Origin of the sequence: Treponema denticola (genome assembly GCF_024400535.1) — a bacterium.
GTDB lineage: Bacteria > Spirochaetota > Spirochaetia > Treponematales > Treponemataceae > Treponema_B > Treponema_B denticola_C.
Genome location: NZ_CP038800.1, coordinates 865072 through 922742, shown reverse-complemented (window position 1 = coordinate 922742; position 57671 = coordinate 865072). Strand labels below are relative to the sequence as shown.

General features: G+C 40.9%; 48 protein-coding genes, 1 other RNA gene and 1 pseudogene (2 of these 50 only partly in view). 24 read left to right on the top strand and 26 right to left on the bottom strand.

Annotated features, from left to right (window positions below; all coding sequences use genetic code 11):
• Positions 1-100: the 3' end of an asparagine--tRNA ligase gene (asnS, locus tag E4N78_RS04165; protein ID WP_255811798.1), read on the top strand. The gene continues 1322 nt to the left of window position 1, outside the view; 100 of the gene's 1422 nt are visible here — the last part of the coding sequence; the start codon falls outside the window, past its left edge; it ends in the stop codon at positions 98-100.
• A gap of 32 nt (positions 101-132) precedes the next feature.
• On the top strand, positions 133-1569 hold the full coding sequence (locus E4N78_RS04160; RefSeq protein WP_255811797.1) for a D-alanyl-D-alanine carboxypeptidase family protein: 1437 nt from the start codon (positions 133-135) through the stop codon (positions 1567-1569).
• A 148-nt stretch (positions 1570-1717) separates the two neighbouring features.
• Here E4N78_RS04160 and E4N78_RS04155 read toward each other — a convergent pair whose 3' ends face one another.
• The 8 genes and pseudogenes from E4N78_RS04155 to E4N78_RS04115 all read right to left on the bottom strand — a co-directional run.
• Positions 1718-1975, bottom strand: a complete 258-nt coding sequence (locus tag E4N78_RS04155; protein ID WP_255811796.1) for a type II toxin-antitoxin system RelE family toxin — start codon at positions 1973-1975, stop codon at positions 1718-1720.
• Entirely contained in the window at positions 1972-2202 is a 231-nt protein-coding gene (locus E4N78_RS04150; RefSeq protein WP_255811795.1) for a hypothetical protein, read from the bottom strand. The genes E4N78_RS04155 and E4N78_RS04150 overlap by 4 nt, the downstream gene beginning before the upstream one ends.
• A 433-nt stretch (positions 2203-2635) precedes the next feature.
• Complete coding sequence (locus E4N78_RS13805; protein ID WP_370645010.1) at positions 2636-5668, bottom strand: formylglycine-generating enzyme family protein; 3033 nt, start codon at positions 5666-5668, stop codon at positions 2636-2638.
• Between the two features lie 182 nt (positions 5669-5850).
• Positions 5851-6588, bottom strand: a complete 738-nt coding sequence (locus E4N78_RS04135; protein WP_255811794.1) for a DUF4469 domain-containing protein — start codon at positions 6586-6588, stop codon at positions 5851-5853.
• A 117-nt stretch (positions 6589-6705) separates the two neighbouring features.
• Positions 6706-7059, bottom strand: a complete 354-nt coding sequence (locus tag E4N78_RS04130) for a four helix bundle protein (protein ID WP_255811793.1) — start codon at positions 7057-7059, stop codon at positions 6706-6708.
• Between the two features lie 146 nt (positions 7060-7205).
• Positions 7206-7979, bottom strand: coding sequence for a formylglycine-generating enzyme family protein (locus E4N78_RS04125; RefSeq protein WP_255812315.1), 774 nt, complete (start codon positions 7977-7979; stop codon positions 7206-7208).
• 87 nt (positions 7980-8066) lie between these two features.
• Positions 8067-10019 carry a hypothetical protein gene (locus E4N78_RS04120; RefSeq protein WP_255811792.1) on the bottom strand — a complete coding sequence of 651 codons (1953 nt, stop codon included), beginning with the start codon at positions 10017-10019 and terminating at the stop codon, positions 8067-8069.
• A gap of 570 nt (positions 10020-10589) precedes the next feature.
• Positions 10590-10796: pseudogene (locus E4N78_RS04115) on the bottom strand (hypothetical protein); the annotation flags it as partial.
• Here E4N78_RS04115 and E4N78_RS04110 point away from each other — a divergent pair.
• The 6 genes from E4N78_RS04110 (at position 10697) to E4N78_RS04085 (ending at position 18636) form a co-directional block, all read left to right on the top strand.
• Positions 10697-12040 carry an MFS transporter gene (locus E4N78_RS04110; RefSeq protein WP_255811791.1) on the top strand — a complete coding sequence of 448 codons (1344 nt, stop codon included), beginning with the start codon at positions 10697-10699 and terminating at the stop codon, positions 12038-12040. The pseudogene E4N78_RS04115 and the gene E4N78_RS04110 sit on opposite strands and share 100 nt — an antisense overlap.
• A 118-nt stretch (positions 12041-12158) precedes the next feature.
• Entirely contained in the window at positions 12159-13490 is a 1332-nt protein-coding gene (locus E4N78_RS04105; protein WP_255811790.1) for a thymidine phosphorylase, read from the top strand.
• A 27-nt stretch (positions 13491-13517) separates the two neighbouring features.
• Positions 13518-15641, top strand: a complete 2124-nt coding sequence (gene recJ / locus E4N78_RS04100) for a single-stranded-DNA-specific exonuclease RecJ (RefSeq protein ID WP_255811789.1) — start codon at positions 13518-13520, stop codon at positions 15639-15641.
• A gap of 1 nt (position 15642) precedes the next feature.
• Positions 15643-16593 carry a M23 family metallopeptidase gene (locus E4N78_RS04095; protein WP_255811788.1) on the top strand — a complete coding sequence of 317 codons (951 nt, stop codon included), beginning with the start codon at positions 15643-15645 and terminating at the stop codon, positions 16591-16593.
• Positions 16594-16668: 75 nt separating this feature from the next.
• Positions 16669-18216 (top strand): hypothetical protein, encoded by a 1548-nt coding sequence (locus tag E4N78_RS04090; protein ID WP_255811787.1) that lies wholly within the window; start codon positions 16669-16671, stop codon positions 18214-18216.
• A 24-nt stretch (positions 18217-18240) separates the two neighbouring features.
• On the top strand, positions 18241-18636 hold the full coding sequence (locus E4N78_RS04085) for a ParB N-terminal domain-containing protein (protein ID WP_255811786.1): 396 nt from the start codon (positions 18241-18243) through the stop codon (positions 18634-18636).
• Positions 18637-18745: 109 nt separating this feature from the next.
• Here the strand turns inward: E4N78_RS04085 and E4N78_RS04080 are convergent, their stop codons facing one another.
• From E4N78_RS04080 to E4N78_RS04025, 12 genes are all read right to left on the bottom strand, one after another.
• Positions 18746-20398, bottom strand: coding sequence for an AMP-dependent synthetase/ligase (locus tag E4N78_RS04080; protein WP_255811785.1), 1653 nt, complete (start codon positions 20396-20398; stop codon positions 18746-18748).
• A 61-nt stretch (positions 20399-20459) separates the two neighbouring features.
• Positions 20460-21707 carry a type 2 periplasmic-binding domain-containing protein gene (locus tag E4N78_RS04075; protein ID WP_255811784.1) on the bottom strand — a complete coding sequence of 416 codons (1248 nt, stop codon included), beginning with the start codon at positions 21705-21707 and terminating at the stop codon, positions 20460-20462.
• Positions 21708-21723: 16 nt separating this feature from the next.
• Positions 21724-23934 carry a WD40 repeat domain-containing protein gene (locus tag E4N78_RS04070; protein ID WP_255811783.1) on the bottom strand — a complete coding sequence of 737 codons (2211 nt, stop codon included), beginning with the start codon at positions 23932-23934 and terminating at the stop codon, positions 21724-21726.
• A 7-nt stretch (positions 23935-23941) separates the two neighbouring features.
• Positions 23942-24598 carry a CpXC domain-containing protein gene (locus E4N78_RS04065; protein ID WP_255811782.1) on the bottom strand — a complete coding sequence of 219 codons (657 nt, stop codon included), beginning with the start codon at positions 24596-24598 and terminating at the stop codon, positions 23942-23944.
• Positions 24599-24689: 91 nt separating this feature from the next.
• Positions 24690-24923 (bottom strand): carbon storage regulator CsrA, encoded by a 234-nt coding sequence (gene csrA, locus E4N78_RS04060; protein ID WP_255811781.1) that lies wholly within the window; start codon positions 24921-24923, stop codon positions 24690-24692.
• Positions 24923-25366 carry a flagellar assembly protein FliW gene (locus tag E4N78_RS04055; RefSeq protein WP_253695663.1) on the bottom strand — a complete coding sequence of 148 codons (444 nt, stop codon included), beginning with the start codon at positions 25364-25366 and terminating at the stop codon, positions 24923-24925. The genes csrA and E4N78_RS04055 overlap by 1 nt, the downstream gene beginning before the upstream one ends.
• Positions 25367-25384: 18 nt before the next feature.
• The gene (locus tag E4N78_RS04050) at positions 25385-26632 is read right to left on the bottom strand and encodes a flagellar hook-associated protein 3 (protein WP_255811780.1); all 1248 of its coding nucleotides are present in this window, start codon (positions 26630-26632) and stop codon (positions 25385-25387) included.
• A gap of 22 nt (positions 26633-26654) precedes the next feature.
• Positions 26655-28526: a flagellar hook-associated protein FlgK gene (flgK, locus tag E4N78_RS04045; RefSeq protein WP_255811779.1), complete on the bottom strand. Its 1872-nt coding sequence runs from the start codon at positions 28524-28526 to the stop codon at positions 26655-26657.
• A gap of 177 nt (positions 28527-28703) precedes the next feature.
• On the bottom strand, positions 28704-29195 hold the full coding sequence (locus E4N78_RS04040) for a hypothetical protein (RefSeq protein WP_253695658.1): 492 nt from the start codon (positions 29193-29195) through the stop codon (positions 28704-28706).
• A gap of 177 nt (positions 29196-29372) precedes the next feature.
• Positions 29373-29828 (bottom strand): hypothetical protein, encoded by a 456-nt coding sequence (locus E4N78_RS04035; protein WP_255811778.1) that lies wholly within the window; start codon positions 29826-29828, stop codon positions 29373-29375.
• Positions 29829-29939: 111 nt separating this feature from the next.
• Entirely contained in the window at positions 29940-31472 is a 1533-nt protein-coding gene (locus tag E4N78_RS04030; RefSeq protein WP_255811777.1) for a leucine-rich repeat protein, read from the bottom strand.
• Between the two features lie 356 nt (positions 31473-31828).
• Positions 31829-32695, bottom strand: coding sequence for an Rpn family recombination-promoting nuclease/putative transposase (locus E4N78_RS04025; RefSeq protein ID WP_255811776.1), 867 nt, complete (start codon positions 32693-32695; stop codon positions 31829-31831).
• A 116-nt stretch (positions 32696-32811) separates the two neighbouring features.
• Here E4N78_RS04025 and E4N78_RS04020 point away from each other — a divergent pair, with 116 nt between their 5' ends.
• The 11 genes from E4N78_RS04020 (at position 32812) to ssrA (ending at position 42023) form a co-directional block, all read left to right on the top strand.
• Complete coding sequence (locus E4N78_RS04020; protein ID WP_255811775.1) at positions 32812-33423, top strand: hypothetical protein; 612 nt, start codon at positions 32812-32814, stop codon at positions 33421-33423.
• 112 nt (positions 33424-33535) lie between these two features.
• Positions 33536-34240: a HEAT repeat domain-containing protein gene (locus E4N78_RS04015; RefSeq protein WP_255811774.1), complete on the top strand. Its 705-nt coding sequence runs from the start codon at positions 33536-33538 to the stop codon at positions 34238-34240.
• Between the two features lie 14 nt (positions 34241-34254).
• Positions 34255-34866: a Maf family protein gene (locus E4N78_RS04010; protein WP_255811773.1), complete on the top strand. Its 612-nt coding sequence runs from the start codon at positions 34255-34257 to the stop codon at positions 34864-34866.
• A 243-nt stretch (positions 34867-35109) separates the two neighbouring features.
• Positions 35110-35985: a 30S ribosomal protein S2 gene (gene rpsB / locus E4N78_RS04005; RefSeq protein WP_002680262.1), complete on the top strand. Its 876-nt coding sequence runs from the start codon at positions 35110-35112 to the stop codon at positions 35983-35985.
• Positions 35986-36018: 33 nt separating this feature from the next.
• Entirely contained in the window at positions 36019-36861 is an 843-nt protein-coding gene (gene tsf / locus E4N78_RS04000; RefSeq protein ID WP_255811772.1) for a translation elongation factor Ts, read from the top strand.
• Positions 36862-36944: 83 nt separating this feature from the next.
• Positions 36945-37502 carry a ribosome recycling factor gene (frr, locus tag E4N78_RS03995; protein ID WP_002667739.1) on the top strand — a complete coding sequence of 186 codons (558 nt, stop codon included), beginning with the start codon at positions 36945-36947 and terminating at the stop codon, positions 37500-37502.
• Positions 37503-38186, top strand: a complete 684-nt coding sequence (gene uppS / locus E4N78_RS03990; RefSeq protein ID WP_255811771.1) for a polyprenyl diphosphate synthase — start codon at positions 37503-37505, stop codon at positions 38184-38186. It abuts the gene before it with no gap.
• 31 nt (positions 38187-38217) lie between these two features.
• Entirely contained in the window at positions 38218-39075 is an 858-nt protein-coding gene (locus E4N78_RS03985) for a phosphatidate cytidylyltransferase (protein WP_255811770.1), read from the top strand.
• The gene (gene dxr, locus E4N78_RS03980; RefSeq protein WP_255811769.1) at positions 39075-40220 is read left to right on the top strand and encodes a 1-deoxy-D-xylulose-5-phosphate reductoisomerase; all 1146 of its coding nucleotides are present in this window, start codon (positions 39075-39077) and stop codon (positions 40218-40220) included. Before E4N78_RS03985 ends, dxr begins: the two co-directional genes overlap by 1 nt.
• A gap of 19 nt (positions 40221-40239) precedes the next feature.
• Positions 40240-41592 carry an RIP metalloprotease RseP gene (gene rseP, locus E4N78_RS03975; protein WP_255811768.1) on the top strand — a complete coding sequence of 451 codons (1353 nt, stop codon included), beginning with the start codon at positions 40240-40242 and terminating at the stop codon, positions 41590-41592.
• Between the two features lie 80 nt (positions 41593-41672).
• Positions 41673-42023, top strand: a transfer-messenger RNA (tmRNA) gene (ssrA, locus tag E4N78_RS03970).
• 125 nt (positions 42024-42148) lie between these two features.
• On the opposite strand, the gene nifJ is transcribed toward ssrA, so the two are convergent.
• Together nifJ and megL are read right to left on the bottom strand one after the other, a co-directional pair.
• Positions 42149-45754 carry a pyruvate:ferredoxin (flavodoxin) oxidoreductase gene (gene nifJ, locus E4N78_RS03965; protein ID WP_255811767.1) on the bottom strand — a complete coding sequence of 1202 codons (3606 nt, stop codon included), beginning with the start codon at positions 45752-45754 and terminating at the stop codon, positions 42149-42151.
• A gap of 69 nt (positions 45755-45823) precedes the next feature.
• Positions 45824-47029 (bottom strand): methionine gamma-lyase, encoded by a 1206-nt coding sequence (gene megL, locus E4N78_RS03960; RefSeq protein ID WP_255811766.1) that lies wholly within the window; start codon positions 47027-47029, stop codon positions 45824-45826.
• A gap of 181 nt (positions 47030-47210) precedes the next feature.
• On the opposite strand from megL, the gene E4N78_RS03955 reads away from it, so the two are divergent.
• A complete protein-coding gene (locus E4N78_RS03955; protein WP_255811765.1) occupies positions 47211-48098 on the top strand; it encodes a DMT family transporter in 888 nt (295 codons plus the stop codon).
• A 106-nt stretch (positions 48099-48204) separates the two neighbouring features.
• Here the strand turns inward: E4N78_RS03955 and E4N78_RS03950 are convergent, their stop codons facing one another.
• Positions 48205-49566: a Na+/H+ antiporter NhaC family protein gene (locus E4N78_RS03950; protein WP_255811764.1), complete on the bottom strand. Its 1362-nt coding sequence runs from the start codon at positions 49564-49566 to the stop codon at positions 48205-48207.
• A 223-nt stretch (positions 49567-49789) separates the two neighbouring features.
• On the opposite strand from E4N78_RS03950, the gene E4N78_RS03945 reads away from it, so the two are divergent.
• The 3 genes from E4N78_RS03945 (at position 49790) to E4N78_RS03935 (ending at position 53727) form a co-directional block, all read left to right on the top strand.
• Positions 49790-51082, top strand: coding sequence for a Na+/H+ antiporter family protein (locus tag E4N78_RS03945; RefSeq protein ID WP_255811763.1), 1293 nt, complete (start codon positions 49790-49792; stop codon positions 51080-51082).
• A gap of 133 nt (positions 51083-51215) precedes the next feature.
• On the top strand, positions 51216-51995 hold the full coding sequence (locus E4N78_RS03940) for a Nif3-like dinuclear metal center hexameric protein (RefSeq protein WP_002680051.1): 780 nt from the start codon (positions 51216-51218) through the stop codon (positions 51993-51995).
• Between the two features lie 31 nt (positions 51996-52026).
• Entirely contained in the window at positions 52027-53727 is a 1701-nt protein-coding gene (locus E4N78_RS03935; RefSeq protein ID WP_255811762.1) for an ATP-grasp domain-containing protein, read from the top strand.
• On the opposite strand, the gene E4N78_RS03930 is transcribed toward E4N78_RS03935, so the two are convergent.
• Positions 53724-54923 carry a galactokinase gene (locus E4N78_RS03930; RefSeq protein WP_255811761.1) on the bottom strand — a complete coding sequence of 400 codons (1200 nt, stop codon included), beginning with the start codon at positions 54921-54923 and terminating at the stop codon, positions 53724-53726. The two genes, E4N78_RS03935 and E4N78_RS03930, sit on opposite strands and share 4 nt — an antisense overlap.
• A 194-nt stretch (positions 54924-55117) precedes the next feature.
• On the opposite strand from E4N78_RS03930, the gene E4N78_RS03925 reads away from it, so the two are divergent.
• Positions 55118-55969 (top strand): alpha/beta hydrolase, encoded by an 852-nt coding sequence (locus E4N78_RS03925; RefSeq protein WP_255811760.1) that lies wholly within the window; start codon positions 55118-55120, stop codon positions 55967-55969.
• A 96-nt stretch (positions 55970-56065) separates the two neighbouring features.
• Here E4N78_RS03925 and E4N78_RS03920 read toward each other — a convergent pair whose 3' ends face one another.
• Positions 56066-56632, bottom strand: coding sequence for a hypothetical protein (locus tag E4N78_RS03920; protein WP_255811759.1), 567 nt, complete (start codon positions 56630-56632; stop codon positions 56066-56068).
• A gap of 409 nt (positions 56633-57041) precedes the next feature.
• Positions 57042-57671 carry the 3' portion of a class I SAM-dependent methyltransferase gene (locus E4N78_RS03915; protein ID WP_255811758.1) on the bottom strand. 18 nt of this gene lie beyond the right edge of the window, so 630 of the gene's 648 nt are visible here — the last part of the coding sequence; its start codon lies beyond the right edge, outside the window — the gene reads right to left on this strand; it ends in the stop codon at positions 57042-57044.

The window sequence follows — 57671 nt, the reverse complement described above, 5'->3', positions numbered from 1 at the left end:
CGGACTCGGGTTTGAGCGCCTTCTCCTCTATGTTACGGGTATGGGAAACATAAGGGATGTAATCCCCTTCCCCAGAGCACCGAAATTAGCCGAGTTCTAATTTTTTTAGTAAAAAATTTAAGACCTTAAAAAATGAAGCACAGCACAAACGGAATTATAAAAGTTATTTTTGTTCTCTTTGGGGCTGTGCTTTTTTCTGTATTGGCTTTTGCAGGTTTTATTTTTTTCCATGTTTCGGAATTAAAAAAAGCACAGCCTCTTGAGGTTTTACAAGAAGAAAAAACGGCAGCTCTTAAAACCTTTTACAGCCGGCATAAGATTAACTCAGACTTTCCGCCCCTTAATTCCATAGAAAATTTTTTGCCCGTAAAATCATCGTCTTCTAACATTGCCCCCTCGGCAAAAAAAATAGAATTACCTAAAATCGATGCCGAGTCCTACATTCTTATTCACGCAAACACCGGCACAATTTTAGCCGAGTCCAATGCCGATAAAATAATCCCTCCGGCCTCCCTTACAAAGCTGGTAACAATTTATACCATGCTTCAAAAGCCTGAGTTTAAAGATTTGGAAAAGATTGTTTTTCCACCTAAGGAGGCTTGGGCAATTTTTCTTCCCAAAGGAGCGGCTTGGATGGGCTTGGGAGAAAATCAAAGTTTAAGTATAGAAGAGCTGATAAGGGGAATGGCGGTTTGCTCGGGGAATGATGCAGCCCTTGCAGCTGCCCTGCTTACAGAAGGAAGCCTTGCAAAGTTTACGCTTAAAATGAACGAGGCCGTTAAAGCGATGGGCTTAAAATCCACCCGCTTTGAGGATTCTTCGGGCTTAAGCGAAAAAAATCAAACCACGGCAAGGGACTTTGCCTTATTTTCCCTCCAGTATTTAAAACAATATCCTGAAAACTTAAAAAAGTTTCATTCGGTAAATGAGATAAGTTATCCCCAAAAACACAATATTCTTATCAAAAAAAACTCCGCAGGTTTCAATGAGCTTCAAATTAAGCCTGCAACTAATACCCTTCTAAAAAAAATAGAAGGATGTGACGGTTTAAAAACAGGCTTTATTTACGAGTCCGGTTTTAATATTTCGCTTACAGCTCAAAAAAACGGCGAGCGTTTTATTGCGGTCATCCTCGGCGGTCACGGCAAAAACTTTACGGAAGGGATTTTTAAGCGGGAGCAAAATTCCATCAAGCTTATGAATTTTGCATTCGACAATTTTAAAAGTTTTGACATAAGGGAGCACAACAAAATTAGAAAAAATGTAAGAGTCCTAGATTCAAACCTGAATGTAAAAACTTCCGCCTTTATACCTCTCCTCGCCGATAAGGACTTTTCGCAAGACTATATTACGGTATTTAAAAACGATGAGAGGCATATAGAACAAGTTATAATTTTACCTGATGTAATAATGGCGCCTCTTTTTGCAGGACAGCAAATCGGCCGTATAGAATATAGAATTAAAGATTCAGACATTGTGTTAAAAACCATTCCTCTTATCTGCCCGCTCGATATAAAAGAAGGTTCATCTTTTAGAAAATTTATAGACGGCTTTTATCAATTTTTTTAATATTTACCATTTTTTAAAATAATCCGTATAAATATAATGAGGAGTTAACTCGAGGTTTATCCCCGACACGGAAGCCGGGAATAAACCGAATTATAAATTAGCTAATCGATTCCACTTCTTCTTGGGTGAGACCGGTATCATTCTCTGTTCATCGATACACCGTTGAGCGGTGAGCGATTTCGATGACGGTAATAATCAATTTATCGTCACAGATGCGGCATAAAATGCGGTAATCGCCGACGCGGTACCGCCATAGCCCTGAAAGATTTGAAGTAAGCGCTTTTCCGCGGGAGCGCGGATTATCAAGAAGCTCAATTTGTTCAAGGTAATCCAAAACACGCTTTGAGATTGCCGCGTCCAACTTTTTTAGTTGCTTTTTAAATGTTTCCGTCAAGACGACTTTCATAGACCTAACTCGTGCCGCATTTCGGCTATGGTGTATGTTTTTTCCCCGCTTTTTTCAAAGTCATTCCATGCTTTTTCGGCACACATGGCATCTTCGGCATCTTCCTTCAATTCGGCAAGGTAGCGGCTGAGGGCATTTTCTAAGACGGTATCTTTTGCCGCACCGGTCATTCGGGCTGCCTGTTCCAATTCTTGATAGAGTTTATTTGTCATGGTCATTGTAGGCATAGTTTCCTCCTAAAAAAAGCAATGAGGAAGTTTGAACTTCCGAATTGCCTTTTTTCGCCGTTTTGTAAGGCTTTAGCCTGAAAAACGGTATACAATAAACGATGTTTCATCAGGCGACAGCCTGATGAAACTCGGAGTTGAAGCGAGCGGCACTATTTGAGCCGTGAGCTTCAACCGTCCTCCTGTTTTTTTATTATACCACAGATTAAAGGACTTTAAAAGGGAGCGATGTAAATATTTAAGAGTAGAAAGCGCTTACACCCGCACACAAAAAAACTGCTGAAAAAGGTACATCCTGTACCTTTTTCAGCTTCGAGTTTTGCCTTACGGCAAAACGTCGTAAATATGGAACCAACGGGCGTCCTGTCCGCTTTTGGCTTAACCGCACAGGATGTGCGGTGGTTCCACGCGTGCGATGTTTTAGGCGGAAAGCCTAAAACTCATACCTGCACACTATGCGAAAGCCGGTATTCTTGTTGTTCTCGTCGGGCTCTTGAAGGTAGCGATACGCACAACGGCAACCTTCAGGGTCGTGCTTGACGATGTGCTGAGCGTAGCTGCCGCCGCGTTTGATGCGCCCAGGCCCCGAAGTCGATCCGGTGGGGTCTGTACTGTTTTCAGGCAGAGGGTCGCTGTACCAATCCCAGCACCATTCCCATACGTTGCCCGACATGTCAAAAAGACCGAATAGGTTTTTCTTCAGCCTTCCCACGTGGTGCGTTAGGCCGTAGCTGTTTTTATCGTACCACGCACAGGTTACAACTTCGTCTGGGAAGCTCGTGCCCGCCCATTTCTGCCGTGCACTGCCGCCTTGCGCCGCCCATTCCCATTCGGCTTCGGTGGGCAATCGGAAACCTTTTTTGCTCATATCCATGACCGGCACTTTTTTATCCTGTGCGTCTTCTACCGTGTAGGTATGCCCGTTATAGGTATACACGCATTGCGCTTCTCCCAAAGAGTAACAACAGCGCGTAAGCTCGTTGCAAAAAGCTACCGCATCAAACCAGCTTACCTTTTCTACCGGGCGCTTTTCTTGGCTCTCGCCTGATGCAGTCGGATGTGAGCTGCCCTGAAAGTAACTCGGATTGTGTGCCATTACCAACTCGTACAACTCTTGCGTAACTTCCGTTGTGCCTATCCGATAGGCGGTTAAACTGACCTTATGCACATTGTTGTAGACGTTTATGCGGGGGTCGTTCAAGCCTCCGACAGTGCCGTTTGTTACCGCGTCTATCTTTTTCATATCGTAATCTTCATACGAACCGTTAGAGCCTATCGGTGCACGATACCTCAGTCCGCCGTAATACGTAATTATTTTAGGTCTGACAAACGCATACACCGTGTTCGACGGCACGTTGCCGGCATCTAACATATAGGTACCGCTTATAAGCGCTCCGTTTTTATCATTCCAATGCCATTCCACCTCCGTATTAGACAAAAGAGGATACTTATCCTTAAGCCGGTTTTGTACGAAGTACCACAACTCGCGGTGCTTTGCGGTTCCGGTGCCGAGCGTTACCGTTGCCCCCGTAATCCTGCCGTATGTAACGGTAAGCTCTATGGGCGGCGATATTCTGGCATACACCGTGCGCGCATTCCCGTCGCTTGCTTTAAACGTATAGAAAAAGTTTATAAGCTCCCCGCCTGCATTATCCAAATACCAGTGTATGGAGTGGTCTTCGGGAACGCTTACCAGCGGTGCAACCTGCTTTTGTACGTTGTGCCACTCATCACCGTCGTATATGGTGATAGTACCGGCGGTCGCCGGTGTGCCCGAGCCTGAACCGTATGTAACGGTAAGCGTAATGCGCCGGTCGCCCGTTTTGGCAAAGACGGTGCGGTTTTGCCCCTCGGTTTTTTTAAACTCGTATTCGTCGGTCAACACAGGAGCACTTTCGCTTTCTCCCCGATGCCATGCGGTTACGGCAATATTTGAAGGATCGCTGACCTGTATCCTGCCTGCGGCCTGCTCTTTTATGTCCTGCCACTTTCTTCCGCTCAGAACGACAAGCGGCGTGCTGTCCGGTACGCTCACGTTGCTGTCGCCCCTTACGGTGATGTTAATGCGCAGGTCTTCCATATCGGCAAAGATGGTTGTGTCGTCGTCGAAGGTGTAGGTATCGTTCACCGTATTGCCGTTCTTTTTCCATCCGTTACACTGAAAACCGTAGTGCACTTTGAGCGCAGCTGCCGCATAGTCTTTAAGAACCGAATTCCAACGGGTTCCCTTGTTGACGCTGATCGGGTTCGGCCCCAGTATGGAACCGCCTCCCTCAGGCGTTACGCCGAAGGTGATTTTGACTTGTGTTCCTGAGCCCTGTATGGGGCTTAAGTCGGGTAAGTTCGCCCGCGATTTGACGAACACGGTAGTGTCTTTGATAAACGTGTCCGTGTCTTCAAGCTCCGGTGCGCTTTCGTCCTCGCCCAAGTGCCACGTGTCCAAAAGCCAGCCCGTCTTTGCACTGACCTTGCCTTGAACCGTCGACTTCGCTTCCGCCCACTTGGCACCCTTCAGTACCGCAACCGGTTCTGCCGGCAGGTCTATGTGCTCATCGCCTTTTACGGTGATGTTGACGGTAGATCCGACCGTTTCGGCATAGACGGTGCGGTCTTGTCCGTCGTCTTTTTTGAACTCGTACTCGTCGGTCAGCACGGGATCGCTTGCGCCCGTTCCGCGGTGCCACTTGGTTATGACGTAGTTTGGTTTGTTCACGCTTACTTTGGCGGCAACGGTTCCTTTAATGCTCTGCCACTTTACCCCGCTTTTAATGACAATCGTTTCCGTCGGGTTGTTGACGGTAACGTTGCTGTCGCCTTTAACCGTCAAGTAAATGCGCATGTCTTTCAGCTCGGCAAGGATGGTTGTGTCGCCGTCGAAGGTGTAGGTATCGTTTACCGGGTTGCCGTCCTTTTTCCATCCGTTACACTGAAAGCCGTAGTTCACTTTGAGCGCGGCTTCGGCATAGGCTTTAAGAACCGAATTCCAACGGGTTCCCTTGTTGACGCTGATCGGGTTCGGCCCCAGTATGGAACCGCCTCCCTCAGGCGTTACGGCAAAGGTGATTTTGACTTGTGTTCCTGAGCCCTGTATGGGGCTTAAGTCGGGTAAGTTCGCCCGCGATTTGACGAACACGGTGGTGTCTTTAACAAACACGTCCGTGTCTTTCAGTTCCGGCGCACTTTCGTCAGCACCCAAATGCCACGAGACAATCAAAAAACCCGTTTGAGTACTGACCTTGCTTTTGACCGTCGACTTCACTTCCGCCCACTTGGCACCCTTCAGTACCGCAACCGGCTTCGACGGCACATTGACGTTCGCATTCCCTTTTACGGTGATGTTGACGGTCGAACTGCCTCCGCCTCCCGCGTTGTTCGGGCATGCGGTAAACAGCAGAGCAACTGCCAAAAATGCGGCTATAATGAGCGCCACGACTCTTTTCTTTTTGTTGTGTGTTCTAAACTTCATAGACTCCTCCTGCTAAAGTCTTTTCAATTTTTAATTTGTAATTAAGGCAATTACCAATTACCAATTACCAATTATCCATTGAACTCCCCATTATCAAAGACCCTTTGCTCGCTCGTACAAAGACCCTTTGATAGAGCGTACAAAGAACCTTTGATACGGCGTACAAAGAGCCTTTGATACGCCTATGTTTTTGCCGTGCACGGGTAGCCGTAGACGATTTCGCGCAGGGTTTTAAGCGGAATTGCCCCTGCCGAATACTTTGTGCGCACGATGACCGTTACCTTTCCTGCCGGAAGCGCTTGCGGTACGCGCGCGATGATTTGGCCGGGCTTGTTGACCGACAGGCGCCTCGTTGTTTTGTGTTCCGTGCCGTCGGCGGCTTTAAAGAACACGCCCTGTTGAGCGTCCTTTTCGTCCACTTTGAGCTTGTCGCCTTCTATTATGATGTCGTCCCCGATGGTGAGCGTGCCGTCGTTTAAGCCGGTAGCCGTATCGGTGATCGCCGTGATGCGGGCGCTTTCTTCCTTTGCGCCGAGCACTTTTACGCCGATTGCGTCGAGCGCCGTGCGCAGGTCGGCGGTCGGGATAAGGTCAACCGTCCTCTTGTGGATTTTTTCGTCGTAGGCGGAGTTCTCCGTTTCCCACACGCCCGATACGCGCGGACTGATTTGCACGAGTCCGTCCATAAAGGCCGCTCCCTGCTGAATAAGGTCTTTGACCGCTTTATCGCGCAAACCGAGGATGCTCAAGATGGTTTCTTTGCGGAACTCGCTTCGTTCCTTGGTGATAATGTCCGCAATGTCTTCGTTATGCTGCGTTGAAACATGCGCATGAACGTCGGCGATACAATCGCGGTCATTGTCCTTTGTGAGCGTATTCGGACGCAAATACACTTCCCACACGAATTTCTTCTTTGCCATAAAAGCCCTCCTTGTTATCAATTGGTAATTGGTAATGTGTAATTTGTAATGTGTAATTTGTAATTAAATTACCAATTACCAATTACACATTATCCATTATCCATTACCCATTACCCATTACCCATTATTCCTGTGTTTCGTTATAGCGACGAGGATTTTGATGATTTCTTGGCAGTCTCGGTAGATTGCACAAAAGTCTTCCTCGCCGATATACCCGCTTTCGTGTAAAAGCTCCAGCCAATATTCCGTTTCGCTTGCCTCTTTGAGCGCGATATAGAGCTTTGCATAAAAGTCCGCCTTGCTTTGTCCCTGCTCGGCTTCTTTAATGTTTGCTCCGATACTCGTTCCGCTTTTTAAAAGCTGCTTCGACATAACGAATTCGCGGTTCTTATCGCAGAGCTTTTTGTACAAGGCGATTACCTTTAACGCAAACGCCTTCGACTTATCAACAATAACGTTATCGGTCTTCATTTTATCAATTTGTAATTGGTAACTCAATTTGTAATTGGTAATGTGTAATTTGTAATTAAATTACCAATTACACATTAACCATTGAAATTACCAATTAACCATTACACATTATCCATTGAATTATCCATTACACATTACCCATTGAACTAATCCCTGCACACTATGCGTAAGCCCTTATAATAGAACTGGTAACTTTCAGCAGGGTCATCGTAGTCCCGAAATGCACACTCGTACTGATCATAAGACGTAGTAACGCTATAACAGCCGCCGCCGCGACAAACGCGCTTGATGCCTGACGCCGGTCCGGTCGGGTTAGTTCCGCCTGTAGGCGTTTCATTCTTATACCAGTCCCAGCACCATTCGGAAACGTTGCCGTTCATATCGTAGAAGGACCAAAGGGCATTAACGTCCTTCCTGCGTCCTTGGTGGGTTTTTTTGCCGCTGTTGCCGCCGTTTTGCAAGCCGTACCACGCATATTTTCCAAGCTCGTTTTGATTGTTTGTTCCGGCATAGGTCTGCCGCGCAGAGCCGCCTTGGGCTGCCCATTCCCATTCGGCTTCGGTGGGCAATCGGAAGCCTTTTTTGCTCCTGTTCATCGCAGGCTCTTTTTTTTGCTGTGCGTCCTGTACGGTGTAGGTATGCCCCCCAACCGTATATACGCATTCGCTTTCTTTCAAAGTGGAACAACAGCGCGTCAGCTCGTTGCAAAAGGCAATGCAGTCATACCAGTTGACATATTCTACCGGACGCTGCTCCTGTATTTCACCTGTTTCAGGCGGGTAGAGCGAGCCTTTAAAGTGGCTCGGGTTTGTACCCATTACCAGTTCGTACAGTTGCTGCGTTACTTCCTCTTCTCCCATCCAGTAGGCATCCAAACTTACCTGATGCTCCTTGTTGTTATGAAAATAGTTCTGTCCGATAGTGCCGTTTGTTACTGCAGGAATTTTATACAGCCAAGATTTGCATTTTCTAACGGTGCCGTTTTCCGGAGCGTAAAACTCCAGCTTTTAACCCCCAAAAGCTAGTTCATACGTTATGTTCGGCCTGCTGATAGACGCATACACGGTACGCGACCCGCCGCTTGCCTTAAAGGTATAGTTGGCGCTTATCTCCTGCCCGTTTGCATCGTCCCACTGCCATTTTAAGACTTTCGACCCGGAAGTAAGCGCGGATGAGGGCAGCGTATTTTGAGCCTGCACTTTTACCTCGCTCCACTTTTTGCCGTCGAACACGGTTATTGTGCCTGCCGTAAGCGGGTTTTTCGTGCCCGGTTTGCCGTATTTTACGGTAACCGTTATGCGCTTATCGCCCGTTTCGGCATAGACGGTGCGGTTTTGTCCGTCCTCTTTTTTGAACTCGTAGTCGTCGGTCAGCACGGGATCGCTTGCGCCCGTTCCGAGGTGCCACGCGGTTATGGCGTAGTTTGTCGGGTCGTTCACCGTTACTTTGGCGGCAACGGTTTCTTTAATGCTCTGCCACTTTGTCCCGCTTTTAATGACAATCGTTTCCGTCGGGTTGTTGACGGTAACGTTGCTGTCGCCGGTAACCGTCAGGTAAATACGCCGGTCTTCCAGCTCGGCAAAGATGTTCGCATCGTCATCAAAGCTGAATGTGTCGTCAAGCAGTGTGCCGTTCTTTTTCCAGCCCGTCAGCTCGTAGCCCTGGCTCACTTTGAGCGCAGCTGCGGCATAGTCTTTAAGCAGGGGGTTCCACGGCGTGTTTTTGTTTACGCTGATAGGGTTCGGCCCCAGTATGGCGCCTCCTCCCGCAGGCGTTACGCCGAAAGTGATTTTGACTTGTGTTCCTGAGCCCTGTATGGGGCTTAAGTCGGGTAAGTTCGCCCGCGATTTGACGAACACGGTAGTGTCTTTGATAAACGTGTCCGTGTCTTTAAGCTCCGGTGCGCTTTCGTCCTCGCCCAAGTGCCACGTGTCCAAAAGCCAGCCCGTTTTTGCACTGACCTTGCCTTGAACCGTCGACTTCGCTTCCGCCCACTTGGCACCCTTCAGTACCGCAACCGGTTCTGCCGGCAGGTCTATGTGCTCATCGCCTTTTACGGTGATGTTGACGGTAGATCCGACCGTTTCGGCATAGACGGTGCGGTTTTGTCCGTCCTCTTTTTTGAACTCGTACTCGTCGGTCAGCACAGGGTCGCTTGCGCCCGTTCCGAGGTGCCACTTGGTTATGACGTAGTTTGGTTTGTTCACGCTTACTTTGGCGGCAACGGTTCCTTTAATGCTCTGCCACTTTGCCCCGCTTTTAATGACAATCGTTCCCGTCGGGTTGTTGACGGTAACGTTGCTGTCGCCTTTAACCGTCAAGTAAATGCGCATGTCTTTCAGCTCGGCAAGGATGGTTGTGTCGCCGTCGAAGGTGTAGGTATCGTTTACCGGGTTGCCGTCCTTTTTCCATCCGTTACACTGAAAGCCGTAGTTCACTTTGAGCGCGGCTTCGGCATAGGCTTTGAGCAGGGGTGCCCACGGCGTGTTTTTGTTCACGCTGATAGGGTTCGGCCCCAGTATGGAACCGCCTCCCTCAGGCGTTACGCCGAAGGTGATTTTGACTTGTGTTCCTGAGCCCTGTATGGGGCTTAAGTCGGGTAAGTTCGCCCGCGATTTGACGAACACGGTGGTGTCTTTAACAAACACGTCCGTGTCTTTCAGTTCCGGCGCACTTTCGTCAGCACCCAAATGCCACGAGACAATCAAAAAACCCGTTTGAGTACTGACCTTGCTTTTGACCGTCGACTTCACTTCCGCCCACTTGGCACCCTTCAGTACCGCAACCGGCTTCGACGGCACATTGACGTTCGCATTCCCTTTTACGGTGATGTTGACGGTCGAACTGCCTCCGCCTCCCGCGTTGTTCGGGCAGCCGGTAAACAGCAGTGCCAGTGTTAAAGTTGCGGCTGTGATGAGAGCCGCGACTCTTTTCTTTTTGTTGTGTGTTCTAAACTTCATAGACTCCTCCTGCTAAAATCTTTTCAATTTTTAATTTGTAACTCAATTGGTAATTGGTAATGTGTAATTTGTAATTCAAACTTTTATCCGAAAAAGTGCCGTTCCTCCCCTATTCATTTTGAATTGACCTGTCTCAATCTGTAAGATATTCCGATTATTCCTTTGCGAAGTTGATGAGAATGTTTGTAGCTGCTGTCGGTGCTTTTCAAGCGTTTTTCTATCATTATTTACATTATAGCCCGTTTTTATGCGGATTTCAATGTTTTGGGAAATTTTCTCAAGTTTTTTTATTTAACCGCAGAGATGCTAAGATCGGCAAAGGAATTTTGATGAGGTTTTGATGACATATTCTTTTATTTTCCCTTGGCGTTCCTTGCGGACTTGGCGGTTTCTTTTTATTTAACCGCAAAGATGCTAAGAGCGCAAAGAGGTTTAAGGGAGTCTTTGTAAGACATCCTTTTATAATCCTCTGCGAAGTTGAGCGAAGCTCAACGCTTTGCGGGCGTTGCGGTTTTTTGAATCTGCTCCGGCTATTTGCAAAAAGACTATTCAAAAATTGCCGCAGGCGTTTCAAATATTTTCGACTTCTTCTTGAGTTAGACCGGTAGCTTGCATTATCTTTTTTACGGAAGCCCCAAGCTGTTTTAAAATCCGTGCCGTTTCAAGAGCTTTTTGGTATGAACCTTCGGCAAAAGCTATTTGTCTTTCTTCAGCTCTCTGTACTGCGATGTCTGTATCATAATCATATTCGGCTAGTAACATGTTTATTACCTCTCTTTTGCAAATATGCGGGCATCTCGCTGATAGGCGATGAGATAGGAAGCGTAGCTATTTCTATCTGGGTCGCCCTTCAAACAGATAATCCTATAAATTTTGCCCTTGTATATTCTGCAGCCAAATTTTCAAGAATTGTTTTTTCTCTTTTTTCGGGTTCAATCGTAGACAGCTTTAACAAAAAGAAGATTTTATACTTAAGCGACTCGGCTCAATTTGTTTTAAATATTTTTATTCTATTTTTGATTCTTTTAAATTTGGATTTTAAGTTAAAGGTATTTTTGTTTTGCCTTATAAGTGTTTTGCAAGGTTTTTGCCTGTCCATCTTTAAGCCGTCGAGCAGGGCAATTTTGCCCGAAATAATAAATAAAGAAAATTTAAAAAAAGCTAATTCGGTTTTGGAAATGAGTAAGAGCTTAATTTCGATGCTGGCCGTAATCTTTGCTGCGGGGCTTGTGATGCTCTTAGGCTGTGAGGTCTGTATTTTAATAAATGCCATAACTTTTTTTATATCCGCCCTATCCGAGATTTTTATTCGTTACGATTTTAAAAATAAAGATGAGCAAAAAAAAGCGGAGTCAAAGTTAAAAAAAATCTTCGACGGATACCGCTATGTTTTAAGCGAAAAAGAACTTTTAAGATTTGCATTATTGGCTTCATGCTTAAACTTTTTTTGTACACCGATTTTTTCGAACATACTGACCTATCAGTTTAAGACGGTTTTTATGTTTAATTGGCAGTCGACTTTTCCTTTTCTAAATAAATTTTTAAAAGATGAAAAATCTTTTTTAGCTCTTCTTTCAACAATTGTTTTTTTCGGCTTAGGAATAGGAAATATACTGGGCAGCCTTGCTTCTCGAAAGGTTTCCGGTAAAAATATAAAATTTTTTGCTTTGGTTTTGCCGGCCTTTTCTTTTTTGATTTTAGGTTTTTACTTTTGGTTTTTAAAAGAAAACAACTTTTTATTTAATATAATCTTACTCGGCGGTATTATCAGCTCATCCGCCCTGCTTGCAGGTTTCAGTATGGGAGTTTTTAATGTCTATGTAACAAGCCTTTACCAAAAAAAAGTACGGCCCGAATTCTCAGGAAGATTTTTTGCCTTTAATACCGTGCTGATTCAAATATCTTCTCCGATAGGAATGCTTATCGGCAGCAGTATCGCTGCAATAGGCATTTTTTATCCCGTCTTTCTTTTTGCCGGAATCTTTTTACTCTTGCTCGGGTTTATTTACATGTCAAGATAATTTAAAACTCTAAACCTGAACAGCAAAACGAAAGAGCAAAACCCGTATCATGCTTGAAAATATTTAGGCTTGACATTTATCCTCTTTCATAATAATATCAATATGAAAGGAGTAACACATGAGAGCTGCAGATATTATTATGAAAAAACGCGGAATTAAGGGGCATCCCTTAGAACCCTTAAACCGCAAAGAAATAGAGTTCATCGTAAATTCTTATGTAAGGGGAGAAATACCCGAGTACCAAATTTCGGCATGGCTGATGGCCGTTTATTTTAATGGAATGAGCTTTGAGGAAACAGCTATTCTCACAGATGTCATGCTTCACTCGGGGAAAACAATGGATCTTTCAGGACTTCAAGGCCCATTTGTCGACAAACATTCAACGGGAGGGGTTGGAGATAAGCTTTCTCTTCCTCTCGCTCCCATTGTAGCGGCAAACGGAATTAAGGTGCCTATGATGAGCGGACGAGCTCTAGGTCATACCGGCGGAACCCTTGATAAGCTTGAATCCGTTACAGGATATAGGACAAATCTAAGCGAATCCGAATTTAAAAACTTTATATCAAAAACAGGTTTTGCTATGACCGGCCAAACAAAGGAAATTGTACCGGCAGACCGCCTTCTTTATGCGATGCGGGATGTTACGGCTACGGTAGAATCAATCCCCCTTATTACTTCAAGTATTTTGTCAAAAAAAGTTGCAGAAGGTTCCGAAGCCCTGGTCTTCGATGTAAAATGCGGAAAAGGAGCCTTTATGAAAAGCTTGAGCGATGCGGAGGCCTTAGCAATAAGCCTTGTAGGCACAGCCAAGGCTATGGGAAAAAAGGCTAGAGCCTTGATAACAAACATGAATGAACCCCTTGGAATAATGGCCGGAAACTTTTTAGAAATTGAAGAAACAATAGATATACTAAAGGGGCAAGGCCCTGAGGACAGTACGGAACTCACATTGCAGCTTGCAGCTCATATGCTTATTTTAGGCGAAAAGGCAAAGACGGAAGAAGAAGGGCTTTCTCTTGCAAAAGAGGCCGTAAGCTCAGGCAGGGCACTGGATCTTTTTATGCAAAACATAGAACTTCAAGGAGGCAACTCAAAGACCCTTATGACCGAATATAAAACCCGCCGCAGCAAATTCTTTGAAGAGCTAAGGGCCGAAAAAGACGGTTTTATTGGAAGCATAGATGCTTTTGAAGTCGGAATGGCCGGAGTAAACCTTGGAGTAGGAAGAAGTAAAACAACAGACCCTGTATGCCCCGATGCCGGAATTGAAATTTTAAAACACAAGGGGGACAAAGTAAAAAAGGGAGATCTTATAATGATGGTTTATGGTAAAGATAAGGAATCTCTTTCTACTGCAATACCTCTTTTAAAAAAATCAATAGAATATTCCGAAACATCTCCGCAAAAAGAAAAGCTCATTTTTAAAATTATTAAACAAGAAGATCTTTAATAAATGAGTCTTAATGCGGAGTAAACAATGAACTGGCAAAAAAAAGAAATCGGACCTGAACTGGTAAATGCAATAAAAAAAAAATATGGATGTGACCCTCTTACTGCTGCAATCTTGGTAAGGCGTGGAATTATAGAAGGAGAAGAAATCCTCTTTTACTTGGAAGATGATATGCGCTACCTTCACAGCCCCTTCCTTTTTAAAAATATGGAAGATGCCGTAGACCGCATTCTAAATGCTAAAGAAGAAGGCGAAAAAGTTTTAATTTTTGGAGACCGTGATGTAGACGGTATTACAAGCACGACATTGCTCTATGAAGCCTTAAACAAACTGGGGCTTGATGTATCATGGCGGATACCTACGGGCGATGAGAGCTACGGTCTTTCTATAGAAGCTGTAGAAAAACATGCCGAACAGGACGGCACCCTTATAATAACCGTAGACTGCGGAATCTCAAACTTCAAAGAAATTGAAAAAGCTAACAGCTTGGGTATTGATGTAATAGTCGTAGATCATCACACCCCTCAGGAAAATTTGCCGGATGCGGCCGTTATAATAAACTGTAAGGTACCGGATTCCGGTTATCCCTATGAACATCTGTCAGGTTGTGCAACCGCATGGAAGCTGATAACGGCGATTAGATTCGGGATGCAGCCCTTCTACAAACAGCAAGTATGCCTTTTAAATGTGCGGCCTGTAAATGATGCTTTTTCAATTGAAGCAGTAAAACTCGTAAACATGGTACAAACCGCTAAAATTACCGAGACGGTCATCCCCGGCATGCTGTCCTTTTCTGAAACAAGGCTCGGAAATTTTTTAAGCGGGCAGCAAATCTTCGTATGGGATGCTCCCTTACAAAAAAAACAGCTTAAAAATATTTTCGGTAATGGAATAGAATTTAATTTTTTTGATTTTCAGCCGGAAATATCAAAACACTTCCCCAAGATGGCCGACATGAGCCTTTTACGTTTAAAAGAATTTTCTACAATCGGAAAATATTCTACCGAAGCCCCGTCTGAGCTTGATACATTTAAAAATATTTTTATTACATTTATTCAACAAAAAAATAACTTTTACGGTCAGCAGGAGGCCTCAGAAATTCAGCTTGTCGCCCTTTCGACGCTGGCAGATCTCATGGAGTTAAAGGGAGAAAACCGAATCATCGTAAAACAGGGCTTAAAAGAAATAAATAAAAAACCCCGTCTCGGCCTCGTAGACTTGATGGCAATACAAAAAATTTTAGGTTCTCCTATAGGCACCGAAGATATCGCATGGAATATTTCTCCGCTGGTAAACGCAACGGGCAGGATGGGACGGCCTGAAACGGCTATCGAGCTTTTTCTTGCCAAAGACTCAAACGATAGAACAGCAAAAGCTCAAGAAATATTTAAAATGAATGAAGAGAGAAAAACTTTAGGAAGCAGAGCATGGGAAATAGCCCTTCCCTTAGCACAGGAGAGCTTAAAAGAATATAACGAAAAACTGGTAGTAGCCGTAAGCGGCGAGTTTCATAGGGGGATAACAGGAATCCTTGCAGGAAAATTAGCCGAATACTTTAAGCTTCCGGCCCTAGCCATCTGCCTGATGCCTGACGGCAGTGCCGTTGCTTCAATACGGTCTGCACGGGGATTCAGGCTCTTGGACTTTTTAGAACCATATAGTGAGCTTTTTTTAGATTACGGAGGTCATGATTTTGCTGCAGGCTTCGGAATAGAACAAAACAAACTGTCTCAATTTTTAGAAAGGCTAAAGAACTTTTCTCAAGCTATGAAATTTGAAAACACCGAAGATTCGGAAACTATTGTAGTTGATGCCGAGCTTCCGCATGAATATTTAAAACCTGAAATATTAAATTTAGTTGACAAGTTTGAACCCTACGGATGCAGCTCTCCGGCTCTTATTTTTTTAACAAAAAAAGCAAAAATCTTAAATGCCTCAATCATAGGTAAAACCGAACCTCTGCATCTGCGTTTTAATTTAGAATGCGGAAAGTATAAATGGACGGCTCTTTATTGGAAGGCGGCAGAAAAACTGGGTAAGGAATTTAAGATTGGAGATTATGTCGATATAGTATTCAATGTGTCTAAAAATTATTTTAACGGCTCTGTTACGCCGAAAATGATTATCAAAGATTTAAAAAGAACGGATTAAAATGCGAAAAAAAAGAATTTTAGTTTGGCCGCTATTTTTTGGTTTTTTCTTAGGCCTTTTTGCATGGGGAGGAAGGGAAAATAATGACCAAGAGCATACTGCAAAAACGGAAAGGGCTCTTTATATTATTTCAAGTCCTGAAAAAGGAGAACTGGGATCCTTTTTTAATATAAGATTTAAGGCAGTAAGAAAAATTGAAAAAGCTTGGATCAGTATCTATAGCCCCGAAGAAAAAAAAATTCAAACCATCAATGCCTTCCCGATAGATAAGTCGGAAAAAGAATGGACGGCTTTAGCAGCCGTTGCAGTCTGGTGGAAATGCGGAAGATGGAAGATAAGAACTCATTTTATAATCGGCGGAGCTCTTTTTGAAGAAGACAAAGATTTTGATGTTACGGAAAAAGAATTTGAAGAATTTGTAATGAATCTAAGTGCAAAAAACACCAAAATTTTACAAGATAAGAGTCCTAAAAAAACGGAACAACGGAATCGGTTTGCCGAAATTATAAAAGAACAAAATATTGACAGCCTTTATTGGCGGGGACCTTTTATAATGCCTTTTCCGGCAAAAAGAATAAGCTCCACATTTGCCGAAAAAAGAACCTCAAAATACACGGACGGAAAAACTTCAACAAGCCGGCACTGGGGTATAGACTACCCTGCCCCAACGGGCACTCCAATAGCAGCACCGGGCGACGGCAAGATAGTTCTTGCAGAAAATAGAATTGTAACAGGCTGGACCATTATAATCGAACATGCCCCCGCCGTTTATACGATATACTACCATCTAAATAAGATTTATATAAAAGAAGGAGATTTTGTAAAACAAAATACAAAAATTGCAGAAATAGGGAGTACGGGTTTTTCGACCGGTCCCCATCTGCATTGGGAGCTGCGCATAAATGAAATACCAGCCGACCCTGAACTTCTTCTAACAAAAGAATTATTTTAGGTTTTATGGTTATATAGCTACGTAGTATTGACAAAAAGTCTATAATTTTTTATACTGCTTTTTATGAGGTACTATATGAAAAACTTTAAATCTTTTATTTTATTTACCATTGTCGGCATTTTTGCCGGATTCCTTGTTTCTTGCGGAAATAGGTACGAAAAGGATATTATAGCATTAAAAAAATTATCCATGGAAAAAGCCGAAAAGTCCATTAAGAAATTTTCCGATGAATATTTTATGAGCAGTGAACTGAAAAAAAACGGTTCTGTAATATTTGATGCTCACATTAAGGATTTTAAAAATACCATTCAGAACAGTAAAGCTGATAAAAATCCTTTGGATGCGGCCGGTATTGAGAATCTTATAAAAAACAACATCGGTTTGAATTTTACTTTTATTAACGACCAAAAGGAAAAAGCCCTTTTTTATTCTTACGGTATCAAAAGTCCGGCCCCCGGAATGTCCGATCTTCCTATTTTTCTTATGAAATTCGGCGATAAAAATATTGAAGCTGCCAGCCCTTTTTTAAAGGACACTACATTTTATCTGCCGTCAAACGGTATAGGTAAATTTTTAGCCTTGATTTTCCCTAAATCTTTCTTTTCATTTTTTAATATGGATTTTTCGTATAACGAAATAAAAAACATGATGACAATGCAGCTTGATAGGCATTCACAAAAAAGATATTTAAATGCCGAAAAAGCCCTTTATAAAAAAGCCGATATAAAAAAGACCGATTCGGGATATGAAATTACTTTTAACAATGAACAGCTAAAACAAGTTCCTTCTCTTATTTGGTATGCCTTAAAAAACGATAACCGCTTAAAATTAATGTTGAGCATGTATGAAGATATTCTTACAAAAGAAATAATGGATAGTTTTTCAGAAAATATTTCGCCTGAAAAAATGACTATCCCTGATGGCTTCCGCATTACCGAAGAAATAATCGTAAAAAACGGCTTAATTGCGAAAGATGAGTTTACGGTTTTTGTAGCAGATAAACCATTGCTTAAATTAAGCTACGAAATTGAAGACTATGATTATGTTTTAAATAATTTAATTGCAAGTATAGAACTTTTTAGTGATGTAGATTCTTCTTCCCATATTATCACATTTACAAGCATGGGGGAATCAAACGAAAATAAAGCCGATTTTATGATAAATATGTGGCTTACTGCTAATGATTCGATGAGTGAAGATTTGACACTCGGAGCTCTAAATTATTCTATACTGATAGATAAAACAAAGCAGTCCGATAATTTTAAGGCTTCAATGAATTTTGCTTTCCCAAAAATGATTCCCGTATATTCGGATGACGGCTATGAAGGTAATAGGATGGAAATAATGGAGGCATCTGTTTCCGGCAGTTTTAATAAGAAGAGTGCCGATACTGTGGAATTCGGCATTAATAAAATAAACATAAATTCTCCTAAAGAAATGGGCGGGGGAAGCCTTAACGTTGAACTTGACTCAAAAATGGTTATCACTAACAAGATTATAAAGAAAATAGAAATGCCTAAAGACAGGGTAAATGTGCTCGAAATGAGCTCCGAGGACTGGACAAAAACCAAAGATGAGTTTATGATGCAGTTGGAAAATCTGTCAAAGGAGTATGGAAAATAAATCCTTTGATTATGGGGGGGGCTTATGCAGATTCCTATAGAGGAAGTAAAGATAAGGCAAAGAGCCAGAAAAGAATTTATAGAAATTGAAGAGCTGGCAGAGAGCCTAAACCGCGTAGGGCTTTTAAATCCGATTATTGTAGATCAAAATAAGGTTCTTATCGCTGGCCAACGAAGATTGGAAGCCGCAAAAAAACTGGGATGGAAAACTATCGAAGCCAGAGTTCTTTCCGTAGAGGATGAAAGCCTTGCTCTCGATATCGAGATTGAAGAAAATGTGCAAAGACAGCAGTTTTCGGATGAAGAACTTTTAAATGCTTTTACGCGTCTTAACCGCTTAAAAGATCCGGGATTTTTTGTAAGAATCTGGCGTTCAATAAAAGCCTTTTTTAAGCGGCTCTTCGGCAAAAGGAAAAAATAGGAATCGGCTCAAGTTTAATTTTTACAGGAAAACAGTTTTTTAAAACACTGAGCCTGTCTTATAAAAATATGTGCAGCAAAAAAGCCTCCTTTTTAGGAGGCTTTTTTTATTATCTTTTTACTTCTTCTGTTTGAGGTTTTCCATGCCGCAGAGAATAAAGATAGCGCTTTATTTTTTGGCTTGCAGTTTTTTCGAACTCTTCTACAAGTTCAATTTTATCTATCTTTGAGAACTTGTTGACCTTTGAGTTGACAAAAAATCTTATCTCGTTTAGCACCTCTTCTCGCTTATGCATTATCGCATTGGAAATCCCTGAAACGGCATCTCCTATAGCATCCTGTAAGCGGACATAGGCGACTAAGGATGTGTTTTCTCCTTCGACAACAAGGGCTTCGGATACAAGGGGATGCTGGTTTAGAACAAATTCTATATCCTCAGGATAGATATTTTCTCCTGCAGCCCCTAAAATCATATTTTTAGATCTCCCTTTTAAGCTAATCCTTCCCTTCTCATCCATGGCGCATAGGTCGCCGGTTTTAAACCAGCCGTCTTCGGTAAAGGCTTCCCTTGTTAAGTCCGGAGCATTGTAATAGCCTTGCATTACATTGGGGCCTTTTACTAAAAGCTCGCCTATTCCTGTTTGAGGGTCTTGATCCCCTATTTTTATTTCTACACCCGGAATGGTACCGCCTATTACGCCGGGAGTAGTTTTGTACACTGCAGAATAAGCAATCAATGGAGAAGTTTCGGTAAGGCCGTAGCCTATTGCATAGGGAAATTTTGCATCAACCATAAATTGCTCAACAACGGGATCGGTTTTTGAACCTCCGATACCGAAAAATTTAAGACGGCCTCCGAAGGTCTTTTTTAGCTTTTTTCCGGCCTTACGGCATAATAATTTTCTTCCGAGTTTTGTTCCGTAAATCTTCTTTATAAGAGGACTTGCATTAAAGGCCGGTAGAATTTTTTGTTTATATATTTTTTCGATTACAATAGGAACACTCAACATAAAATGAGGCCTTATTTTTTGAAGAGCCGGCAGGAGGTTTCGAGGAATAGGAGGGCCTTCAAGGTAGTAGATACAGGCTCCGTTCAGCATAAACATTAAAAAGCCTATTGTAAACTCATAAACATGGGACATGGGTAATATTGAAAGGGCTGCCTCATATTGGTTTATGCGTTGACAGTGCTGACCCGCAATAGCAGTAAAGATAAGGTTTTTATGTGTAAGGACAACGCCCTTAGAACGGCCTGTAGTTCCTGATGTATAAATAATTGAAGCTATGTCTTCTTCCTTACATTCATGCACAGGCAGGGGACTGTCCGTCTTTACTTCTCCCTTTTTTACTGCAAAGTCATGTATGTTGATTATGATATCTAATTTCTCGGTATTGTTTAACTTTGCCAAAAGTTTTTCGCCTGCAAATATAGCTCTTGCTCCTGAATGTTTTAAACAAGATGAAGCTTCACTTTCATTAAAATCAGGTAAAAGAGGCACGGCGACGGCTCCGAGTGTTACTATAGCAAAATACGAAATTGCCCACTGAGGCGAGCTTGTGCTGAAGATTGCTACCTTATCATGAGGCTTTATACCCAAAGAATATAATAATTTTTTTACTGAATTTACATTTTCATTTAATTCTAAATAAGTTATAGCCTTTCCTGAGACATAAGAAAGAGCCGGTCTATCGGAAAACTTAGTAACCGAATTTTTTAACAAAGCTGAAAATGTATACTTCCCAAGATCATCTATAGTCTGCATAAATCCCCCACAAAAATATACCTAAATAATAAGACAAATAAATAGAAATAAGGTTGCAGTCCTATTGATTTTTATACCACTCTGCTATTCTTTTATTAAGAGAAGGTATAGGCCCCGGATAAAGATCCGTGTTACATGCATCCTTTAAATAAGGCATTAGTATTTCTCGTTTTAACACAGGCCAATTACTGGGTAAAATATGAGGAGCATAAAAGCTTTGAGTTTGGGGCAAATGAGCCAGCAGTAAGGGATAATAACGCGGCAATAATTTTTCAGTTACTTGACGTAGAGCCGAAAAGCCCCCTGCAAGTCCGAAAGGATTTATCATCAAATCCATCTCATCGGCTCGGTTTAGAAGCAGCTCTTGAGTTTTAACCCGAAAAAACCAAATAAAAAAAGCTTCGGCAGCTCTAGAATTTTTTGATTTACTGCAAATACCGCCATACAATATATCGTCTTTTAAGGGTGTTTTACCGTTAAAAGACAGCCATCTAAAATCTATATTTTCTAAGTGTTTTTGAGGGGTAGAAAATATATCATCACTGGAAGCATAATAAAAAAGGCACTTTCCGTTTTTTACTAAAACATATGGAGAATCATATAGATATTTAAACTTAAATTCATCTTCAGCCCCGGCAGAAGAGTTAACCTCTTCACTCCATGTCCTTATATAATTTATTGCATTTTGAAGCGATTTATCGTTCCATGAAAAAAAATCATTCTCCTCTTCAAAAGAAGCATTAAATCCCTTTGTATTCATATACAAAAAGTCATCAGACCAGCGAGGTGAAAAGCCCATTGCGGTATAGGCACCTTTATTCATTTTGTTAAATTGAATTGAAAAGTTTCTAATTTCATCCGGCGAAATCGAAAAATCATTATCCGTTTTAAATTTATTTGCCGAGGAAAAAATAATCATTGGCAGGTTAAAACTTATAGGTAAAAGGTATTGATTTCCCGAAATACTTCCCAAATTTAATAAGGCCGGATAAAAATCGTTTTTATCTATTTTTTTTTCGCCGAATAAATTATTTATTTTTTTAAATTTTACTCGGGCGGATTTACCCTTAAGCCAAGAACCTATAACAATGTCGGGAGGAGTTTCTGCATTTATAAGAGCATCGGCAGGATTTTTTTTATATTCTACAATAATCTTATAATCATTTTGAGAGTTATTAAAGACCTCACAATAAGAAACAAATTCTGCCCTATCAGTCCAAATAACCGCAATCTTATCTTCTTCGGTTTTTGAACAAGATACAAAAATTATTGACACCATGATAAAAAATACAATAATTATCTTTTTCATAAAATTTTCTCTTTTTTTACTCTATATTTATTGTTTGTAAAAGAGCTCCGGTTTTACGGTCATACCATGAAAGAGTATCACCGAAATTAAGACTAACAAAAACCTTTTTTAAAATCAGAGCATCTTTTGGAAATCCATAAGAACGGAGCAATCTTCTGGCTTGGTTTGAAGATGAACTATAATGTACAAGAGATGTCTTCCCCAAATTGGTTAAGATATCGGAACCTGAAGCTTCCAAAAAGGCATCCACATCTTCTTCTTTGTAGGAAAGGACGGCTTTAAAAGTACTGTCTATTAAATTCATACGGTTTAAACCTATGGTCAATAATTCCGTTTTGGTTGAGGGAAGATTTCCTACTAAAAAACATACAAGATTGTTTGGTCTTGAAGAATTCTGTTCAAGCGAAAAAGCCAGATTTCCTTCTATGGCTATAGGGCCGGTTTCTTCAGTTAGGGTATTTATTATAAATACGGGGCTTTGAGCCCTGCCTATTGAACTTTTTGCTATCACAATAGTAGAATCGTCTACCTGAACAGCGCTTTGAATTCCTGGGGCATTATACACAAATTCTTTTTTTCCGGTATCGAAATTTACAATAGAAACACCGCTAAATGATTCTACATACAAGAAGAAGTTTTTATAAACCGAAAGTGATATTACAGTTTCTTTCGGCGTAATTATTTTTCTTACAGCCTTTGTATCAAGAGAATAATGAGATACTGAGGTTCCTTTCTTTGCATCGGACCATAACAAAAATCCGTTACTATAAAAAGTAAATTTATTCGCCTTAAAGCCTTCAGCTATTGCGTATGGTTTTTCTTTAGGAGAATCTTGAGCATAAATTGTCCCGTCCTTTAATATATACAAAACAGATCCATCGCTGGTAATAGCATCGACTTTTGATGAAGAGTATATAAGAGGTCTTTCAAGCTCAACTGAAGAATCATCATTTAAACCCAGCATATAGATGGAGCCGTCCTGAGTCCCTATTATCATATGATTTTTTATATGACGGGCTGCCGTTATTTTTGAATTTTCCGGAACATAAAAACCTTTTGAAGAAGCATCGCCCTGTCTTATACACCATTCATTTTTACGCTTTGTCCTTTCAATCCAGATAGGTACGGAATCTTGAATTTTAGAAGCAAAAAGAGCATAACGGGCAGAATGTTGAGATATGGTTTTTCCTGTTACGGCATCAATCACATAAACATTATTATCCTTATATCCGATAATGCGGGTAAAATTTTTTATAAGGTTGGGACTTTCCAATTTATTTTCGGTTCTGAATTCTTTTATCTTTTTTTTCTTTGATATATCCGTATAAACCAAGCGTCCTGATTCTCCGTATGTTACTATATTTTTTTCGCTCGCAGAAGTTGCGGCCAAAAATACTATCCCCGGAGCTTCTTGGTAAATATTTTGTACAATCCCTTTTGTATCTAAGACCGTAATACCGTCCGTAGATCTGTTTCCTATAAAAAGGTAGGTTCCATTGGCCGACCATGAAAGGGATACGACCGAATCGGATAAACGCTTTGAAAATACAGCCTTCTTTGTTGCCCAGTCCCAAAGAGAAACTTGATGAATGCTGAATCCGTTTGTTTCGTATACGGCAATAAGTTTTCCTTTAGGATGTACGGCTATTTTTTGTATGGGCATACTCGAAAGCTGCCAAGTATCAGGCTCAAATTTAGGATAGGAGTAACGCGTTACAAATCCGTCCTTACCGGCTGCAAAAAATATGGGCAAGGTTCCTGAATTCATTATCTCGGTAACACCTCCCGAAAATTTATGCACAACTTTAGCTGAACGCAGTTTATCTTTTTCAATATAGCTTGCTTTTGAGTTTTTTGCATAAAGCTCCTTGTCTAAAGCAAGAACTTGAGACATAGCCTGAGCAAAAACAAGAATGTTTATCTTAGGCTCTTCTGCTTGTACCTGAGTTTCAGAAATACTGCCGGTATTTGTTTCAGTTTTAGCCCCGTCCGAATTAGCATTTCCGGTTTCAGCCTGAGAAGATATATTTTCTGTATTGGAAACTTGCCCCTGTGAATTGCTTTCGGCATTGCTGTTTTGAGGAGCCGTATTTTCGGTATTTTTATTTTCTTGAGCAGAAGTTTCACTAGTTTCGGCAACATCGCTCCAAGGGAGATAACTATTATCTTGAGCATTTATAAAAAAGCAAAGACAAGCAAAAAATAGGTAAAGGTATTTTTTGAGCATAAACTAACTAATCCCTGCCCTCTGTAAAAATATTTTGATATGAAAGATAGTTTCCCAAATAGACTGCCTTAAAGACCTCCGATTTCTTTTTATTCTTTATGTCGGCACAAACGGAATCATATATTTTTACCGGAATATTCATAACTGCAACCTGGTCTTCTTTTAAACCATAAACATAAAACTCAAAGCTACCTGTTTTTGTTACAGCATGAAAAAACATTTTTATCTTTTTGCCCTTTATATCCTTTCCGCTGTCCAATACAAAGAATTTCACTACTTCCATCGCATGGGGATCAAGGCCGGCTTCAATGACTGCAAGACGCTCTGCTAACTCCGCATAACCTATAACCGGAGTTTCATCAGATTTTTCATATTCTATCTTTTTTTCTTTTTTTGTATTTTCGTTGATTTCTTTTAAACCTGAACAGCTTGAAAGACAAGCGATCCTATCAGCTTCGGGAACAAAGAGCAAAACGATCTTCTTTGAAGGCCATTCTATTCTAGTTTTTATCTCTGAACGAACATTTCTCCCGCATTGAGGACACTTAAATGTCAAATATGACCCATCTGCTATTTTTTTTAATATTTCCGGTTCTTTATCCAAATTAACGGTATAATTATGCTCTATTTCAAAACTTTTATCGCACGGACAATGTATTTTCATGATAAACCTCCGATGCGGTCAAGTATAGCATATTCTATTGAAAAATGTAAGACCTGGATGAGATACACTACAAAATTAAAGAAGATTTATTCTATACTTTAGTTTTTTTAATATGCAGTTCGGGTAGATTAAGTTTTGTATCGCGGACTAAGGCTGCCCTGTTTTCGTTTTGAATTTCTTGGTAGATTTCTTCACGGAAAACCTTGACCGAAGACGGTGCATCTACACCTATCTTTACCTGATCCCCCCGAATATCGATTATGGTAATTTCTATATTATCGCCTATTAGAATTTTTTGGTTTGTTTTACGGGACAGTATGAGCATCAGTTCCTCCCCGCAGCATTCAGCTCTGCAAGAATGTCGTGTTTGGTATTCCATTTTCCGTCATTTAAGACAGCCTGAAAAGCCTTCTTATTCTTTTTGTTTATGATAAGAGGCCCCTGTAAATTTGCCGTAATCGGGCTTCCCGCAGGCGGAATGGTAACAAGGGCAAAAACCAATAGGTCTTTAGGAGATTCTGCCTCAATAGGCTTTAAGAGCTCATCATCTATATCCAGCTCATAATCGGGTCTGAACAAAAAGGGATCGATAACGATGAAGGCTAAATTTTCATCGTCAAGGGATTGAACCCAAAAGAAGGGCTCCTTTCCCGAATCCAACAAGGCGTATTTATGAAATTCTTCAAATCCGTAAAATCCGTCAACCAATTCTATTATCTGTTCATCCTGAATCTCAACAAGCCCCATAGCTTTTGTCTTAATTTCCATCGTAAATTCCATCCTATTTTATCTTAAGTAGTTTAAAAGCGAATCCCTGTAAAGTCTTCCCAATACGCTTAAAGAAGCTTGATGCGTATGTTCAAACATCTTTAGGTCGGTTATCGCCTTTGTAATATCCAAGTCGGCTTCGCGTGATTCTGCTGCCGTTACATTTAATGTTTGCGTATCAATTCGTGCCAAGATAACTTCGGCTCTTGCATACTTGGAACCTGTTTCGGCCATTCTTGTAGTAAGATTATGTATGCCCTCATCGAGGCTTCCCAAAATCTTTCCACCCAAGGCTTCTTGATCTCCCGAAAGGAAGGCATCGCGGACGGCAATGGCTGCATCAAAAAGAGAGCCTCCCGAAACGCGTACCGAATTTGCCAAATTGTAGGGCGGTCTTTGTTCGGCCTTTATCAAGCCCAATTCGGATAAAACGGTGCTTCCTTCCGCATCTCTCAGCCAAAGCTGGCGGGCATCGGTAGTTGTAAGGTTTAAGCCGCTTGTTATCGGGTCAAGGCTTGCTTTTACTGCAGCTCCCGAATCGTTTATCTTTGACATAATTGCATAAACATTGTCGCCTGCAATTAAGGGAATCTCAACTCCGTCAACCTCGATGCTTGTATCTTCTTTTATGACAAAGTTTCGGGCATCGGTTTCCGAGATAAGAATTTGCCGCTCGGCCCAAAATACCCTGTTTCCGGCCTGATCTGCCCTCATAAAAGAAAGCTCATCTGTTTCAACTTCCTTTGAATCGACTGTGCCGTTGTATCTTACCTGAGTTATAAGGGCGGAACCTGCTCCGTCCACATCTCCCATCACGGTTTCAAAGGGCTCGGTAAAACTTTTTGTTCCCGAAAAAACTCTGACACCGTCCGAGTTTACGGCATTTCCGTTTTGAACAAGTTCTTTTAAAAGCTCATCGGCCTCGGCTGCCATATCTTTTAAGTCGTCCGGCGTATAGGTTCCGTTTGCTCCCTGTACTGAAAGCTCTCTTAAACGCTGAACAACTTGGAGCGAATTATTCATATAGGTTTCGGCCGACATATATTGATCTCTCAAGGTTTTTGTGTTCTTTTCAAACCTTTCGAGGCGGGCAAGGTAGGATTTATATCTTACCGAGTGACCTGCGGAAACGGGGTCATCTCTAAGCTGGTTTATCCTTCGTTGGGACTGAATCTGATTATTTAGATTATGAAGCCTCGACTCCTGATTCCTCATCGAAAAATTGCTGTCCGTGTGCTGAATATTCGTACTAATTCTTTTCATCATATTTTACTCCAAAACTTAAAAGCTAGACACCCATTCTGTTTATAACTGTGTCTATCATTTCGTTGATTACCGAAACAAATCTTGCAGAAGCGTTGTATCCGTGCTGAAATTTGATAATATCCGATAGTTCTTCGTCTATGTTTACGCCCGATACGGAATCTCTCATATCGTGTAATTCCTTTACAATAGCTATCTGTGTGTTTAAGGTCATTTCTGCCTGCTCGCCTTTTAGACCGATTTCGGTTACAGTATCGGCAAAAAAGTCGTCAAAAGTGGCTGAGTGCCCTACCATTACGGGAGTATTTCTGATTGCGGCTATTGCAAGAGCAGCTCTGTTGTCTCCCGGATAGGCGACTCCTTCGGGGCCCTTATAGCCCGAAGCTATATTTTGTATATCGCTTTTGATTACGGGATTTATTTCCATCCAGCCTGAAGGATGGGCTATAGGAGAAACCGCATATTGGGCTCCTGCCAATACATCAACCGCATTTGCTCTTCCCCAATCATAGGCACCTTCCGGCCCGGCCTGAGAAAGCACACCGGAATAGCCTGCTAAAAATCTTCCCGAATCCTCGATATGCCGGATAACAAAGTCAGGATTTTCTTTATCAAGGCTTGTCATACCTTTTAAAACAAGTTTATTGTTTTGGTCAAGGTAAGCAGCCACTTCGGAGCCTGATCTGTTAATCCTTTCTACAAGATCTGAAACCATATCCGTCGAATAATAGGGTACCTGCACAATACCGTCCCCCGAAGAAAGGGTTAAAGTTCCTTCAAGTCCTATTTGTTCACGCGGATCAAGGGTGTTTGTTCCGGTTATTCTGAAGATATAGGAAGAATCATATTCTCCGTCTCCGTTTCTGTCAAAATTACCGAGGGTATTGTTTATAAAATATTGTTCCTTAAAAAAATCGATGCCTGTTTTTCCGTTGGGACTCATAGCATTTCTGTGGACATCGTTTACCAAATCGACAAAGTTCATTGTCATTGTATCCAGTTTTCTGATTTCGTTTCGAATATCCGTATCCCTAAGTTCAATCAAAGCGGCTAGTTTACCCGATTCAAAATGAGCTAAATTACCGGAATCTTCCCAGATAACATCTGCATATTTATCGTTTTCCGTTGAAGCCTTAAAATCGAATGTTCGGTGTGTTCTTCCCTGTACTATTTCCAAACCGGCCGTATGAATAACATATGTTTCGTCTTCATCTCTTTTATCTACGGAAATATCTATAAGAGAAGAAAGTTTTTCGGTTAAAAGGTCTCTTTTGTCCATCAAGTCATTGGGATTGTCCCCCATAGCCTTAACTTTAACTATTTCTTCGTTTAGTTTGGCTATCCGGCCTGTTAAGTCGTTAACCTGCTTTACGGTTGCTTCTATGTCGCCGTGTACCATGTCCCTTATGCCCTGCAAACCGCGGAATTGATGATGAATGGCATCCGTTAAGGTTTCGGTTCGGGTGCGGACAACCTGACGGGCAGCATCCGACTCAGGGTAGAGCGACAATTCCTGCCAAGCCTCCCAAAATTGGTCCATTCGGGTTCGGACGGAAATGTCTTCGGGCTCATTGTGAACCTGTTCCAAAAGGGCTATATAAGAATTTCTTGTTTCCCAATAACCAAGGTCATCGGTAGCCCCTATAATTCTTTGATCTAAAAGTTCATCCCTTAATCGGGTAATCGAAGCTATGGTAACACCCTGTCCTATTTGCCCGGGCGTTTCAGCTCTGGTTAAATCGGGTCTGTAAAGAGGCTCAAAAGCATCGAGGTTTACCCTCTGCCTTGTATATCCCTTTGTCGAAGAATTCGAAATATTGTGACCTGCCGTTTGAATCGACTGTTGGTGAGCAAACAAACTCCTTTTTCCTAATTCTATTGCATCAAATGTCGCCATCTATACCTCCATAAAAACTTTTTGCAGCAAATATCAATTTGCGAAAAGAGTTTTTTCAAGCGGTTTGTTTACAAACCGCATATAATAATTAAGATGTTTGCCTGAAAGGCAAACTCGGTAGATAAACAGTGAGGCTGAATTTCTGCCGAACTGTTTATCGTACCTCCATTTATTTCCCTATAAGACCTCATTTAAAACGAGGCTTGTTATTTCCGTATTAACCCGTTTTCCTGCCGCCGTATAACATTTTCCGTTTCTTTCTTCCGAAATAATATCGACCACGCCCTTAACCAAGGCTTGAGCGTGTGAAACATAATTTGAGAAGACGTCATTTTCAATCTTTGAATAAAAAACTTTTTCTTTTAGTTTTTCATATAAAGAATCGATCTTTTTTTTCTCAGATGAAGTAAATTGCTTTGTATGCATGTAAAAGTCAAATTCTTGAGAATCTTCATCATCAGCCTGCAAAAGTCCGTATAACCTCTTGTCCAAATCCGAAAATTTTACGGAAGCCTCATTTAAGGAACTCAAATTTTTTTCACTTTCCTGCCAATCTCTATCTAAAACGCCTTGGTACATAGCCTTTTGTAATTTATAGATATTATCGATTAAATCGATTTGTTCATGTAAAATGCTTTTTATGTCTGCTGCAACCGAATGTTTTTCCATAGCAATCTACTCCTCAGAACCAGTATCGGCATATAGAAAAAAAGCATTAGAGATTTTTTAATTTATAGGTATCTTTTAAAAAAATTGGGGGAAGACTGTACCCCTTAGGGTTTATAAAAAGATAAGGGTACAGTTTTATTTAAGCCGTAAGTATCACGGTTTTGCCGTTGCCGGCTCTTACTTAAAAAACATTTGCCATACGGAAAGGACGATCGAAATAAGCCCAAGAATGATTGAATAAACTCCGGTTTTAAAAGAAATTCGGGTCATTATATTTGAAGTATGCCAATAGAATGAAAACCACGAAACAGGAGTTATTTCCAGTTCAATCTTATCATTTTTATCATCGCTGTCGCTGTAGTTGTTAAGGATATTCTTTCCGTCGCTGTCCATATAGATAATATCTTTTGAAAGAATGTTATGCGGAACGCCTCGTAAAATTCGGTAAATAGAATTATTATTGTGCGATATTTTTATAAACCGATTTTCTCTGTTTGTTCCGGCTAGGGTTTTTCCAAAAATTTCCTTGTAAGCACTAGGAGACATATAGGCCGAGTCGGTACCGAAAAGTGTATTATCAGGTTCATTGTCATTTCGGCAAAACTTTAGTTTGATTGAATATTCTTTTTTCATATTTTGTGTCCTTCAATTAAATTATTTCCGCATTTTGTTTGCCGGTATTTCTAGCGGCAAAAATAAATCGGTACCAAGCCTTGCGGGAAACTTGAGTACCGAAACACTTTCTTAATCTTCGCTTTTCTTCCAGTATTTGTCCTCCGAATAAGTAGTTTTTAATAAAGTTGCTGCATTTGCAGGGTCTTCCAAATCAGTTTCCGGTATCCTTTTAATTTCGTTATTGTAAGGCCAATCATACACTGTCCAGCCTTTTTTATCGGCAAATATTACCGAATCAAGCTTGCTGCAAACATAAAAAGCATTGCAGTCAATATAAGTAAGACCAGCCGGCAGCGAAATACTTTTTAAACTGCTGCAATAAGAAAAAGCACTGCTGCCAATCTCAGTAAGACTTTCCGGCAGCGAAATACTTGTTAAACCTCCGCAATCCATAAAAGCAGCGATGCCAATCTTAGTAAGACTTTCCGGCAGCGAAATACTTGTTAAATCTCTGCAATCCTCAAAAGCTCTTTTGCCAATATGGTTTATACCGGCAGGTATAATTATCTTACCTTTGGGCTTGTCTCCGGTATAACCTTGATCATCCGAAATACATAACTTGCCGTTTTTCGTTCCAGTTTTAAATTTTAAGTAGTTTGTAACTGCATATACGGTTGTATCCTTGGTAAAAGTATAGTCATCGTCAATCTTTTGTCCGTTATCATCATTTAAACGCCACTCGTATAAGCCGTAATCTCCGCCTTGCCACTCCGTTTTCAAGTTTATAGTTTCATTTAAAGGTTTTATATCACTCCATTTGACTCCCGGCTTTTTATCCGATAATTCCGGACCAGTATAAGACGCAATCCGCTCATCACCAACATTTACCGTAATGTTTATTGTCCATTGAGCGGTATGTGTTGAATCTTTTGAGAATTCGGCCGGTATCTCCGGCTCCCAACCGATAAACCGTTTTCCTTCTTTTGAAGGATCTGCCGGTTTTGTTACAGCAGCACCGAATTTGCCGGTAAGGGTAAGGGTTTCTATTCCTTCCCCGCCGTCTAAGTCCAGGGTAAGAGTAATTATCTTTCTGTCGTACTTAATTTCAACTACCGTCGAGCCGTATTCGTTTATAGTTTTCTGTTCAAAGGGTTGAGCGGTAAAACCTTCATACTCCTTGGCGACGGCAAGGGTTTTGCTGCCTTTTCCTCCTTTGAGTTGCTCTGTTTCTACTCTGGTGTAGTTCTCATTTTCAGCATTTTGCTGTAAGTGCTTTACCGTGTAGGCTGCACTTTCACTTTCTGCAATCCATTTTGCCCAAAACTCTTTTTTGCCGGTTGTGCCTTTTGCGATTTTTGTTACCGCTTCGCCGCTAAATTCCGAATTGCCGAACCAGCCGTCAAAGACCTGTCCTTCCTTGGATGGGGCTCTTAACGGAAATTCATCGTTTTTCGTATAAGAAGCGGGATTAGCACCATTGTTTGTTCCGCCGTCTAAGTGATAGGTGATGCTGTATTCTCCCGATTCATCTGAACCGTTTCCCCCTCCCGAACCTGCAGAATTTGAAGAACCTAAAGGTTGTTTACATCCAAATAGCATTGCCGTCAATGCTAATCCAAGTACAAGTATTTTTACACTTGTTTTCATCAATGCTTTTTTCATAAGAAAGCTCCTTTACTAGAAGCGGACGGTCTTGTTCTGCCGTAAATACGCCTCGAGAAAACAAACCGCCCGCCGTTTTTATTAAGAGAAAATATAATTGCATAGAATAAAAAAGAGATAAGATTAGTATTGTAAGTTTGAATTTACATTAGAGGTAAACACCGCTTTGTTCCGGTTCGGAGAAAACACATTTCGCATACATAAGAAAAACACGGATAAACCTCCTATCAATAAATAGTTATACAATTTCTTCCAGTATGGCAGATTTTGGAGGTTTTATCAAGGAATTGGGATTTTAACTTTTTTTTTGCAAATATGCGGGCATCTGTTGCTCCTATTTGCACAAAAGCTGATTTTTATAGAGCCTTTATCTCTTCAACGGAAAGCCCTGTACCCTCAGCGATTTTTGCTATCGGTATACCCATTTTCTTAAAAGCTAAAGCTGTTTTTATTACTCCATCAGAAAAGCCTTGCTGTATACCTTGCTGTATGCCAATCCTTAGACTTTCTTCTCTTTGTACTGCAATGTCCGTATCATAATCGTATTCGGCTACTAACATATTTATTACCTCCCGTGATTTTCTCATTAAATATTCTTTTAAGATTCCTTTTTCTATACATATCTTTACCGCATTGGTAAAGCCGTTTTCCGGATCGAGTTGTGCTTGGTTTCTTACCTCTTCTACAAATAAACTGTATTCTTCAAGCGGTTTGCACGCCGTTAGGACTTTGTTTGCCTTATCAGTATTTATGTTTAAAACTTGCACTGTCAATTCCAGTGGAATTGATTCCGGTTTTGTAATAAAGGCATCAGATAATTTTAGAGCTGTAGTTTCAGGGTAGTCTTCCTTGCCGTTATAAAAGACATAGAACTCAGGCGTGGGTATTTTAGACAGCTTTCTTAAATATCTGTCGGTCGGTGCTTGCAGTTTTTCATAAAGCCTTGCTATATATTCTAAAAAACGCAAAGGCATATTTTCGTTTATAGTGGATTGATGTTCTGCAAGAATAATAATCTTATTGTCGACAAGACAGGAAACATCGTTTATTATATTCATGTACATGACATTTTCAAGCCTTATATTTTCTACAGGACAAGACATAGGTAGATTTGTACCATGCAGAGCATTATACAGTGATAGAAAGTTTTCCTTAGCCTTTTCATCTTCACTGAAAAGATCTACAAATACCGAGTCTTTATATTTTCTGTTTGCCGTACTCATAGCCGTTTCCTCGCTTGACATATTATAGCATAGGTTAAAGTATTATAACAGCCGATAAAATTGATTTCCTTGAATTTCAGTTGACGTAAGCCGAAAATAAATGTATTATAGATGGTATGAAAAAACCTTTTTATTTTTTAGGCTTATGCCTTGTTCTAATTTTAATAGGTTCATGTGCCTCCGCACCCGAAACAAAGCCCATCCCTGCGGCTGAAGCTCAGGTAAATGAAGAAAAACCTCAGCAAGCTCAAAAACCCGCAGTTGTTGAAAAACCTGTAGAAGAGGCAAAACCTCAAGCTGAAGCCCCCAAATCGGCTGATGAAGAGGTTATAGCTCAATTTGAGGGCGTATCAATTACTAAAAAGGACAAAGAGATAGCAAAATCCGAAATTGAAGAAGTTGTAAAAAAACTAAACGATATAACGGCAAAAAAAGACTATGGACGCTGGAGATACTGGCTTTCAACGGAATATAAAAAAGAGTTTTCAAAGCCTGAAGTTTTAAAAAAAGCCAGTGAGGGTCTCCCTTCCAATCTAAAAGGAAAACAATTAAAAAGTATTGAAGACTTTTTTTACTATGTCTTTGTTCCTGCAAGGCAAAACGGAAGAGTTGATGATATTGAGTATTTAACTCCGACAAAGGTTAGAGTTTTCAAGATAGAGCCTAAACGGACGCTGATATTTTATAATCTTGAAAAAATCGATAATAGATGGCTTTTAGTACCTTAATAAGATTTAAAAATAGAACTAAAAGTGAAAAAAGCCGATTTTACTACTTGACTTTACAATGAAAATGATTGAAAATAAAAGTATACGTACCAAACTAAGGGGGTAATTGGAAATGCGACGAAAGTCTTTAGTTTTTATAATGATGATATTATTTTTAGGATCAGCCTTTGTCTTTGCACAGGATAAGAATTCCGATTCTATGATGACTGTTGAAGAGGCCTATCTTAATTCAATGGAGGGCGTAATTCTTAGAGAGATGGTTACAACGGAAGGACGCGATTCCAAGTTTGTAGCCTTGCAGATGGTTGAAGAAGCTATTGATGGAGGAAGGGTAACACCGGAGCTGCAGGAAGCCCTTGATTCTCTTGCGACTGTAGGTCTTACCTCGGTTGTACGCGAAAATGGAAGAGTTGCCAATAACTATCCCGATGTTCGAAGAGAAGCTTGCCGTCTTTTAGGAAAAATCAAAAACGAACAAGCCAAGAAATCTCTTATGACGGTTATGTACACCGATAATGAACCGATAGTGATCATGGAAGCCGTTAAATCCTTAGGAGAATTGGGTTTTAACAATAATGACGAAGTTGTAGATATGATAAACTTTATCAACAGAAAATTCGATATTATTAATCCTCAAAGCTCCTTGGCTCTTGAAGTTCTTAATGCTTATGAAAAATTGGCCCCCAGTGTCAAGGATAAGCGGGGTATGACTGAAAGCATAATGAGAATTGCCAATAACTTTAACTACATAACTCCTGTGAGAAACAGAGCTATGGAAGTCCTAAAATCAATAGTTGGCGGACAAAACAAAAAATAAGTTTACCTAAAATAATGAAAGAGCTGATTTTAGCTTCTGCATCACCCAGACGAAAAGATATTCTCGATTCGCTGGGTGTTTTATTTTGTATTAAGCAATCAAATTTTGATGAATCTTTAATAATTGAAACAGATCCCGTAAAAAGATGTATTTTAACTGCGCGGGGTAAGGCTGAAAACCTTTTTAAGACCTTGCATCAAAACGAGAACTCTCAAAAGCTTATCTTGGCTGCAGACACCCTTGTTTTTACCGAAAATACTGCCTTTCCAAATAAAAAAATGATCTTCGGCAAGCCTAAAAACGAAAAAGAAGCCGAGATGATGCTTAAAAGTCATTCCGGCTCGGTTCATTTTGTGGTGAGTGCAATCTGCCTGCTCGATTGTAAAACAGGTCAACTGAATGAAAAGCACAGTGTTTCTAAAGTTTTCTTTAAAAAACTCTCCGATAAAGAAATTTCCGCCTATCTAAAAACCGGTGAATGGAAGGATGCTGCAGGGGCTTATAAAATTCAAGGTAAGGCTTCCTTTTTTATCGAAAAAATCGAAGGCTCCTATACCGGCATAGTCGGTCTTCCGGTCAGGGAATTGTATGAAATCTTAAATAAAACCGAATTTAGGATTCTTTAAACGAAAAACCGCCGAATTTCAAGTTCTGAATTTCAAGTTTTAGATAAAGCTCTTTTTAATTAAACGGTATCAAGCACTATACAAAATCTTCAAAAAACTATATAATAACTCCATGCCGTTTTTTACGGTAAATATCCGGAAGGATGTACGGCTCTAGGATTAGCCGCCGTTCGGCTTGATAGGCTGTAGTCTGTTCCGAGAAATAGAGAAGGCAGGAGCTTTTTAGCTCCAAAGGAGAAACACATGGCAGTAGTAACCATGAAAAACTTACTTGAATCAGGCGTACATTTCGGCCATCAAGTAAAACGCTGGGATCCGAGAATGAAAAAATACATTTTTTCGGAAAGAAACGGAATTCATATCATCGATTTGCAAAAAACAATCGTTGCAATCCGTGAGGCCTATGAAGCTGTCCGCAAAACAACTTCGGAAGGAAAGTCGGTCTTGTTCGTAGGAACAAAAAAACAAGCCCAGCAGACAATTCAAAAAGAAGCTGAAAGATGCGGAATGTTCTATATTAATAACCGCTGGCTCGGCGGAATGCTCACAAACTTTTCAACAATCAAAAAGAGCTTGGCCCGTCTTAAGAAAATCGAAAAAATGGAAGTTGACGGGACATTCGATAACCTTACAAAAAAAGAAATCGCTTCCTTACAAAAAGAAAAATCAAAGCTCGAAAAAAACTTAGGCGGTATTAAGGAGATGAAGGACCTTCCCGGAATCCTCTTTATTATCGATACCCGAAAAGAAGAAATTGCTATCAGAGAGGCCCGCTCCTTAGGTATTCCCATCATCGCTGTTGTAGACACCAACTGCAACCCCGAAGGCATCGACTATCCGATTCCCGGAAACGATGATGCTATCAGAGCTATTTCGCTTTTTACGGGCGTAATAGCCAATGCCGTTATCGAAGCAGATAACGAGCACGGTCTTAAAATCATCGAAAACCTTCAAGAAGATGAAGAGTCCGGTGATTCAGGCGTTGATCCCTATCAGGACAGAGAAGAAGAAATTACCGATTATTCAAACTACACTCCTAAAGATGAAGCTTCCGGAGATGATGAGGATGAAGAAGATAATTCTCTCGTAAATGATGAGGATTTATACGACGACAAATAAGTAAGACCAAGAAGTTTTTATAGGAGAAATTTTATGGATATTAAAGCATCTGATGTAAAAGAATTACGCGATAAAACCGGTGCAGGTATGATGGAATGCAAAAAAGCCTTACAGCACTGCAACGGAGACGCTAAAGAGGCTGAAAAATACTTAAAAGAAAAAGGTTTGGCCGCTGTCGAAAAGCGTGCTGACAGAGTAACCAGCGAAGGTATTATCGTTATCAAAAACGATAATAAAAAAGCCGTTATGCTAGAAATGACTTGCGAAACGGACTTTGTTGCAAAAAATGCGGACTTTATCGCTGTCGGAGAAGATATTGCAAAAACGGCCTTTGATAAGGACATTTCTGAAGTTACACCGGAACTCAATGATAAACTCTTGGATTTGGCTACCCGCGTACGCGAGAACATGAACCTTACACGCTTAATCAGCGTAAAAGCCGGTGCAGACGAGTACCTTTCACGCTATATTCACTCCGACAAAAAAACCGGTGTTATTATAGTTTTAAAGTCGGATAAGCCTGAAATCTTTGAAAAGGCTGAGGTACAGGAATTTGCTTATGACTGCTGTTTACATGCAGCCGCTTTTATGCCCCTCTATGTTAAAAAAGAAGACGTAGATGCAGCCTATATCAAAGAGCAAGAAGAAATCTTTAGAGGTCAGGTTGCCGAGTTGGATAAGCCGGATAACGTAAAAGAAGGAATTGTTAAGGGAAAAATTTCAAAACACTTATCAGAAATCTGCTTCCTTGAACAAGCCTTTGTCAAAGATGACAAACTTTCCGTTTCAAAGAAAATGGCCGAGGTCGGCAAAGAAGCCGGCGGCTCTTTGAGCTTGTCAAAACTGGTTATTTTTCAGTTAGGGCTTGGAATGTAAATAAAAACATTTTAATGCTGCGGGGCTTGTCCTTGCAGCATTAATTCTTATGTGTTAAAATAAAATGTAATCGGAGGCAAATTATGATAGAGGAAGTTAAAAAAAATTGTGAAGAAAAAATGAAAAAAACGGTTGCCGCATTAAAAGAAGAATTCAATATGCTGAGAACCGGACGGGCATCTTCCGCTCTTTTTGATAAGATAAGAGTAAATTGCTATGGTGAGTCCACTCCTCTTAACCAGCTTGCAAATATTTCTATCCCCGAAGCAAGGCTTGTAGTAATTCAGCCCTGGGATAAGGGTTTATTGGTCGAAATCGAAAAGGCTGTTTTACAAGCAGATCTTTCGGTTAATCCTACAAATGACGGAAAGGTTATACGCATTGCAATTCCGCCGTTGACGGAAGACCGCAGAAAAGACCTTGCAAAAAAGGCAAAGACCATCGCCGAAAATTCAAGAGTTTCAGTGCGTAATATCAGACGTGACGGAATTGATGAAGCAAAAAAATTACAAAAGGACGGAAAGATAAGCGAAGATCAGTTAAAGACAGCTGAGGATGCTTTCCAAAAATCCACGGATGCTTACATTGCCGAAATAAACAAGGTCCTTGAAGCAAAAGAAAAGGAAATAATGGAAAACTAAATGTCCGATGAGCTAAAACATATCGCCATTGTCATGGACGGCAATGGCAGATGGGCAAAAAAAAGAGGACTACCCCGTTCTATGGGACATAAGGAAGGACTTAATACGGTAAAAAGGATAACGAAGGCCGTATCCGATTTAGGAATTCCTTATATAACGCTTTATATATTTTCTACCGAAAACTGGAAACGGACCGAGGCCGAGGTAGGCTTTTTGATGGGACTTATTAAGCAGCACTTAAGGGCCGAGCTTAAATTTTATGCCGATAATAATATACGCATTGAGCATATAGGCAATTTATACGGCTTGCCTCAAGATATTCAAAATGAGATTACCTCGGTAAAGGCTAGAACTGCAAATTATACGGGAACTTCAATTGTGCTTGCAATAAATTACGGAGCTCAAAACGAGATAATAAGGGCAATAAGGAAAATAAACCCGGATGAGCTGCCTGCAATAAGCGAAGAGCTTTTTGATTCGAAGTTAGATACAGGTAAAATTCCTCCTGTAGACTTGCTTATAAGAACAGGCGGTGAAAAGCGTTTAAGCAATTTTTTGCTTTGGCAAAGTGCCTATGCAGAGCTTTATTTTACGGATACCCTATGGCCGGACTGGACTGTAGAAGATTTATATGCAGCAATAGAAGATTATAAAAAAAGAAACAGACGATATGGAAATGCATAATTAAAAAAATTAATAAAAGGAAGAAATAAAAATGAAAATTCAAAAACTTGTTGAGAGGCTTCTTATATTTTTTGTAGGGATGCCTTTAATTTTAATCTCTATTTATTTTTTACCCCATTATAATTTTTTTCTTTATCACATTGAAGTATTTATTGCAGCTTTAATTGCAAACTATGAAATTTATAATATTTTATCACAAAAATCTCCAACTTATCCGAAAAAAATTCTTGCAGCCTTAGGAATCATATTACTTGTAACATCATATCTCATAGGTTTATATTCGCTCCCTCAATATTACATACTCATTTTATTAGGCTTTGTTACAGTATCCATGTTGTTTATGGAAATTATCTTTTCATTTTCAGGGAATTTTACCAATAGTATCGGCCGGCTTACAACGGGAATGTTTATGCTGGTTTACCCTTGGGGACTTTCAATTTATCTATCATCAATCTCAAGGCTTCCCAATGCAGGAGCTCTGATTATAACATTTTATCTTATGACCTTCGGCTGCGATTCCTTTGCATGGCTTTTCGGAATCTTACTCGGAAAAAACAATAGAGGCCTTATTAAGGCCAGCCCTAAAAAAAGTATTGCAGGCTTTATAGGAGGCTTCATAGGTTCCATCACAGCCGCTGTAGGCTCATTCTATTTTTTTAATAAACAGCTTAATGGAAAATTAAAAGAGCTTATAATAATAGCTTTTTTTACTGCCCTCTTTGCCATTATCGGAGACATAATAGAATCTATTTTAAAGCGCTCAGCAGATGTAAAAGATTCAGGTAAGGTAATTTTAGGACGCGGCGGAATTCTTGACAGCATTGACTCCTTGCTCATTGCCGCTCCGGTATTCTATTGTCTTTGTGTCCTCTTATTAGGCGGCCTTTAATGAAAAAAAAGCGGGTTATCGTTCTTGGTGCCGGAGGTTCAATCGGAAAAAACAGTCTGGAAATAATAAGAAGATTTTCCGATAGGTTTGTTCTTGCCGGTTTTTCGATCCATTCGAATTCGGATTTTGCAAAAACTCTTCTAGCCGAATTTACCGATGCGCAATTTGTTTCTACAAAAAAAAAGAATTCCGATTTAAAACACGAGATAGATGCGGAAGCTGTAAGACAGCTGCTCGAAAAATCAAAGGCCGACATCGTTATAAACGGTATAGCGGGTTCGGCAGGCTTAAAGGCTTCGGTAGAAGTTATAAAAAGCGGCTTGGATTTGGCCCTTGCCAACAAGGAAACCATAGTAGAGGCGGGGGAGCTAATTTTTCAAGATGCCGAAAAGTCGGGAAGCACAATAATTCCCGTCGATTCGGAACACGCTGCAATTTTTCAGCTTATAAATGCCCACAAAAAAGAAAACATCGAAAAGATTATAATTACCGCCTCAGGCGGCCCCTTTTTAAATACGCCGAGAGAAAAGCTTAGCACAATGAAGCTTGAAGATGCCTTAAAGCATCCGACATGGAAGATGGGCGGAAAGATTTCGATAGATTCTGCTTCTCTTGCAAACAAGGCTTTGGAAGTGATTGAGGCTGTAAAGCTATTTTCTTTTCCACCCGAAAAAATCGAAGTTACGGTTCATCCTCAAAGTATAATCCATTCGATGATACAGTGTAAAAACGGAGAGATATTTGCTCAAGCTTCTCCTCCCGATATGAAAAATCCTATTTTAAATGCCTTAAGTTTTCCGGAGGTGCCTGAAAGCTTTTTAAGGCCCTTGGATTTTTCTCAAATTATAAACTTGGAATTTATGCCTCCCAGAAACGATGATTTTCCTATGCTGGTTTTGGGTTTTGAAGCAGCTAGAAAAGGCGGGGCCTATCCCATAGCCTTTAATGTTGCAAATGAAGAAGCCGTTGATGCCTTTATAAAAGGGAAAATAGGCTTTACGGATTTAGCCGATATTGTGCAAGAAGTTTTAAATTCGGATTGGACTATGAAACCTTCTTCTTATGAAGAAGTTTATGACTATGAAAACAGAGCAAGAGCGGTCACTTTGGCAAGGATACTTGACAGAGTAAACGGCTTGCAATAAAAGTAAAACGGAATAATTTATGGTTAAGATTTTAATAGGTTTGATTATATTGAGCATCATGGTCTTTATCCATGAGCTTGGACATTTTATTGCCGCAAAACTCTGCGGTGTTGTGGTCGAAAGTTTTTCGATAGGCTGGGGCCCTGTTCTTTTTAAAAAAAAGAAAGGAGACACGGAATATAGAATTTCTGCAATTCCTATGGGCGGTTATTGCGGCATGAAGGGAGAAAAGGCCTTTCAGCAAGCTATCGAAGAAAAGCTCCCTGCAATCCCGAAAAAAGAGGGAGAGCTTTACGGGGTGCATCCTTTTAAGCGGATTATAATTGCCTTTGCCGGTCCATTTGCAAACTATATAAGTGCGGTTCTAGCCCTTGCTATTGTAAGTGCTATCGGTTCAAGCTATTACACAAGCTCGAATAAGATAGCTCCTGTTTACTATTATAACGAAGCCGATGACTCTCCCGCCCGCGAGGCTGATTTACGGATGGGAGATGTAATTTTAAGCATTAACGGCGAAAAAACCGAAACATTTGCCGACATCGTGCGCCTCATTGTGCCGGAAGCAAAGGAAGAAGTTACGCTGGAAATAGAAAGAGAAGGGCAAATCCTCACAAAAAAACTTAGACCCAAGCTCGATCCAAAAACCGGTGCAGGCATAATAGGCTTTTATTCTTTTATTCCCCTTGAAATTGACGGTGTAAAGCCTTCTTCATCTGCCGAGCTTGCAGGGCTTAAAAAAGGCGACCTTATTACGGAAGTGAACGGAATTGAAGTTGCCAATACTGTAGACTTAAACCGTGCCCTAGACGGTATAAGCGAAAAGACTGCCGAATTAGGCATTTTAAGGGACGGAAATAAGATTACAAAAACCGTAAACCTTATCAGAACCGAAAAGGGAATAGACCTTGGGCTAAAGATTAAAAACATCAAGGTAGAGATTCCCGGAACAGGCTTTTTTAAAAGCATAGTGAACGGCTTTGTTTTAACTCACAAGAGTTTTGTGTTAACATTTAAAAGTTTAGGCCTTTTGTTTAAGGGAGTTGACTTTAGGCAAGCCGTTTCAGGCCCTGTACGCATTACCCACATGTTGGGCGATGTTGCCGCCCAAGGTTTTAAGGCCGGTTTTTTAATCGGGCTTTCGGATATCTTAAACTTTGTAAGCATAATTTCTATTTCTCTTTTTATAATGAATTTACTGCCGATTCCGATTTTGGACGGAGGCTTAATTCTTTTTGCCTTTATCGAATTTATTTTTAGAAGGCAAATTCATCCGAAGGTGCTGTACTATGTTCAGTTTATCGGCATAGCCTTTATCGGCGTAGTTTTTATATTCGCCCTCTGGGGAGACATAGGATATTTTTTAGGGCGATAAGTTTGCGCATTTCAATATAGTAATAGTTTTTGTTAAGTATATTGACTTTTACGCAAAAATATAGTAAATTGATGATGCTTGGGGATGTTCCGGTTTCGACCGGAAAGACGGAGGCTTAAGCTGCAGGCGGAGTGCCGATCTCCTGATTCGGCAAACACTATAACTGCCGAAAATAACGACAGTTTCGATTACGCCTTAGCTGCATAATCGCGGAATCTGCTTTGCACTGCTCCGAGCGGGGCATGATTCCGACGCCAATCGGGGCTTGCTTTTTAGCGGCGTGTAGACGTTAAAAAGGACTTCTTATACACTAAGGATCCGACGCTTTCGGTGCTGCTACCGGGTCCCGACAACTGCCTCGCACCGATAAGCCTGTAGATGTTTCTGTTTCCCTTTTCGGGACGGGGGTTCAATTCCCCCCATCTCCATTTTAAATAAAATTTTAATTATACCCTACCCTAACATCTTGGAATTAAGCATCAAAAATAATTGATTAAAAAAGCGGGCATCCTTTTCCTATCGGAATCGGATGTCCGCCTGTCATCTAATTTCAAAATTAATTACTCAACATTTTATACCTATTATACCTCTCCTTAGCATCCTCCTCTGCATGCTTAAATAAGACTTCCGCAACATCGGGGAAGGTCTTTTTAAGCGAGGTGTAGCGGACTTCGGAGTTGATGAAGTCTTGGAATGAAGCGCTCGGTTCCTTGCTGTCAAGCTGGAAGGGATTTTTACCTTCGGCTTTTAAGCGGGGATCAAAGCGGTATAGGTGCCAGTAACCGGCTTCAACAGCCTTTTTCTCCTGCTCGACACTTCTGCTCATTCCTGAGCGGAGTCCGTGGTTGATACAGGGAGCATAACAGATAACGATTGAAGGTCCGTCATAGCTTTCGGCTTCTTTTACAGCCTTTACAAATTGGCTCATATTGGAGCCTATGGCAACTTGAGCTACATAGACATAGCCGTAGGTCATAAGCATTGCACCCAAATCCTTTTTACGGATTCGCTTTCCGCCTGCCGCAAATTTTGCAACGGCTGCCGTCGGTGTAGATTTTGAGGACTGACCTCCTGTATTGGAATAAACTTCCGTATCGAATACGAGGATATTAAAGTCTTCGCCCGATGCCATGGTGTGGTCAAGACCGCCATAACCGATGTCATAGGCCCATCCGTCTCCTCCGAAGGACCAGACACTTTTTTTGACGATAAAGTCCTTCAGCTTGTAGATATATTCCAAGAGCCTGTCAGCTTCAATATTTCCCGTATCATATTTGAAGGTATGGCTTTCGGGAACCGGAAGATAATCGGCGGCATCGGTATTTTTTACGGCCGTATTTCTAGGCGGCTGATGAGCATCAAAGAGGGCCTTAATCTTATCGCAGGTTAAGGTATTGGCTTCAACATCTTTTTTGTTTTCAATCCATTCTTTAAAGAGAGGAGTAAAATCTGTTCCGACATTGAGCTCAATAAATTTCTTCATATAGTCTTCGGCCTGTTCCCTCAACTTACGGGTGCCTAGGGCCATTCCGTAGCCGTAGTTTGCATTATCCTCAAAAAGGGAGCTTGCCCAAGTCGGGCCCTTTCCTTTTTCGTTATAGGTAAAGCCGGCAGTGGGATAAGAGCCGCCCCATATCGAAGAACAACCGGAAGCATTTGCTATCATCATGCGGTCTCCGAAAAGGCGGGTAACAAGGGTTGCATAGGCAGTTTCACCGCAGCCTGCACAAGCTCCGTGGAATTCCAAGAGAGGCTGTTTAAACTGGCTACCCTTAACTGAGAACTGATCCATGAGACCATGCTTTGTAGAAACATTGTCAACTGCATAATCCCAGTTTTTGCTTTGAGCTTCTTCTTCGGCCAAGGGCTTCATAACGAGGGCCTTATTCTTTGCAGGACAAATATTTGCACAGTTTGAACAGCCCGTACAATCCATAACCGAAACCTGCATCCTGTACTCAAGCCCCTCAAGGCCTTTTCCGTTGGCCTTTATAGTTTCAAAGCCTTCAGGTTTAGCAGCCCTTTCTTTTTCATTAAGAAGGAAGGGGCGGATTGTAGCATGAGGACATACAAAAGAACACTGATTACACTGAATACAATTTTCCTTTATCCAATGCGGAACTTCAACTGCAACACCACGCTTTTCGTATCGGCTGGTACAGTTAGGCATTCGGCCGTCTTCAACACCTTTAAATGTACTCACTCTTAGAGCATCGCCTTCCTGCCTGTTAATAGGAATAAGTACATTGCGTACATAGGGCGGAAGATGAGAATTGCAAATCTGTGAATCCTCCGCATTTGCCCAAGCGGCAGGAACGGCAACCTTGTGAAGAGAACTTACCCCCTTTTCTACTGCGGCATAGTTCATATTTACTATGTCTTCACCTTTTTTACCGTAATCTCTGACTATGGATTTTTTTAGACTTTCAACGGCTTCTTCAATGGGAATAATTTCTGCAAGTTTAAAGAAGGCAGACTGCATAATCATATTGATTCTTCCGCCGAGACCGATTTCCTGAGCAATACCTGTAGCATTGATTGTATAAAATTTTATCTCATTTTTTGCAATAAAACGCTTCATTTCCCCCGGAAGGTTGGCTTCCAATTCTTCATCAGACCAGAGGCAGTTAAGCAAGAAGGTTCCGCCTTTTTTTAAGCCCTTCAATAAATCATATTGATGAACATAGGACTGCTTTGAACAGGAAATAAAGTCAGCATCGCTTATAAGGTATGTGGATTTTATCGGCTGCTTTCCAAAGCGGAGGTGAGAAATGGTTACGCCTCCCGATTTTTTACTGTCATAAGCAAAATAGGCTTGGGCATACATACCGGTGCTGTCGCCGATAATCTTGATAGCACTCTTATTTGCTCCGACGGTTCCGTCAGAGCCGAAGCCCCAGAATTTACATCTAATTGTTCCTGCGGGTTCGGTCTTAATTTCCTCTAAAACGGGGAGGCTCAAATTTGTTATATCGTCTTCGATTCCTACGGTAAAATTGTTTTTAGGAGCATCGGCTTTAAGATTGTCGAATACCGATTTTACCATTGAGGGAGTCGTATCCTTAGAAGCAAGCCCGTATCTTCCGCCCACTATAAGAGGTTTATTGGGCACATCAATGTATGCACCTAGTATGTCCAAATGGAGAGGTTCGTAAAGGGCGCCTTTCTCCTTTGTCCTATCAAGAACGGCAATCTTTTTAACCGTCTTGGGCATTACATCAAAAAGGTATTTGGGCGAGAAAGGACGGTAAAGTCTTACCTTTATAAGGCCAACCTTTTCTCCCTTGGAAACAAGATAGTCAACGGTTTCTTCGGCTGTCTCGGTTATAGAACCCATAGCTATAATTACGCGTTCGGCATCGGGAGCTCCATGATAGTCAAAGGGGCGGTATGTTCTTCCCGTCAAGGCCGAAATTTGCTTCATATAATCGGCAACTATTTCTACAACATCGGTATAGAATTTATTGGAGGCTTCTGCCGCCTGAAAATAAACATCCGGGTTTTGGGCTGTTCCTTTGGTAAAGGGATGCTCCGGATTCATTGCCGTGGTACGCCAATCGTTTAAGGCCTTCCAATCAAGCATCTTTGCAAAATCTTCATAGTCGATGAGCTCGACATTTTGAAGTTCATGGCTGGTTCTAAAGCCGTCAAAAAAGTGGAGAAAGGGGACTCGGCCCTTTATCGCTGCAAGGTGGGCAATACCGCCGAGGTCGATAATTTCCTGTACCGAACCTGAGGCGAGCATACCGAAACCTGTTTGGCGGCAAGCCATAACGTCCTGATGATCGCCGAAAATAGAAAGGGCGTGAGCCGAAAGAGCTCTCGCCGATACATGTAAAACACCCGGTAAAAGCTCACCGGACATCTTGTACATGTTGGGTATCATAAGTAAAAGTCCCTGACTGGCCGTAAAACTTGAAGCTAGGGCGCCGGCAGAAAGGGCTCCGTGCATTGAGCCGGCTGCTCCCGCCTCGGACTCCAGTTCCGAAACAAGGACGGTTTGACCGAAAATGTTTTTTCTTCCGTTGGCTGCCCATGAGTCAACAAGCTCGGCCATATCCGACGATGGTGTAATCGGATAAATGGCGGCTACATCGGTAAAGGCATAGGCCACATAAGAAGCCGCATTATTACCGGTCATTGTTTGAGTTTTCTTTTGCATACTCTTTTTTCTCCATAATTTTTAACAAATGAACACCTCCAAAAAAGCTTTTAGAGGTGTTCTTAAGATTTATTTAACAAGTTTATCTAAAGCTTGTTTTAAATCTGCAATAATATCTTCCGCATCTTCAAGACCGACAGAAAGACGAACCAAACCTTCGGCAATATCCGAAGCGGCTCTTTCTTCCGGAGTATATGGAGAGTGGGTCATACTTGCAGGATGCTGAATAAGGGTTTCGGCATCGCCTAAGCTTACTGCAATAGTTGCAAATTTAACCGAGTTTATAAGGGTTTTACCGGCTTCCAATCCGCCCTTAACTGTAAAGGCAATCATAGCTCCGCAAAGCTTCATCTGTTTTTTTGCAAGCTCATATTGCGGGAAGGATTTAAGACCGGGGAAGGCGATGGACTCAACTGCCGGATGTTTTTCCAAGAACTCTGCAACTTTTTGAGCATTGGCGCAGTGCTTTTCCATTCGGATATCGAGGGTCTTCATACCTCGGCCTATCAAGTAGGCTTCAAAGGGGCCCAATGTAGAACCGGTCATATCCTTAACACCTACAAAGCGCACCTGATCGATGAATTCTTTTTTTCCGACAACAAAACCTGCAATAACGTCTCCATGGCCGTTTAGGTATTTTGTTGCAGAATGAAGAACAACGTCTGCACCTAAATCAAGAGGTCTTTGGAGATAGGGAGTCATATAAGTATTATCTACTATAACCTTACATTCTGGATTATGAGCATGGGCAATCTTACTTATTTCTGCAATGTCGCAAAGATACATGTTCGGGTTGGCAGGGGTTTCCAAATAAACGATTTTTGTATTCGGTTTTAAAGCTTTTTTAATGTTTTCAGGATCACGGGTATCAACGAAAGTTACATCAACTCCGAAACGTGTAAGACCGTGATTTAAAAATGCAAAGGTACAACCGTAAAGAGTTTTTCCGGCAACAATATGGTCTCCGGCATTTACAATCGACCAAATACACGAAGTAACAGCACCTATACCGGAACTTGCAGACATACAGGCTTCACCGTTTTCAAGACAGGCAAGTTTTTCTTCAACAACAGTAGTAGTAGGGTTACCCAAGCGGGTGTAGATATAGCCTTCTTCCTCTAAGGCAAATCTTCGGCCTCCCTGCTCTGCCGAATCAAACGCAAATGTTGAAGTTTGATAAATAGGTGTAGCTAAAGCACCGTACTTGTTCTTAATGCTTCCTGCATGAATCTGTTTTGAAGCAAATCCCAATTTTTCCAATTCTTTTCTATTCATATCTTCCTCCAAATAAAAGACACATATAGTAGAAATTATAAGGCATTTATTATATTAATGCAAGTGTAAAAATCAAAAAATTATAAATAAAATTTAACTATAACACTCATACTTGATTTCATTATTGTCTTATTGTATCATAGCGTTAGACAAAAGTTCAATTAAAAATTAGGAAGGAATTATGTCCAATAAAATAAAATCATACTTATTTGCTGTTGCTGCCATTATTTTTTTTGCTTCTTCTTTTCCGTTTTCACGGTTTGGTTTAAAGCATTTCAGCCCGGAAGCCTTAGGTTTTTTAAGATGTGCTTTAGCAAGTATTGCTCTTTTAATTATAGGAAAATTTAATAAACTTAGAGCTCCATTTAAACTTAAACACATAGGATTATTCTTTTTGTCGGGAGCGCTCGGGTTTGCCCTATATCTTATCTTTTTTAATATTGGACTTAGGAGCATCACAGCTGCAACCGGAAGCATTATAATTGCTACAACCCCTATAATGACCGCATCAGCAGCTTCTATAATTTACGGTGAAAAGATAAGCAAGGCAGGCAGCATTTCTATTTTGACGGCTTTTTGCGGAGTTCTCGTTATTATCTTATGGGAAGGAATTTTGTCGGTAGACATAGGTATTTTATGGACTATGTCGGCAGCAGTTTCTTTTTGCGGATATAATATTTTAAGCCGAAAACTTGCAAAAATGGGCTATACCTCTATAGAAATCGTAACCTACAGTGTGATTTGTGCAGCGATTATCTTATCGCCTTTTTGTATTGAAGGCTATAAGGAGCTCATTTCTGCCGATTTTAAGTACATAGGAAGCCTTTTATATTTAGGAATTTTTACAAGTGCATTAGGCTATTTTTTCTTTAATAAAGGAATAGAAATTGCCGAAAAAACAAGCGATGTTACAAATTTTCTTTTTTTTAATCCATTACTTGCAAGTATTTTAAGTTATTTTGCCTTAGGCGAAACATTAAATAAAGGAACGGCGATAGGAGGGACAATAATCATAGTAAGCATCATAGTGTTTGCCTTAAAGGGAGCCCCTTCAGGGCGGCCCTGTTAGGGCGGCCCTAACAGGAGAATAAAAGAAAACTGCCGATAAATAAAAAATCCCAAGGTTCAAGTTTTATTCGAACCTTGGGATATGTTTTAAAGGAATCTCTAAAAACTTATTTTGCTTTAACAGCCTTCCACTCTTCAAAATTCCAAGGATGTTTTTTAATATATCCGTTGGCAAATGGGAAGAATATCGAAAGAGTTAAGAACACGGCCAGTAAAAGCTGGTACCACAATAGAGGAATAAGGCCTACAGGATTTACAAGCCCATTTGTAAAGGAGCAGGCTATCAAGAGCTGAGCACCGTAAGGAATTAATCCCTGCATTACACAAGAGAAGGCATCAAGAAGAGAGGCAGATCTACGGGGGTCAACCTTAAATTCTTCACACATCTCTTTTGCGATAGGACCATCGATAATAATAGCAACAGTATTATTTGCAGTTGCCGCATCGGTAAGAAGGGTCAGGGCGCCGATACCGAGCTCTGCCGATTTTGGCCCCTTTACCATGCCCTTTATTTTTTGTAAAAGCCATTCCATACCGCCTGCCTGACTTACCATGTAGGCAAGACCTCCCGTCAGCATTGAAAGCAAGAATATTTCGAACATTCCGTTAAAGCCGTCATACATATGATTTGTCCACTCTAGAGCATTAAAAGCACCGTAAGCCATTCCTATAATACCTGAGAAAAGGATTCCTCCTAAAAGAACCGCAAATACATTAAGGCCTGCGATAGCTGCAACCAATACGAATACATAGGGCAATACTTTTACGATATTAAATTCCAAGGACTCAATTTGAGGCGTAACAGAGGGTCTGCCGAAGATTAATAGGAGGATGAGAGTTAAAATTGCAGCAGGTAAGGCTAATGCCATATTAACCCTGAATTTATCCCTCATATCTACATTTTGTGTTCTCGTCGCTGCAATTGTCGTATCCGAAATAATCGAAAGGTTATCGCCGAACATGGCTCCGCCAACCATTGAAGCTATCATAAGCGGCATAGAAATACCTGCTTTTTCTGCAAAGCCTACGGCGATAGGACCTACGGCGGCAATAGTACCGACACTTGTTCCTGTTGCTATAGATAAAAAACAGCAGATGATAAAAAGTCCCGCTGTAACAAAATTCGGCGGTATTAGGGTTAAACCTAAATTTACTGTAGAATCGACACCCCCCATCTGCTTTGAAACGACCGAAAAAGCTCCGGCTAAAATATAGATGATACACATAGTAATGATGTTTGCATCTCCGCAGCCTTTGACAAGAGCGTCGAATTTTTCATCGATTGAACCTTTGTGCATCAAAAAAGCGGCTATAATACCTACAATTACGGCAATAGGACCCTTAAAGCCGTAAAATCCCATAGGATCGCCTTTTGCAACCAGCGTTACACCTATTCCAAGGTAAACGACAACAAAAATTAAAAAAGGCAACAGAGCTAAACCATTCGGTTTAAACTTAGATTTTTCCATAAAATCTCCTCCATAAAAGTTTTCCTCAAAATAGACAAGCAGTTTAACTGCCTATATATTTTGTACTATTAGATTATCTCACAGGTTATACAGATTGTCAAGAAAAAAATATATAAAAATATAAACTTTTTAATTAAAAAAAGTTGACATATAAAATATTCCATGCTAATATTTTTGGGCTAGACTGCAATTTTTATAAATTGCATAAAAAACGGAGGTTTATATGATTAATCCTGTAATAGTAGCCGTTGTTGTAATGACGGTACTATGTCTTCTCAAAATCAATATTTTGATTGCGATTATGGTTTCCGGCGTTATCGGCGGATTAGTTGGAGGCTTAGGTCTATCTACGACCATAAGCACTCTTATTTCGGGTATGGGAGGCAATGCGGAAACGGCATTATCTTACATTCTTTTGGGTACATTAGCTGCGGCGATAAGTCATACAAATATTGTAACATTGCTTGCGGCAAAACTTTCAAAAAGCCTTAAAGCAAAAGGTATTTTACTTGTTTTGATAATTGCCTTTGTAGGATGTTTTTCACAAAACCTTATACCCATTCATATTTCATACATTCCGATATTAATTCCGCCCCTTTTGGTTGTTATGAATTCAATGAAGCTTGATAGAAGGGCTATGGCATGCGGTCTTACTTTCTCAGTAAAGTGGCCCTATGTTACCTTCCCTGTAGGCTTCGGTCTTATTTTCCATGGAATTATTGCAAATTCAATGACACAAAACGGAGTACCCTTTGAAACAACAGATGTATGGAAAGCTATGTGGATTCCGGGTCTCGGAATGCTCTTAGGATTATTTATTGCCGTATTCTTCTCATACAGAAAACCCAGAGAATATAAAAATGTACATCCCGAGATGAATCTTGAACAAAATGTAAAATTTACATCCCGTGAATGGTTTACTCTCTTGGCAATTATTGCAGCCTTTGTAATTCAAATTTTAACAGGTTCAATGCCTCTGGGCGGTCTTGTAGGTATCTTAATCTTAATGCTTACACGCGTTATAAAGGTTAACGAAGTAGACAGCACAATGGCAGAGGGTATAAAACTAATGGGCTTTATCGCCTTTGTTATGCTCGTTGCCGCAGGTTTTGCAGAAGTTATCAAGGCAACAAAGGGTGTTGATTCTCTTGTAGTTTCAAGTGCTAACCTGATAGGAGGAAGCAAACTCCTCGGTGCTATTATAATGCTTTTAATCGGTCTCGGTATCACAATGGGTATCGGAACATCTTTCGGCACAATTCCGATTATCGCAACAATCTATGTTCCGCTCGGTGTAAAGTTAGGTTTCAGCCCTGCCGCTATCGTTTGCTTACTCGGCACAGCCGGAGCCTTGGGAGATGCCGGATCCCCTGCATCAGACTCAACACTTGGACCGACAGCAGGTCTTAACGTAGACGGTCAGCATGATCACATCTGGGACACCTGTGTCCCGACATTCTTGCACTTTAATATTCCGTTAATCATCTTCGGAACCATAGCTGCAATGTTCTTGTAAAATTAAAAGCCCCCGTCTAAACCGGCGGGGCCTTTTTTTCTATCTTCAAATCCCATATCAATCTTCTACCCGCCTTGAATTCAAAAAGAATCTAAAGTATAATCTTTAAAAAGTTTTTTGCGGGGGGATTATAATGAAACTAAAAGAGCTAGATCTTTATTTTACCGAGCTGTTAAACATAGATGCTTTTGCGGCTCAAGATTTATCGCAAAACGGCGTTCAGGTACAAAACAGCGGAAAAGAAATAAAAAAGGTTGCTTTTGCGGTGGATGCCTGTCTTCAATCCATAAAAGAAGCCGCCGAGCGGAAAGCCGACATGCTTTTTGTACACCACGGCCTTTTTTGGAGCCGCTCCTTACGGATTATGGGAAATCATTATCATAGAATAAAGGCTCTTTTGGATAATGACATAGTGCTCTATGCCGTTCACCTTCCCCTCGATGCCCATCCCCTTTACGGGAACAACATCGGTCTTGCCCGCCGCCTTGAGCTTGAAAACTTAAAAGAGTTCGGCATGTACAGGGGGCTGAACATAGGCTTTTACGGCAGCCTTCCTTTAAAAGAAGGCTCTGAAGAAGGCTTGGAACTAGACGAAATTATAAATAAACTTTTTCCGCAAGGAGAAAAACCTGCAAACATCCTTCCTTTCGGGCCTAAAAAAATTAAAACAATCGGAATCATTTCGGGCGGGGCCGCCTCGGAAATAGATGACGCAATAGCCTTAGGACTTGATTTATACATAACGGGAGAGATTGAACACATTACCTATCACAATGCCCTCGAAAACAGAATAAACGTAATTGCCGGAGGCCATTATCAAACGGAAACTGTAGGCGTTCAGTTGGTTGCAAAAAAACTTGAACTTGATACAAACCTTGAAACCTGCTTTATAGATATTCCGACAGGTTTTTAAATTTTTAGATTAAGATGAGTTTAACCGGAATATGAAAGAAAATAAAAAGCGTATTTTAATTTTAGGAGCGGGACTCATGCAGGGGCCTGCAATAAGGGCAGCACAAGAGCTGGGCTGTGAGGTCATTGCCGTAGACGGAAACCCGAATGCGGTTTGTGCAAAAGAAGCCGATAAGTTTTGTCCGATAGATTTAAAGGATATTCCCGCCCTTATAGACCTTGCAAAAAGCTTAAAAAAAAAGGGTCTACACGGAGTCTTTACTGCAGCTACGGACTTTTCCGTATCGGTTGCAGCCGTTGCAGAAAGCTGTTCTCTTCCCGGGCACAGCTTGGAAGCCGCCCGCCGTGCAAGCGATAAGGTTTTAATGAGAGAATGCTTTGAAAAGCACGGCGTTCCTTCTCCTAAGTTTACCCATATTTTTAAAAACGAAATAGATAAGGCTCTTCAAATTTTAAAACAAAAAGACATTCCCTTTCCTCTTACGGTAAAGCCTGCCGACAACATGGGAGCGCGGGGCTGCCGCTTGGTCTATTCCCAAGATGAATTAAGGCCGGCCCTAGAAGATGCGGTAAACTTTTCGCGGAGCAGAAAAGCTATAGCCGAAGAGTTCATCGACGGCGAAGAGTTTTCGCTTGAAGCCCTAGTTATAAACGGAGAGATTTTTTTAAACGCCCTCGCTGACAGGCACATTTTTTTTCCGCCCTACTTTGTCGAGATGGGACACACGATTCCCTCGATTAAGAGCAAGGAAGAATGTGATGAGCTTATAAGAGTTTTTTTTCTCGGGATAAAGGCCTTGGGGCTTACAAACGGGGCAGCCAAGGGAGACATTTTTTTACGAAAAGCCGATCCCCAAAAAAATGGCAAACGGACTGCCTGTGTGGGAGAAATCGCCGCCCGCCTTTCAGGGGGCTACATGTCGGGCTGGACGGTTCCCTATTCTTCGGGCTTTGATGTAACTAAGGCCGCCATCAAAATAGCCTTAGGCGAACCCGTAGATGAACTTCCTAATAGCGAGGCCGCTCGTTTTAGTACCGAAAGAGCCGCTCGCTTTAGTGCTGAAAGAGCCGCTCGTTTTAGTGCTGAAAGAGCTTGGATTTCGGTGCCCGGCATCATAAAAAAAATATACGGGCTTGAAGAAGCAAGAAGCACAAAAAATATAAAAGATGTTTTGCCCCGCCTTTTGGAAAAAGATGAAACCGTTTTTCCTAAAAACAATGTAGAAAAATGCGGCAATGTCCTAAGCTCTGCGGAAAGCTATGATGAGGCAGTTAAGGCGAGCATGGAAGCCGTACAAAAAATATTTTTGCGGCTTGAAAGAGCAAACAACAAAACGAATCTTTTTTTTGAAAAGACAAATCCTTCGATAGCCGTGCAAGGCAATTATCCTCCGAACTTTTTTAAATTCCCTGAAGATGACAGCACAAAGGAAATTAAAAACAAGGCTTTCGATGAGTTATTAAAAAATTCCATTTTAGTGGAAGAAGATGAAATTCTTTATCCTTCGTTCTTTAAGGATTTTTTAGATAAAGCCTTTGATGTGCACGGCCTTTCCATTCGGAAAGCAATAAAACAAGCCTTCTTCCTTGAACCGAAGTTAAAAGAAAAGATGCTCACACTCCAAACTATAGGAGAAAATTTAAACCCGTCTCTTGTTTTGTGGTGGAAGTATTTTATACGCGGCAGCCGCCAAGGGCTAATCTATTACCTTGACACCGAATTAAACGATTAAACCGAAATAACAGACACTCCGTCCGAGGCTTGGCAGGCAAAAAATGAAGCGGTAAAGCCGGTGTTTTCCGTGTAGGCCTTCCCTACTCTTTCGGCAAATTCTTCAAAGCCGTCCTTGTGTACAACGGCGATTGCACAGCCCGAAAAGCCCGCCCCTGTCATTCTGGCACCGATACAGCTTTTTTCTTTTATGGCTGCAAAAAAAAGAGCATCCAGTTCTTTTCCGGTAACTTCGTAATCGTCTTTTAACGAAAGATGGGATTGGTTTAAGGAAGCGCCTAAAAGTTTTAAGTCCTTATTTTTTAAGGCTTCGGCACTCCGCCTTACCCTATCCATCTCGGTAACGCAATGCCTTACCCTGCGGAAAATTTTTTCTCCCAAATTGGAAATCAAATCTTGTTCCAATTTTTCAAAATCGTAAACGCTTAGATCGCATAAAAAATCTATGTCCGTTTCTTTTTGTAAAAAGGCAAGAGCTTTTTCACATTCTTCCTTTCTTTCATTATATTTTGATTCCGTCAATTTACGGGGCTTATTGGAATTCATAATTACAATTCGGTAGGGCTCGGTTTCAAGGGGAATGTACTCATAGTCCAAGGAGGATGTGTCCAAAAGAATGGCCTGATTTTTTTTACCCATCGCTATTGCAAACTGATCCATAATTCCGGATTTAAGGCTCAAGAATCCGTTTTCGACCCGGCGGCCTGTCTTTGCAAGCTCAATGCCGTCAAGCTCAAAACCGAAGACATGAGAAATAATTTTACCGAAACAAAGTTCCAAGGCGGCCGAAGAAGAGATGCCGCTCCCTTGCGGAATATCGCTTGTAATTAAAAGCTCAAATCCCGTATCGACCTTCAAGCCCCTCTCTTTTAAAACCAAAAACATTCCGTTTAAATAGTTTGCAAAATCATTTTCTTTATAAAAATTCAAATTTCCGTCAAGCTCAAATTCAAAAACTTTTTCCGCCTTCATCGAGCGGTAAAGTATTTTTTTATCCTGTCTTTTGCGCAGAGCAATCCTTAAATATAAATTAACGGCGGCAGGCAGCACAAAGCCTCCGTTATAATCTATGTGTTCGCCTATTATATTTATCCGTGCAGGAGAGACTGCGAAAATAATTTTTTCTTCCGAATTACCGTAAAAAGAAATAAATTCATCTTTTAAGTTTTGTAAAAATGTTTTATTTGTTAAGTTCAAAGTTTTCTCCTATTTTTTAATTTTATACGAAATTGAGCATTTTGACAATCATAGAAATACTTTATTGGTTTTCAAGTCTTGACTTAGCTCCATTCTAACTTGTATACTTATTATATACTAATTACTGATATGACTTTTAATTTTTTTAGATTACTTGAACAGCGGAACAGTTTTAGCAAAACGGAGGATAAAATATGAAAAAAATCATGCTCTTATCGGCAGTTATTTTATTTATTGGAACAATCGCCGCGGCACAAACAAAGGCAGCGCCCGCATTTAAAGTCGAAGAACAAAGCTTTCAGAGAAACGGCATGAAAATATACGGAAAGCTTTTTCTTCCCGATAGCGAATCGCCTGTGCCCTTAGTCATTCTTTCACACGGATTCGGCGGAAACCACGGAGGCGTTAAAGGCTATGCTGCGGCTTTTGCAGAGCATGGAATTGCTGCATACATTTTTGACTTTATCGGCGGCGGCAACCATATCAAAAGCGATGGAAAAATGACGGAAATGTCGGTACTTACCGAGGCCGAAGATTTGACGGTCATTCTCGATAACTTAAAAGCCGACTCTCGTTTTAAGCCTGAACAAATCTTTTTATTCGGAGAAAGCCAAGGCGGATTTGTTTCAACCTATATCGCAGCACTGCGCCCCGCCGATGTAGCGGGCTTGGTTTTATTATATCCTGCTTTTGTGTTGCATGATTACATTCGGCAGCGCACTCCCGATCCGGAACGGATGCCCGACACAATGAAGCTGCTGGGAAAAATCATAGGCCGCATTTATAATAAGGATGTTCTCTCATTTGATATTTATACATTGATGCCCAAATATTCCGGTAAAACGCTCATCATTCATGGAACAGCCGACTCGCTTGTACCGCTGTCGTATTCGGAACGGGCGATTAAGACCTTCCCCAACGCGAAGCTCATAAAGCTTGACGGAGCAAAGCATGTCTTTTACGGAGACATGATGCAGAAAGCAGCGGAAGATGCGGTAAAATTTGTACAGAGTATAATCGCCGAGAAAAGGTCTCAGGGTAGGTAAAAAGTATAATGTGCGTACCGTAAAAATAAAACATAAATTGCATATTCACTTCCGGGTCAGACAAAGGGACTGAAACTTTATCTCGAGAGTAAAGTTTCAGTCATTTTCGCTGATATATACTTCCAACTCGGAATCGTCTTCGGGAAGGTCATCAACAAAGCCCGGATCCATGTGCATCAAAAACCGGTACTGACCGTTTGCATCCCGATATGTAACCGCTTCGCCGTCTTCGGAGCCGTGATACTCGCGAAAGACGGAAAAGCCTTTTTTTTCCAACACGGCTTTCACACGCAAAAAGTTTCTCTCGCGCTTTTCGATATAAGTTTTAAGTTCGTTGTTTCCGATTAAGTAGGCATCGACGAGAGTGCATCCTTCAAAGGTGTTTGCTTTCCCGTCATCAAAAGCTTCAACCTCAATCGCAATAGCTTCGGCTTCGTCATCGGCAAACGAAAACTTCGATAATGGAAATTTTTTCTTTCCATAAGCTATTTCAACGAGGCCGCCTAAGGCTGCAACATGCAATTTGCCTAAAACGCCATACTCATCGCCGGAATACACTTCAAAGCCCGGAATTTTTTCCAAAAAAGCTTTTATGTTGGCTTCGGAATCAAACGCTCCGATGAGGTGTTCCCTGCCGCTTTCCATCAATTTTAATAAAAACATTTTTTCTCCTCAAGGCACGGCTCGGCTTGGAGTACATGTGTCAACAAATTCAGCATAACCGTATTAAAATAATTCGAACAGAAGTATGCTGTTCCGATAATTTAGAGTTTCTGCATCATACTTTTCTTTTTTAAAAAAATCAACAGATTTTGTATAATTTTTATAGGAATTTTGTTAAAAGACTTAGGAAAAAGACTATGCGTTCTTTACCGATTATATCGTTTTTAGAGGATACCGCCTCTGCCCTTTAATTCAGCTTTAAATGTAAAATAATCGTTCTTCCTCCGTCATCGCATACCTTCATCGCAATACGGGTATAGAGTTTTAATTTACGCTTCAGCATTTTCCTTGCAGCAGTATAAAATGTCCGCTGCTCCATGAGCTCCAGACCGCATTTTTGTGCAAAAGCTTAGCCGTCATTTACATAAAAATACATCTGTGCTGAAGTATTGCCTGTTTTTTGCACATACTTATTCGCATATTTTATACCGATCTCATTTGTTGCATCAAAAATCAGTTCTCCTTTAGGAAAGTGCTTTTTTACATCCGACAAAAACTGCACAATTTTTTCTTCTCGGAAATATTGAAAGACGCCGGAAACAGTCAGTAAAGAAGGAAGCGAGGTATCGATGTGTTTAACCCATTCCAACTCAAAAAGATCGGCACCGATAAGCTTTTCGTTTTCTTTTGCACCCAAAATATTTTTGCGCTGTTCGATTACTTCAGGTAAATCGATTTCATAAAACATTGTACTGTCCGCCTGAAGCCGAAAGACAGCCGTTTCCAGTCCAGCACCCAGATTGATGATATTACATTTTTTATGCCGAGCCATAAAATTTTTGATTATCTCATCAAAATTATAATAGCGGGCAACCGAAGCCAGCATCGTATATTCGGAAGATGTGTTCCAAATCTTTTCAAGCGTTTTTGCAGGAATTTTTTCTTCCAATTCTAAAGCCGTTCTGTCATAAAAGTATTCAGGAAAGCGCTTAGATACATAAATCCGTGCCGCCATCGGTATGAGCATGGTATCGGCTAC

Excerpts from the sequence above, each read along its gene's own strand:
- E4N78_RS04160 (WP_255811797.1), top strand. The coding sequence starts at position 133 with ATGAAGCACAGCACAAACGGAATTATAAAAGTTATTTTTGTTCTCTTT.
- E4N78_RS04155 (WP_255811796.1), bottom strand. The coding sequence starts at position 1,975 with ATGAAAGTCGTCTTGACGGAAACATTTAAAAAGCAACTAAAAAAGTTG.
- E4N78_RS04150 (WP_255811795.1), bottom strand. The coding sequence starts at position 2,202 with ATGCCTACAATGACCATGACAAATAAACTCTATCAAGAATTGGAACAG.
- E4N78_RS13805 (WP_370645010.1), bottom strand. The coding sequence starts at position 5,668 with ATGAAGTTTAGAACACACAACAAAAAGAAAAGAGTCGTGGCGCTCATT.
- E4N78_RS04135 (WP_255811794.1), bottom strand. The coding sequence starts at position 6,588 with ATGGCAAAGAAGAAATTCGTGTGGGAAGTGTATTTGCGTCCGAATACG.
- E4N78_RS04130 (WP_255811793.1), bottom strand. The coding sequence starts at position 7,059 with ATGAAGACCGATAACGTTATTGTTGATAAGTCGAAGGCGTTTGCGTTA.
- E4N78_RS04120 (WP_255811792.1), bottom strand. The coding sequence starts at position 10,019 with ATGAAGTTTAGAACACACAACAAAAAGAAAAGAGTCGCGGCTCTCATC.
- E4N78_RS04110 (WP_255811791.1), top strand. The coding sequence starts at position 10,697 with ATGAACCTTCGGCAAAAGCTATTTGTCTTTCTTCAGCTCTCTGTACTG.
- E4N78_RS04105 (WP_255811790.1), top strand. The coding sequence starts at position 12,159 with ATGAGAGCTGCAGATATTATTATGAAAAAACGCGGAATTAAGGGGCAT.
- recJ (WP_255811789.1), top strand. The coding sequence starts at position 13,518 with ATGAACTGGCAAAAAAAAGAAATCGGACCTGAACTGGTAAATGCAATA.
- E4N78_RS04095 (WP_255811788.1), top strand. The coding sequence starts at position 15,643 with ATGCGAAAAAAAAGAATTTTAGTTTGGCCGCTATTTTTTGGTTTTTTC.
- E4N78_RS04090 (WP_255811787.1), top strand. The coding sequence starts at position 16,669 with ATGAAAAACTTTAAATCTTTTATTTTATTTACCATTGTCGGCATTTTT.
- E4N78_RS04085 (WP_255811786.1), top strand. The coding sequence starts at position 18,241 with ATGCAGATTCCTATAGAGGAAGTAAAGATAAGGCAAAGAGCCAGAAAA.
- E4N78_RS04080 (WP_255811785.1), bottom strand. The coding sequence starts at position 20,398 with ATGCAGACTATAGATGATCTTGGGAAGTATACATTTTCAGCTTTGTTA.
- E4N78_RS04075 (WP_255811784.1), bottom strand. The coding sequence starts at position 21,707 with ATGAAAAAGATAATTATTGTATTTTTTATCATGGTGTCAATAATTTTT.
- E4N78_RS04070 (WP_255811783.1), bottom strand. The coding sequence starts at position 23,934 with ATGCTCAAAAAATACCTTTACCTATTTTTTGCTTGTCTTTGCTTTTTT.
- E4N78_RS04065 (WP_255811782.1), bottom strand. The coding sequence starts at position 24,598 with ATGAAAATACATTGTCCGTGCGATAAAAGTTTTGAAATAGAGCATAAT.
- csrA (WP_255811781.1), bottom strand. The coding sequence starts at position 24,923 with ATGCTCATACTGTCCCGTAAAACAAACCAAAAAATTCTAATAGGCGAT.
- E4N78_RS04055 (WP_253695663.1), bottom strand. The coding sequence starts at position 25,366 with ATGGAAATTAAGACAAAAGCTATGGGGCTTGTTGAGATTCAGGATGAA.
- E4N78_RS04050 (WP_255811780.1), bottom strand. The coding sequence starts at position 26,632 with ATGATGAAAAGAATTAGTACGAATATTCAGCACACGGACAGCAATTTT.
- flgK (WP_255811779.1), bottom strand. The coding sequence starts at position 28,526 with ATGGCGACATTTGATGCAATAGAATTAGGAAAAAGGAGTTTGTTTGCT.
- E4N78_RS04040 (WP_253695658.1), bottom strand. The coding sequence starts at position 29,195 with ATGGAAAAACATTCGGTTGCAGCAGACATAAAAAGCATTTTACATGAA.
- E4N78_RS04035 (WP_255811778.1), bottom strand. The coding sequence starts at position 29,828 with ATGAAAAAAGAATATTCAATCAAACTAAAGTTTTGCCGAAATGACAAT.
- E4N78_RS04030 (WP_255811777.1), bottom strand. The coding sequence starts at position 31,472 with ATGAAAAAAGCATTGATGAAAACAAGTGTAAAAATACTTGTACTTGGA.
- E4N78_RS04025 (WP_255811776.1), bottom strand. The coding sequence starts at position 32,695 with ATGAGTACGGCAAACAGAAAATATAAAGACTCGGTATTTGTAGATCTT.
- E4N78_RS04020 (WP_255811775.1), top strand. The coding sequence starts at position 32,812 with ATGAAAAAACCTTTTTATTTTTTAGGCTTATGCCTTGTTCTAATTTTA.
- E4N78_RS04015 (WP_255811774.1), top strand. The coding sequence starts at position 33,536 with ATGCGACGAAAGTCTTTAGTTTTTATAATGATGATATTATTTTTAGGA.
- E4N78_RS04010 (WP_255811773.1), top strand. The coding sequence starts at position 34,255 with ATGAAAGAGCTGATTTTAGCTTCTGCATCACCCAGACGAAAAGATATT.
- rpsB (WP_002680262.1), top strand. The coding sequence starts at position 35,110 with ATGGCAGTAGTAACCATGAAAAACTTACTTGAATCAGGCGTACATTTC.
- tsf (WP_255811772.1), top strand. The coding sequence starts at position 36,019 with ATGGATATTAAAGCATCTGATGTAAAAGAATTACGCGATAAAACCGGT.
- frr (WP_002667739.1), top strand. The coding sequence starts at position 36,945 with ATGATAGAGGAAGTTAAAAAAAATTGTGAAGAAAAAATGAAAAAAACG.
- uppS (WP_255811771.1), top strand. The coding sequence starts at position 37,503 with ATGTCCGATGAGCTAAAACATATCGCCATTGTCATGGACGGCAATGGC.
- E4N78_RS03985 (WP_255811770.1), top strand. The coding sequence starts at position 38,218 with ATGAAAATTCAAAAACTTGTTGAGAGGCTTCTTATATTTTTTGTAGGG.
- dxr (WP_255811769.1), top strand. The coding sequence starts at position 39,075 with ATGAAAAAAAAGCGGGTTATCGTTCTTGGTGCCGGAGGTTCAATCGGA.
- rseP (WP_255811768.1), top strand. The coding sequence starts at position 40,240 with ATGGTTAAGATTTTAATAGGTTTGATTATATTGAGCATCATGGTCTTT.
- nifJ (WP_255811767.1), bottom strand. The coding sequence starts at position 45,754 with ATGCAAAAGAAAACTCAAACAATGACCGGTAATAATGCGGCTTCTTAT.
- megL (WP_255811766.1), bottom strand. The coding sequence starts at position 47,029 with ATGAATAGAAAAGAATTGGAAAAATTGGGATTTGCTTCAAAACAGATT.
- E4N78_RS03955 (WP_255811765.1), top strand. The coding sequence starts at position 47,211 with ATGTCCAATAAAATAAAATCATACTTATTTGCTGTTGCTGCCATTATT.
- E4N78_RS03950 (WP_255811764.1), bottom strand. The coding sequence starts at position 49,566 with ATGGAAAAATCTAAGTTTAAACCGAATGGTTTAGCTCTGTTGCCTTTT.
- E4N78_RS03945 (WP_255811763.1), top strand. The coding sequence starts at position 49,790 with ATGATTAATCCTGTAATAGTAGCCGTTGTTGTAATGACGGTACTATGT.
- E4N78_RS03940 (WP_002680051.1), top strand. The coding sequence starts at position 51,216 with ATGAAACTAAAAGAGCTAGATCTTTATTTTACCGAGCTGTTAAACATA.
- E4N78_RS03935 (WP_255811762.1), top strand. The coding sequence starts at position 52,027 with ATGAAAGAAAATAAAAAGCGTATTTTAATTTTAGGAGCGGGACTCATG.
- E4N78_RS03925 (WP_255811760.1), top strand. The coding sequence starts at position 55,118 with ATGAAAAAAATCATGCTCTTATCGGCAGTTATTTTATTTATTGGAACA.
- E4N78_RS03920 (WP_255811759.1), bottom strand. The coding sequence starts at position 56,632 with ATGTTTTTATTAAAATTGATGGAAAGCGGCAGGGAACACCTCATCGGA.